This window comes from Streptomyces sp. NPDC107454 (genome assembly GCF_055582885.1).
The window spans coordinates 168643-225303 of the sequence record NZ_JBVJPA010000010.1; the positions used below are offsets into that span (position 1 = coordinate 168643).

General features: G+C 69.3%; 50 protein-coding genes and 5 pseudogenes (1 of these 55 only partly in view). 34 read left to right on the plus strand and 21 right to left on the minus strand.

The features are described from left to right. Positions 1–418 (plus strand): annotated as a pseudogene (locus tag ACZ69M_RS26275) (MFS transporter); its annotated part reaches 104 nt to the left of the window's first position; the annotation flags it as partial. A gap of 37 nt (positions 419–455) precedes the next feature. Next, a complete protein-coding gene (locus ACZ69M_RS26280; RefSeq protein WP_470053902.1) occupies positions 456–971 on the plus strand; it encodes an MFS transporter in 516 nt (171 codons plus the stop codon). Between the two features lie 403 nt (positions 972–1374). Here the strand turns inward: ACZ69M_RS26280 and ACZ69M_RS26285 are convergent, their stop codons facing one another. Continuing rightward, positions 1375–1989, minus strand: coding sequence for a TetR/AcrR family transcriptional regulator (locus tag ACZ69M_RS26285; protein ID WP_470053459.1), 615 nt, complete (start codon positions 1987–1989; stop codon positions 1375–1377). 261 nt (positions 1990–2250) lie between these two features. Here ACZ69M_RS26285 and ACZ69M_RS26290 point away from each other — a divergent pair, with 261 nt between their 5' ends. Both ACZ69M_RS26290 and ACZ69M_RS26295 read left to right on the plus strand, forming a co-directional pair. Beyond that, positions 2251–3306, plus strand: a complete 1056-nt coding sequence (locus ACZ69M_RS26290) for an aldo/keto reductase (RefSeq protein ID WP_470053461.1) — start codon at positions 2251–2253, stop codon at positions 3304–3306. Positions 3307–3479: 173 nt separating this feature from the next. Next, positions 3480–4388: a short-chain dehydrogenase/reductase gene (locus ACZ69M_RS26295; protein WP_470053463.1), complete on the plus strand. Its 909-nt coding sequence runs from the start codon at positions 3480–3482 to the stop codon at positions 4386–4388. A 24-nt stretch (positions 4389–4412) separates the two neighbouring features. Here ACZ69M_RS26295 and ACZ69M_RS26300 read toward each other — a convergent pair whose 3' ends face one another. Beyond that, positions 4413–5102: a TetR/AcrR family transcriptional regulator gene (locus ACZ69M_RS26300; protein ID WP_470053465.1), complete on the minus strand. Its 690-nt coding sequence runs from the start codon at positions 5100–5102 to the stop codon at positions 4413–4415. Positions 5103–5466: 364 nt separating this feature from the next. Between ACZ69M_RS26300 and ACZ69M_RS26305 the strand changes: the two genes are divergently transcribed. The 3 genes from ACZ69M_RS26305 to ACZ69M_RS26315 are packed head-to-tail and all read left to right on the plus strand — an operon-like array spanning position 5467 to position 8872. Next, a complete protein-coding gene (locus tag ACZ69M_RS26305; protein WP_470053467.1) occupies positions 5467–6450 on the plus strand; it encodes an enoyl-CoA hydratase/isomerase family protein in 984 nt (327 codons plus the stop codon). Further along, positions 6447–7370, plus strand: coding sequence for an alpha/beta hydrolase (locus ACZ69M_RS26310; protein WP_470053469.1), 924 nt, complete (start codon positions 6447–6449; stop codon positions 7368–7370). The genes ACZ69M_RS26305 and ACZ69M_RS26310 overlap by 4 nt, the downstream gene beginning before the upstream one ends. Positions 7371–7402: 32 nt before the next feature. Then, the gene (locus ACZ69M_RS26315) at positions 7403–8872 is read left to right on the plus strand and encodes a class I adenylate-forming enzyme family protein (protein WP_470053471.1); all 1470 of its coding nucleotides are present in this window, start codon (positions 7403–7405) and stop codon (positions 8870–8872) included. 145 nt (positions 8873–9017) lie between these two features. On the opposite strand, the gene ACZ69M_RS26320 is transcribed toward ACZ69M_RS26315, so the two are convergent. Both ACZ69M_RS26320 and ACZ69M_RS26325 read right to left on the minus strand, forming a co-directional pair. Continuing rightward, entirely contained in the window at positions 9018–9833 is an 816-nt protein-coding gene (locus ACZ69M_RS26320) for an oxidoreductase (RefSeq protein ID WP_470053473.1), read from the minus strand. 522 nt (positions 9834–10355) lie between these two features. Beyond that, on the minus strand, positions 10356–11183 hold the full coding sequence (locus ACZ69M_RS26325) for an alpha/beta fold hydrolase (protein ID WP_470053475.1): 828 nt from the start codon (positions 11181–11183) through the stop codon (positions 10356–10358). Between the two features lie 143 nt (positions 11184–11326). Here ACZ69M_RS26325 and ACZ69M_RS26330 point away from each other — a divergent pair, with 143 nt between their 5' ends. Beyond that, a complete protein-coding gene (locus ACZ69M_RS26330) occupies positions 11327–11935 on the plus strand; it encodes a TetR/AcrR family transcriptional regulator (protein WP_470053477.1) in 609 nt (202 codons plus the stop codon). A gap of 71 nt (positions 11936–12006) precedes the next feature. On the opposite strand, the gene ACZ69M_RS26335 is transcribed toward ACZ69M_RS26330, so the two are convergent. The 7 genes and pseudogenes from ACZ69M_RS26335 to ACZ69M_RS26365 form a co-directional block, all read right to left on the minus strand. Then, positions 12007–12177 (minus strand): hypothetical protein, encoded by a 171-nt coding sequence (locus ACZ69M_RS26335; protein ID WP_470053479.1) that lies wholly within the window; start codon positions 12175–12177, stop codon positions 12007–12009. 176 nt (positions 12178–12353) lie between these two features. Beyond that, positions 12354–13081: pseudogene (locus ACZ69M_RS26340) on the minus strand (SDR family NAD(P)-dependent oxidoreductase). Beyond that, the gene (locus ACZ69M_RS26345; protein ID WP_470053481.1) at positions 13048–13800 is read right to left on the minus strand and encodes an MBL fold metallo-hydrolase; all 753 of its coding nucleotides are present in this window, start codon (positions 13798–13800) and stop codon (positions 13048–13050) included. The pseudogene ACZ69M_RS26340 and the gene ACZ69M_RS26345 overlap by 34 nt, the downstream one beginning before the upstream one ends. A 155-nt stretch (positions 13801–13955) precedes the next feature. After that, complete coding sequence (locus ACZ69M_RS26350; protein ID WP_470053883.1) at positions 13956–14762, minus strand: nuclear transport factor 2 family protein; 807 nt, start codon at positions 14760–14762, stop codon at positions 13956–13958. Further along, positions 14745–15683, minus strand: a pseudogene (locus tag ACZ69M_RS26355) (NADP-dependent oxidoreductase); the annotation flags it as partial. The pseudogene ACZ69M_RS26355 and the gene ACZ69M_RS26350, both read right to left, overlap by 18 nt. A 569-nt stretch (positions 15684–16252) precedes the next feature. Then, complete coding sequence (locus tag ACZ69M_RS26360) at positions 16253–17170, minus strand: alpha/beta hydrolase (protein WP_470053483.1); 918 nt, start codon at positions 17168–17170, stop codon at positions 16253–16255. A 19-nt stretch (positions 17171–17189) separates the two neighbouring features. Then, positions 17190–18140: a nuclear transport factor 2 family protein gene (locus ACZ69M_RS26365; protein WP_470053485.1), complete on the minus strand. Its 951-nt coding sequence runs from the start codon at positions 18138–18140 to the stop codon at positions 17190–17192. A gap of 144 nt (positions 18141–18284) precedes the next feature. On the opposite strand from ACZ69M_RS26365, the gene ACZ69M_RS26370 reads away from it, so the two are divergent. Both ACZ69M_RS26370 and ACZ69M_RS26375 read left to right on the plus strand, forming a co-directional pair. Further along, complete coding sequence (locus ACZ69M_RS26370) at positions 18285–19241, plus strand: GlxA family transcriptional regulator (RefSeq protein WP_470053487.1); 957 nt, start codon at positions 18285–18287, stop codon at positions 19239–19241. Positions 19242–19348: 107 nt separating this feature from the next. Then, positions 19349–19954: a TetR/AcrR family transcriptional regulator gene (locus ACZ69M_RS26375; protein WP_470053489.1), complete on the plus strand. Its 606-nt coding sequence runs from the start codon at positions 19349–19351 to the stop codon at positions 19952–19954. On the opposite strand, the gene lpdA is transcribed toward ACZ69M_RS26375, so the two are convergent. Both lpdA and ACZ69M_RS26385 read right to left on the minus strand, forming a co-directional pair. Then, a complete protein-coding gene (lpdA, locus tag ACZ69M_RS26380) occupies positions 19955–21367 on the minus strand; it encodes a dihydrolipoyl dehydrogenase (protein ID WP_470053491.1) in 1413 nt (470 codons plus the stop codon). 154 nt (positions 21368–21521) lie between these two features. Continuing rightward, positions 21522–22697 carry a saccharopine dehydrogenase NADP-binding domain-containing protein gene (locus tag ACZ69M_RS26385; RefSeq protein WP_470053493.1) on the minus strand — a complete coding sequence of 392 codons (1176 nt, stop codon included), beginning with the start codon at positions 22695–22697 and terminating at the stop codon, positions 21522–21524. A 104-nt stretch (positions 22698–22801) separates the two neighbouring features. On the opposite strand from ACZ69M_RS26385, the gene ACZ69M_RS26390 reads away from it, so the two are divergent. The 9 genes from ACZ69M_RS26390 (at position 22802) to ACZ69M_RS26430 (ending at position 32150) form a co-directional block, all read left to right on the plus strand. Continuing rightward, positions 22802–23425 (plus strand): TetR/AcrR family transcriptional regulator, encoded by a 624-nt coding sequence (locus ACZ69M_RS26390; RefSeq protein ID WP_470053494.1) that lies wholly within the window; start codon positions 22802–22804, stop codon positions 23423–23425. Positions 23426–23495: 70 nt separating this feature from the next. Beyond that, positions 23496–23990 carry a winged helix-turn-helix transcriptional regulator gene (locus ACZ69M_RS26395; RefSeq protein ID WP_470053495.1) on the plus strand — a complete coding sequence of 165 codons (495 nt, stop codon included), beginning with the start codon at positions 23496–23498 and terminating at the stop codon, positions 23988–23990. 571 nt (positions 23991–24561) lie between these two features. Then, positions 24562–25734, plus strand: a complete 1173-nt coding sequence (locus ACZ69M_RS26400) for a zinc-binding dehydrogenase (protein ID WP_470053497.1) — start codon at positions 24562–24564, stop codon at positions 25732–25734. 34 nt (positions 25735–25768) lie between these two features. Beyond that, positions 25769–26299 (plus strand): 2,4'-dihydroxyacetophenone dioxygenase family protein, encoded by a 531-nt coding sequence (locus ACZ69M_RS26405; RefSeq protein ID WP_361292341.1) that lies wholly within the window; start codon positions 25769–25771, stop codon positions 26297–26299. A 21-nt stretch (positions 26300–26320) separates the two neighbouring features. Beyond that, positions 26321–27049, plus strand: a complete 729-nt coding sequence (locus tag ACZ69M_RS26410; RefSeq protein WP_470053499.1) for an alpha/beta fold hydrolase — start codon at positions 26321–26323, stop codon at positions 27047–27049. A gap of 103 nt (positions 27050–27152) precedes the next feature. Then, on the plus strand, positions 27153–28100 hold the full coding sequence (locus ACZ69M_RS26415; RefSeq protein ID WP_470053501.1) for a 3-hydroxyacyl-CoA dehydrogenase: 948 nt from the start codon (positions 27153–27155) through the stop codon (positions 28098–28100). Positions 28101–28153: 53 nt separating this feature from the next. Further along, positions 28154–29674 (plus strand): flavin-containing monooxygenase, encoded by a 1521-nt coding sequence (locus tag ACZ69M_RS26420; protein WP_470053503.1) that lies wholly within the window; start codon positions 28154–28156, stop codon positions 29672–29674. Then, positions 29671–30540 (plus strand): alpha/beta fold hydrolase, encoded by an 870-nt coding sequence (locus ACZ69M_RS26425; RefSeq protein WP_470053505.1) that lies wholly within the window; start codon positions 29671–29673, stop codon positions 30538–30540. The genes ACZ69M_RS26420 and ACZ69M_RS26425 overlap by 4 nt, the downstream gene beginning before the upstream one ends. Beyond that, entirely contained in the window at positions 30540–32150 is a 1611-nt protein-coding gene (locus ACZ69M_RS26430) for a 4-coumarate--CoA ligase family protein (protein ID WP_470053507.1), read from the plus strand. Before ACZ69M_RS26425 ends, ACZ69M_RS26430 begins: the two co-directional genes overlap by 1 nt. A gap of 91 nt (positions 32151–32241) precedes the next feature. Here ACZ69M_RS26430 and ACZ69M_RS26435 read toward each other — a convergent pair whose 3' ends face one another. After that, the gene (locus ACZ69M_RS26435; protein ID WP_470053509.1) at positions 32242–33144 is read right to left on the minus strand and encodes a TIGR03620 family F420-dependent LLM class oxidoreductase; all 903 of its coding nucleotides are present in this window, start codon (positions 33142–33144) and stop codon (positions 32242–32244) included. Positions 33145–33237: 93 nt separating this feature from the next. Here ACZ69M_RS26435 and ACZ69M_RS26440 point away from each other — a divergent pair, with 93 nt between their 5' ends. The 4 genes from ACZ69M_RS26440 (at position 33238) to ACZ69M_RS26455 (ending at position 37401) form a co-directional block, all read left to right on the plus strand. Beyond that, a complete protein-coding gene (locus tag ACZ69M_RS26440; protein ID WP_470053511.1) occupies positions 33238–33819 on the plus strand; it encodes a TetR/AcrR family transcriptional regulator in 582 nt (193 codons plus the stop codon). Positions 33820–33973: 154 nt separating this feature from the next. Next, entirely contained in the window at positions 33974–34990 is a 1017-nt protein-coding gene (locus ACZ69M_RS26445; protein WP_470053513.1) for an NADP-dependent oxidoreductase, read from the plus strand. A 210-nt stretch (positions 34991–35200) separates the two neighbouring features. Then, positions 35201–35896, plus strand: a complete 696-nt coding sequence (locus ACZ69M_RS26450) for an SDR family oxidoreductase (RefSeq protein ID WP_470053515.1) — start codon at positions 35201–35203, stop codon at positions 35894–35896. 65 nt (positions 35897–35961) lie between these two features. Beyond that, a complete protein-coding gene (locus ACZ69M_RS26455) occupies positions 35962–37401 on the plus strand; it encodes a DHA2 family efflux MFS transporter permease subunit (RefSeq protein ID WP_470053517.1) in 1440 nt (479 codons plus the stop codon). A gap of 88 nt (positions 37402–37489) precedes the next feature. On the opposite strand, the gene ACZ69M_RS26460 is transcribed toward ACZ69M_RS26455, so the two are convergent. Then, entirely contained in the window at positions 37490–38362 is an 873-nt protein-coding gene (locus tag ACZ69M_RS26460; protein ID WP_470053519.1) for an alpha/beta fold hydrolase, read from the minus strand. Between the two features lie 69 nt (positions 38363–38431). Here ACZ69M_RS26460 and ACZ69M_RS26465 point away from each other — a divergent pair, with 69 nt between their 5' ends. After that, on the plus strand, positions 38432–39061 hold the full coding sequence (locus tag ACZ69M_RS26465) for a CGNR zinc finger domain-containing protein (protein WP_470053521.1): 630 nt from the start codon (positions 38432–38434) through the stop codon (positions 39059–39061). Between the two features lie 37 nt (positions 39062–39098). Here the strand turns inward: ACZ69M_RS26465 and ACZ69M_RS26470 are convergent, their stop codons facing one another. After that, positions 39099–39608, minus strand: a complete 510-nt coding sequence (locus ACZ69M_RS26470) for a winged helix-turn-helix transcriptional regulator (RefSeq protein WP_470053522.1) — start codon at positions 39606–39608, stop codon at positions 39099–39101. A gap of 558 nt (positions 39609–40166) precedes the next feature. On the opposite strand from ACZ69M_RS26470, the gene ACZ69M_RS26475 reads away from it, so the two are divergent. The 6 genes from ACZ69M_RS26475 to ACZ69M_RS26500 all read left to right on the plus strand — a co-directional run bounded on the left by ACZ69M_RS26475 (position 40167) and on the right by ACZ69M_RS26500 (position 47979). Beyond that, positions 40167–40478, plus strand: coding sequence for a DUF485 domain-containing protein (locus ACZ69M_RS26475; protein ID WP_470053524.1), 312 nt, complete (start codon positions 40167–40169; stop codon positions 40476–40478). A 2-nt stretch (positions 40479–40480) separates the two neighbouring features. Further along, positions 40481–42121 carry a sodium:solute symporter family transporter gene (locus ACZ69M_RS26480; protein WP_470053526.1) on the plus strand — a complete coding sequence of 547 codons (1641 nt, stop codon included), beginning with the start codon at positions 40481–40483 and terminating at the stop codon, positions 42119–42121. A 167-nt stretch (positions 42122–42288) separates the two neighbouring features. Beyond that, positions 42289–42438, plus strand: a complete 150-nt coding sequence (locus tag ACZ69M_RS26485) for a hypothetical protein (RefSeq protein ID WP_470053528.1) — start codon at positions 42289–42291, stop codon at positions 42436–42438. 133 nt (positions 42439–42571) lie between these two features. After that, positions 42572–44461 carry a propionyl-CoA synthetase gene (locus tag ACZ69M_RS26490; protein WP_470053529.1) on the plus strand — a complete coding sequence of 630 codons (1890 nt, stop codon included), beginning with the start codon at positions 42572–42574 and terminating at the stop codon, positions 44459–44461. Between the two features lie 95 nt (positions 44462–44556). Continuing rightward, entirely contained in the window at positions 44557–46740 is a 2184-nt protein-coding gene (locus tag ACZ69M_RS26495) for an ATP-binding SpoIIE family protein phosphatase (RefSeq protein WP_470053531.1), read from the plus strand. 171 nt (positions 46741–46911) lie between these two features. Further along, positions 46912–47979 (plus strand): alkene reductase, encoded by a 1068-nt coding sequence (locus ACZ69M_RS26500; RefSeq protein ID WP_470053533.1) that lies wholly within the window; start codon positions 46912–46914, stop codon positions 47977–47979. A 163-nt stretch (positions 47980–48142) separates the two neighbouring features. Here ACZ69M_RS26500 and ACZ69M_RS26505 read toward each other — a convergent pair. Further along, a pseudogene (locus ACZ69M_RS26505) lies at positions 48143–48527 on the minus strand (PaaI family thioesterase); the annotation flags it as partial. A gap of 5 nt (positions 48528–48532) precedes the next feature. On the opposite strand from ACZ69M_RS26505, the pseudogene ACZ69M_RS26510 reads away from it, so the two are divergent. Then, positions 48533–48912 (plus strand): annotated as a pseudogene (locus ACZ69M_RS26510) (winged helix-turn-helix transcriptional regulator); the annotation flags it as partial. A 109-nt stretch (positions 48913–49021) separates the two neighbouring features. Then, positions 49022–49594: a TetR/AcrR family transcriptional regulator gene (locus ACZ69M_RS26515; protein WP_470053535.1), complete on the plus strand. Its 573-nt coding sequence runs from the start codon at positions 49022–49024 to the stop codon at positions 49592–49594. Here ACZ69M_RS26515 and ACZ69M_RS26520 read toward each other — a convergent pair. Then, positions 49584–50594, minus strand: coding sequence for a LysR family transcriptional regulator (locus ACZ69M_RS26520; RefSeq protein WP_470053537.1), 1011 nt, complete (start codon positions 50592–50594; stop codon positions 49584–49586). The two genes, ACZ69M_RS26515 and ACZ69M_RS26520, sit on opposite strands and share 11 nt — an antisense overlap. Positions 50595–50721: 127 nt before the next feature. Between ACZ69M_RS26520 and ACZ69M_RS26525 the strand changes: the two genes are divergently transcribed. Both ACZ69M_RS26525 and ACZ69M_RS26530 read left to right on the plus strand, forming a co-directional pair. Beyond that, positions 50722–51882, plus strand: coding sequence for an iron-containing alcohol dehydrogenase (locus ACZ69M_RS26525; protein WP_470053538.1), 1161 nt, complete (start codon positions 50722–50724; stop codon positions 51880–51882). Between the two features lie 48 nt (positions 51883–51930). Further along, on the plus strand, positions 51931–52941 hold the full coding sequence (locus ACZ69M_RS26530) for an enoyl-CoA hydratase/isomerase family protein (protein WP_470053540.1): 1011 nt from the start codon (positions 51931–51933) through the stop codon (positions 52939–52941). Positions 52942–53294: 353 nt separating this feature from the next. Here ACZ69M_RS26530 and ACZ69M_RS26535 read toward each other — a convergent pair whose 3' ends face one another. The 3 genes from ACZ69M_RS26535 to ACZ69M_RS26545 all read right to left on the minus strand — a co-directional run bounded on the left by ACZ69M_RS26535 (position 53295) and on the right by ACZ69M_RS26545 (position 56339). Then, the gene (locus ACZ69M_RS26535) at positions 53295–54308 is read right to left on the minus strand and encodes an NADP-dependent oxidoreductase (protein ID WP_470053542.1); all 1014 of its coding nucleotides are present in this window, start codon (positions 54306–54308) and stop codon (positions 53295–53297) included. Between the two features lie 85 nt (positions 54309–54393). Next, positions 54394–55305, minus strand: coding sequence for an alpha/beta hydrolase (locus ACZ69M_RS26540; RefSeq protein WP_470053544.1), 912 nt, complete (start codon positions 55303–55305; stop codon positions 54394–54396). Positions 55306–55499: 194 nt separating this feature from the next. After that, positions 55500–56339 (minus strand): alpha/beta fold hydrolase, encoded by an 840-nt coding sequence (locus ACZ69M_RS26545; protein ID WP_470053546.1) that lies wholly within the window; start codon positions 56337–56339, stop codon positions 55500–55502. Between the last annotated feature and the right edge of the window lie 322 nt (positions 56340–56661).

Genomic DNA, 56661 nt, shown 5'->3' on the forward strand with positions numbered 1-56661 from the left:
GGTCATCGCGGCGGCCCCTGACCGACAGGCTTCCGTCGTTGCCGGCGCGTTCCTGGCGGGAGTGGCGTCGCCGCCGCTGGAGCCCTGCCTGAGGGCACTTTGGCCGACGGTCGTCTCCGACGAGAAACTGGAGTCGGCCTACGCCCTGGATTCCGCCTCCCAGGAACTGATCTTCGTGCGCGGGCCGCTGATCGTCGCCGGATGTGTCGCCGTCGACTCACCCGTGACGGCCTCGTGGGCCGCCGCGATGCCGGGATTCGCGGGTGTGCTGGTGATCGGCACCGCCGAGCCCGCCCAGGCCTGGCGGGCGCCCGCCCACGAGGCCGACCGGCTCGGCCCGCTGCGCAGCCGAGGTCTCGTGGTCCTGCTGGTCGGCCTCACCGGCGCGGGCGTCGCGCTCGGCACGCTCACTGTCGTCGTCGTGGCCTGGGCGGAGGAACACCGCGTGCCCGGAGGTGCTCTGGCGCTCCTGGCCCTCAATCCCTTCGGCGCGCGCCCTCGTCGGCGGGCTCACCTACGGCGCCGTACGCCACTGGGCGCTCCCGCCCGCGCGGCGCGCCCTGCTGCCGACCCTCTGCCTGGCACCGGGCTATGGGCTCCTGCGTCTGCTGCCCGGACCATCCTTGATGTCCGGCCTGATGGTGCTGACCGGGCTGTTCCTCACACCGGTGCTGACCGTCAGCTTCGTCCTGGGCGGAGAACTCGCCCCGGCGGGCACCGTCACGGAGGCGTTCGCGTGGCTCGTCACGCTGATGACCTCGGGCATGGCCCTCGGGTCCGCCGCCGTAGGGCTGGTCCTGGAACACTGCGGTCCGAGTCGGGCGGCGGCGTGCGGCGTGCGGGGGCTCACGGTCAGTGCTCTCATGGTCCTGGCCGGGCAGTCACGACTGTCTGCGCACCGGGGCCGCATCGCAGTAAACGACCGTGTGACTCCTGGGGGCACCCATGGATTCCCCTTGCATAGGGCTTGACCTGCCCGGACAAGCACGCATGTCCGTTGGACGGTGGATGCCCGCTTCGCCGTGCGGTGCGCGGGAGGGGGCCGAACGTGGACGGGAGAAGCGGCCTGACGGGTCGTCGGCCTTGAGGAGACCGGGGCCCGACTCATGGCGCGGGACGCGGTGTCGGCCGTAGGAGGCATGTGGAAGCGGGAGCAGGAACAGGCGGCGGCCGATGGTCATCACACGGTCAAAGAGCCTGAGCATACTCGGGCCGACCGGCCGGACCCCGCGCCCTCGTCCAGCCCGCCACGCGGCTGGAGACCGTTCGTCCCGGCGCCACGTGACCGACCTGCCCGTGGTTTCGGGACCGCCAGCCCGGCCGGTCACCCATCACGGAGTCGCGACGACGTCACGCACGGGACGACCGACCTCGTCACGGAGACCCCGGACCGGCGTCGGCGAGGGCGGCGTCCACCAACGCCTCCGCGATCGATCGTGCGTACTCCATGACATGACCGCTGTTCAGCGCAAGGCCCCGAGCGGCAGCTCCGTCGAAGAGCAGTGCCAGTTGCTCGCCGAGGGTTTCCGGGTCGGCGACCCCGGCCTGCCGCGCGATGTCGGCGAGGCTCCGGGCACACCTCTTCTTCTTCGCGGCGGCCAGCTCGTGGGCGGGATGGCCGGGGTCCGGCACCTCGACGCCGACGTTCAGGAACGGGCATCCCCGGAACGGGGTTTTGGTCTCCGTCGGTTTCCAGTCGAAGACGGCCAGAAGCCGCTCGCGAGGGCTCGCCGCCGCCAGTGTGGGCTGCTGAGGAACGACGGGAGGCTGGTCGTCGTCGTCCAACGACCGCAGATACGCCACGACGAGCTCGTCCTTGCTTCGGAAGTGCTGGTAGAGCGTGCGCTTGGACACTCCGGCGACGGTCGACAGCTGCTCGATCCCGGTCGCGTTGATCCCCTGTGCCGTGAACAGCTCGGTCGCCGCTCTGAGGATCCGCTCCCGGGCACCGCGGCCTTGACGCCGGCGTACAGGGGTGGGTTCGTTCACAGCCTCAAGGATACCGATCGTTTTACATAGGTGGCCGGGGCAGCTACGGTGAAGCACTAAGTAGACCGATTGTTTTACTTAACGGCGCCCGCCACGTCCGGCATCACGCCGTACGCGGATCGGCGCATTGGCTGCGCCGCGCCCGCCGGCAGACGCACCCGGCGGCCCCCGATGGCCTCGGCCGGGCCGCCGTCCCGCCTGGCGCCCCAATCACCACCGCTCATCTCGACCTCGACGGGTCATCAGCACGAAGGAGATCCGATGCGTTACACGACCTTCGGACGACGGACAGGACTGCGCGTATCCGAGTACGCACTCGGGACGGGGAACTTCGGCACCCGCTGGGGCGCCGGCGCCGAGCCGGACGAGGCGCGCCGGATTTTCGACGGATTCGCCGAGGCCGGCGGCACGTTTCTCGACACGGCGGACAGCTACCAGTTCGGCGAGTCGGAAGAATTGGTGGGGAAGTTCGTCGCAGCCGACCGGGACCACTTCGTCCTGGCCACCAAGTTCACCAACGGGGCCGCCCCGCAGCCGGGCATCTCCCGGACGGGCAACAGCCGCAAGAACATGGTCGCCTCGCTGGAGGCGAGCCTGAGGCGCCTCGGCACCGACTACGTCGACTTGTACTGGGTCCACTTCCCCGACGACCTCACTCCCATGGAGGAGATCCTGCGGGGACTGGACGACCTCGTCACGTCCGGCAAGATCCTCCACGTCGCTCTCTCCAACTTCCCCGCATGGCGGGTGTCCCGTGCCGTCACCCTCGCCGACCTGAAGAACTGGGCACCGATCACGGGTATCCAGGTCGAGTACAGCCTCGTCGAGCGGACCGCGGACCGTGAGCTGCTGCCGATGGCCGAGAGCCTGGGACTCGGCACCGCCCTGTGGTCCCCGCTCGGCGGCGGACTGCTCACCGGCAAGTACCGGCGCAGCGACGCGGGGCGGCTGACCGACCTCAAGGCGGTCATCCACACCGAGAGCACCGAGCAGAAGACCGCCGTGGTCGACGCCGTGCTGGCCGTCGCCGAGGAGACCGGCGCGACGCCTGCCCAGGTGGCGGTGGCCTGGCTGCGTGAGCGTGGCGCCCAGGCGTCCACCTCGTACGTGCCGATCATCGGCCCGCGGAACCCCGCCCAGCTGGACGAGTACCTGGCCGCCCTCGACGTCCGGCTCACGCCGAAGCAGTTCGCGCAGCTGTCCGAGGTCAGCGAGATTTCCCTCGGAGTGCCCCATGAGGCCGCCGCCGGTGCCCGGGATGCCGTCCGGGGAGGCGACGCCCGCCGTGTGACCCCGCCGGCCACCCCGGTGGCCTGATACCCGAGGGCACTCCTCGGCCCCCGGCAACGGTCCGTCGGTCACCCCGTCGGGCCGTTCGCCGCCCGCCCCGACCGACGGCGACCCACCAACGCACACCCGCACACTTCCCGCTCGCCCCCGGCACCTACCACCTATTGCGCTCCCCCAATAACGAAGTTATGTTACGGGCCATGAAACAAGACCTGGCAGGCCGACGACTGGTCGTCACGGGAGCCGCGCGCGGGATCGGGGCCGAGGTGGCGCGGGTCGCCGCCGCCCGAGGCGCCCGACTGGCCGTACTCGGGCTCGAACCCGATCGACTGCGCGAGCTCGCTCAGTCCCTGGGCCCTGACGCGTCCTGGCGAACGGCCGACGTACGCGACGGGGCCACCCTGAAGTCGGCGATCGAAGACTGTGCGCAGTCCATGGGCGGCATCGACATCATCGTCGCCAACGCGGGGGTCGCGGCGTACGGGACCGTACGGCAGACGGACGACGCGGCGTTCGAGCGGGTTCTGGACATCAACCTCAACGGTGTCTTCCGGACCCTGAAGTACGCGACGCCCCATCTGGAGCGCAGCCGCGGTCATGCGATGGTCGTGTCCTCCGCGCTGGCCTTCATGCCGCTGGCCTCGATGGCCGCGTACGGCGCGAGCAAGGCCGGGGTGGAGATGCTCACCCTGGCCTACCGCCAGGAGGTGGCCCATCTCGGTGTCACGGTCGGCCTGGTGCACCCCTCCTGGATCGACACGGACATCGTCCGGGGCGCGGAAGACGACCTCCCCTCCTTCCAGGACCTGCGCAGACGGCTGCCGTACCCGGGCAACGTCACCACGAGCGTCGACCAGGCAGCCGCGGCGATCGTCGACGGACTCGTCCGCCGGCGTAGCAGGGTGTACGTGCCACGTGCGATCGCCGCGGCCAACTGGGCCAAGGCAGCCGTCAATTCACCCCTCGCATGGCCCTGGGCGCGTCGTTTCGCGGCCCGAGCCGTGCCCACCCTCGAACGCGAGGTGGAGGCATTGGGCCGGCATGACCAGCTGGTACCCGGCGTCGACAGCCCCACCAGAAGTACCGGGCCTTCCCGGCCGGGCACCTGAGAGGCATGCCGGTCCGATCCCCCGTCACCTCTCTTCCGCCGAGCGGAAAAGGCGCAGCCCCTCCTCGTGCGAGGCCAGCGCACGCTCCCGTTCGTCACCCAGCCCCACGGCGAAACCCACGCCCATCGGCAGCAGTACCTGCACCATCGGGTCCTCGAACTCGGCGAAGTGCTCGGCCAGTTCGAGGGTGATGTAGCCGTGGACGTAACTCCACAACTGAGCCGTCACGACATCGGGGTCCTGCTGCGCCACCCGGCCGGAAGCCACGAGCCGTGCGCACGCTTCGGCGACGACCGCGTAGGCCTTGCGGAAGGCCGGTGAGCGTCCGCTGAACCGGAGGTCGGCATCCGACAGCGGTCGGTAGGTCGCACGAGTGGACAGCCCGAACATCAAGTCGTACAGGTGGGGGTTCTCACCGGCGACCCGTCGGCAGGTCAGCGCCATGGCAAAGAGATCCGCGACCGCATCGTCGGTCACCGGCACCCGGGAGAAAGTCTTGCCGAGCTCCTCGAACCCGTGATCCGCGACGGCCCGGACCAGCTCGGGGATGCCCCCGAAGTGGCTGTAGACCACCATCGTCGACAAACCGCTGGCGGACGCCACCGTACGCGCCTTGATGGCCGATGGTCCCTGCTCGGCCAGCAGGCCGATCGTGGCCCTGATGAGCCGCTCCGGCACCCCCAGGGGCGCCGACGCTGTTGACGCGTCTCCCATGTATCCACCCGACTCCGCAACCGACCTCGCACCGGAAGCGTAACGCCGACCGGAGTGATGGTTGCCACACACGAAATAACTTGGTTATATGAGCTCTCGACGCCAGGATACACATCACGAGTGGCGTGGCGTCGCGAGCACAGCCGCATCCCTCGCGGCGCTCATCACAACAGGTCCGAGCCTCACGCATCGGAGCCGGCACAGGTCACGGGACCGCCGGCCGTCGTATCCCCGCCGAACCGACGCCCCCCACTGCGTGGGCGGGTCGAAGCACCTCCGCGGCGATCCCGCCCGCTCGGGTCCACGCCCGTTCCCCTTCACATCGCCCTCCCCTCACCACGGATTCAGCACGGGAGCAGACTCCATGAGAAAACCCGAAAAGGGCCACCTTGAGATCCAGGACGACGGAGCCGTCCTGACCGTCCGGGTCGACGGCGGACCGCACGGTGTGTTCGGCCTCGACATCGCCGACCGGCTCAAGGAGCTGGTGGACCGGGTCGACCGCGATCCCGGCGTCCGTGCCGTCGTCTTCACGGGCGCGCACCCCGAGCGGTTCGTGAGCCACGCCGAGGTCCGGTGGCTTCAGGAGGAGGGCGCCGCGAGCCCTACCGTCGGCCGACGCGGTGCCGCCGCCGTCGTTCGCGTGGCGAAGGGAGTGGACCGGGCCCGGGTCCTGGAACCTGTGGCGCGCAGGACGCCCTTGCGCGGCGCCCTCCAGCTCGAAGCCCTGCACACGACCTTCCTCAAGATGAACGCCAGCGGAGTGATCTTCGTCGCCGCCCTCAACGGCTCGGCTCTGGGCCTCGGCGCGGAGTTCGCCTGGGCATGCGATCTGCGGGTCATGGCCGACGGGGACTTCTTCATCGGCCAGCCGGAGATCCTTCTCGGCATCATTCCGGGCGGCGGCGGCACCCAGCGGCTGACCCGTCTGATCGGCACCCACCGGTCTCTCGTCGCGATCCTCGAAGGCAAACCGTTCACCCCTGCTCAGGCTCTCGCCAACGGGGCGGTGGACGAGGTCGTTCCGCCGGCCGAGGTGGTCACGCGAGCGGTCGAACTCGGCCGGCACTTCGGCGCCCGACCGAAGGGATCGGTCGCCGCCGCGAAGAGGTCGGTGTACTTCGGCGGCTCGATGTCCCTGGCGGACGGCCTGCACGTCGAACGCACCGAGTTCTTCACCAGAGTTCTGTCGCGGGAGGGCCAGGAGCTGATGCTCGACTACATGGACACGACGGACGCGACGGGCGAGCTCCCGCTCTACCGGCCGGACACCTACGCCGAGGCGCTCGCGTACGGCAGCGTGCCCGGGCCCCGCTCGACGACCGACCGTGAGGTGAGCCGGCCATGACCACGCAGCACCCCTTCGTCCGTCACGACGTCTCGTTCCCCTCTGGCGACAGCACCTGCGCCGGATGGCTCTACCTCCCCGCCGGCGTCGCCTCGCCGCCCGTCGTCGTCCTCGGGCACGGCCTCGGTGCCACCCGTGACATGCGCCTGGACGCCTTCGCCGAGCGTTTCGCCCAGGCCGGCATCGCCGCCCTGGCCTTCACCTACCGGCACTTCGGCGACAGCGGCGGCCACCCTCGTCAGTTGCTGTCGATCAAGCGCCAGCTCGCCGACTGGGATTCCGCCCTCGCCTGGGTCAAGGCCCGCCGTGACGTGGACCGTTCGCGCGTCGCGGTGTGGGGCAGCTCGTTCGGCGGGGGGCATGCCATCACCGTCGCCTCGCGTCATCCCGAACTGCGCGCGGCCGTGGCCCAGTGTCCGTTCACCGACGGTCTGGCCTCGGCACTCGCGCTCGGCCCGGTGGCCTCACTGCGGATGACACCCGTACTCGCCCGGGATCTGGCGGCCAGGGTACGCGGCAAGGCGCCCGCGATGGTCCCCATCGCCGCCTCCCCAGGTTCGCCCGCGCTGATGAACGCTGCGGACGCGCTGCCCGGTTACCAGGCGCTCGTGCCGAAGGGGAAGACGTTCCGCAACGAGGTCGCGGCGCGGGTCATCCCGACCATCGCCGCCTACCGGCCCGGCCGTGCGGCGAAGAAGGTCGTCATGCCGATCCTCTTCTGCGTCAGCGACACGGACTCCGTCACCCCTCCCGCACAGACACTCCGGTACGCGCGAACCGCACCCCACGGCGAGGTAAAGCGGTACGCCGCAGGCCACTTCGACTTCTACACCGGCGAGACCTTCGAGGCCCTGGCGCGCGACCAGGTGGAGTTCCTGACCCGGCACCTCGCTCCACTCTCCGCCTCTTCGGCTCCCTGACCGGCTCGCCCACCGAAACAGGTACGCACGCCATGAAATTCGCTTCATTGCCCGATCGCCGCGCCGCCCTGGATCCGGACGGTCCCGCGGTCTCGGACGGGCTCCAGGCGCTCACCAACGCCCAACTGCTGAACCGTGTCCGCGCGGCGGCGCACCACCTTCAAGACCTCGGCATCGGTCCCGGTGACGTCGTCGCCCTCAAGCTGACCAACCGCGTGGAGTTCGTCCTGCTGCTGTTCGCGGCCTGGCGGCTCGGTGCCACCGTCACCCCGGTCAATCCGAGCATGACCGACGGCGAGGTCGCCCGGCAGCTCGTCGACTCCGGCGCACGCCTGCTGGTGGTCGAGGACGGCACGGAAGCCGTGGCCGGCCTCGTCACGCTCGCCGTCGGAGGCCTGCGCGAACAGGCTCCGGGGTGGGACGGGGCGCCGCAGCCGGACCCGTCCGCCCTGGCCCTCCTCATCTACACCAGCGGTACGACCGGGGTGCCCAAGGGGGTGATGCTCGACCACGCGAACATCGACGCCATGGTGGAAATGGGACGCCTGGCCCTGGAGTTGGGGCCGAGCGACCGCTGCCTGCTGATCCTGCCGCTCTTCCATGTCAATGGCATCATCGTCAGCGTCCTGACGCCGCTGCTCGTCGGAGCCAGTGTCGTCATCGCGGGCCGGTTCGATCCCCGCACCTTCTTCGACCTCGTCGAGCGGGAGCGCCCGACCTTCTTCAGCGCCGTGCCCACGATCTACGGCATGCTCGCGGCACTTCCGGACGACGTTCAGCCGGACACGTCGTCGCTGCGGTTCGGGGTCTGCGGTGCCGCACCCGCCTCCGCCGGCCTGCCGGCCCGGTTCGAGGCTCGGTACGGGTTCCCCCTCGTCGAGGGGTACGGACTTTCCGAGGGAACCTGCGGCTCCACGATCAACCCGGTCTCGGGACCCCGACGCGCCGGAACCGTGGGGCTGCCCTTCCCCGGGCAGGAGATACGGATCGTGGACGCGACCGGTGCCGAGGTGACACAGGGGCTGGACGGCGAGGTCGTCGTGCGCGGCGCCAACGTCATGCGCGGCTACCTGGGCCGCCCCGAGGAGACGGCTCGCACCGTCATCGACGGCTGGCTGCACACGGGCGACATCGGCCATCTCGACGCGGGGGGATACCTGACCCTGGTCGGGCGGTTGAAGGACATGATCATCCGAGGTGGGGAGAACATCTACCCCAAGGAGATCGAGGACGTGCTGGCGGGCGATCCTGCCGTTCTGGAGGCCGCCGTGATCGGGATTCCGGACGAGAAATGGGGCGAAGTGGTCGTCGCCTACGTCCAGCCGCGGCCGGGCGTGACGGTCGATCCCGCGGCGCTCCAAAAGCTCTGCGCGCGGCATCTCACCGGCTACAAGCGTCCCACCTCGTACATCGTGGTGGAGGCCATCCCCAAGAACGCGGTCGGCAAGATCGACAAGGTCGCGCTGCGAGCAAGCCACACCTCCGCCTCCGCCGGGGCATGACGACCCGGGACGGACGGCACCGCCGTGCGGCACACGGAGTCGGCCGATGTTCCTCGTCAACGCTCGCCGACGGTTCCCGCCGAGTGCGCCGTGCGGGAACTCACCGCAGGCACGGGCACCTTCGGCGAGTTCCCGCACGTGGCTGTCAGTCGACCATCCGGTTGAGTTTCCGGACGCTCTTGTCGAAGGCCCGGGTGGGGACGATGCGGCGGAGCACGCTGGCGCGTGCGGCGATCGAGCCGGCGGGATAGCTCAGCTTCGGTTTCGGGTCGGTCGCTGCCGCGACGACCGCCTTGGCGACGACAGCGGGATCGTCGCCGCTGCGCATCTGTTCCTCCACCACCTCGTCGACGACGGCCCGTTGCCGCGCGTACAACGGCAGAGGTGTGTCCGCGTGCACCATGTTCATGTCGAACGGGGTGTTGACGGGGCCGGGCTGGACGCGCAGCACCCGAACGCCGTACTCACGGACCTCGTGGTCCAGGGACTCGGAGTAGCCCTCGACCGCGTGCTTGGAGGCGATGTAGACGGACATGAAGGGGTTGGGGACGAACCCGCCCACGGAGGAGATGTTGACGATGCGTCCGTAACCCCGGCCGCGCATGTACGGCAGGACGGCTTTGGTCATACGCATGAGGCCGAAGACGTTCACGTCGAAGACGCTCTGCGCCTGCGCGACCGAGATCTCCTCGGCTGCGCCGTTGGTCCCGACCCCGGCGTTGTTGACCAGGACGTCGATGCGCCCGAACTCCTCGATCACCTGCTGGACGACACTCTTCACCGAGTCAGCGCTGGTCACGTCGAGTCCGAGGAGCGTCACACCGCCGCGAGACGGGCCGTCCGCCCCCTTTCGGCTCGTCCCGATCGCGTCGAACCCCGCCTCGGCGAGCGCGTGCGCCGTCGCCCTGCCGATTCCCGAGGACGCGCCCGTCACGAGCGCCACCGGCCGATCCGTCGTCATGTCCCGCTCCCGAATCATTTATATTACGACCTTACTGCAATAGTAGGCGCTCACTGCTGGCGCCTCGATCACGCCCTCCGGCACCCCCGCACCCCCGCCGGGCGCGGGCAGCCGGCCTGGCGACGATGGTCGTCGACCAGACGGTCCGCGCCCGTGACACCGTCGGCGACATCGCGCAGGACGATGGTGATGACGGGCGCAAACTCCCTCGGGTGGCATCCAGGGCCGGATCGTCCGTGGACATTCCGAGGAGTTCACGCAGTTCGCCGACCCCGAACGCCTGGGCGAGGTGCCGGCCGCAGGCGTTCGCGATCCGCGACCGCTCCCCCTGCCCCGGCCGGCCGACGACCCCCTGTCCCCGTGAACTGCACGATCACGACGGAAGCAGCGGAACCCGGCGTCCGCCCCGCACGAAGACGACGCCGGACCCTCACCCTCGTTCAGCCCGGACGACTGCGGCAGTTCGCCGGTCGGCATGGCGAACCGGCACCGCCCGCAGGAGTGGCACGTGCGCCACCGGCGCTACTCGTCGAGGAACTGAACAGCGTGCTTCAGGAACCGCTCGGGGTACTGGAACTGCGCTCCGTGCCCGGCGTCGGGGTAGATGATCAGCTGGGCATCGGGAATGTGCTGCGCGAGGTGCCAGGAGTGGATCGTGGGGATCATCACGTCGTCCTCGCCGTTGAGGACCAGCGTCGGCTGGGTGATCGCGTTCAGGTAGACGAAGGGTGTCTCGCCCGGCCGCAGCGGCGCGTAGGCGAGGGCCGCCTCGATCTGCGCCATCATGAATTCGGGCGAGCTCGGCGGATCCTGGTCGACCCTCTGGTGACGCCGCTCCCAGAAGGCCTTGCCCGCTTCCTGCGCGGCCTCCGAACGGCCGAAGAACAGGTAGAGGAAATCGTCCAGGGTCGGGACCGGATTCGTCGCGACCTCCGCAAACGCCTTGGGGTCGGCGGCCGCCTCTCCGCCGCGCAGGCCGGTGCCGATCAGCAGAAGCTTGCGCACCAGCTCGGGGTGGCGCAGCGCGACCTCCTGAGCTTGGAAACCGCCGATCGAGAAGCCGAGCAGGTCGACCTGCTCCAGCCCCAGCGCCCGGATGACCGCGGCGATGTCGTCGGCCATGTCCTCCATCCGGTTGCGCGGCGTGCCGGACGACGAGGCGAGACCGCGACCGTTGAACAGGATGACCTCACGCCCCTCCGCCAGGCCGTCGGTGATCAGCGGATCCCAGTGGTCCAGGCCCCCGCGGAAGTGCTGGACGAAGAAGAGCGGAACGCCGGAGGGCTTCCCCCAGCGCCGGTAGGCGAACCGGTCCCCGTCGACCTCGATGTACTGAGTCGGTGCGGTCACATGTGTGTCACTCACGGCCGTGCCTTTCTGTAGTCGGCGACCCTTAGAATGATGGTCGTAATCTAAAAAGTCAACCGCTTAGATGTCGATCGACATCTATGTATGGTGGACAGCCCGGCGTCGACAGGAGGGACGGGCCTGACATGCGAGTCACCAAGGCACAGGCAGAGCAGAACCGTGCGCACATCGTCGCGACAGCCGCCCGGCTGTTTCGCGAGCGCGGCTACGACGGTGTAGGCGTGGCGGAACTGATGGCGGGGGCCGGATTCACCCATGGCGGGTTCTACAAGAGCTTCCGCTCCAAGGCCGCCCTGATGGCCGAGGCGTCCGCGAACGGGCTCTCACGGACCGCGTCGCTGGCAGAAGCTCTGGACGTCGCCGAGTTCGTCGAGTCCTACGTCTCCCGGGAACATCGCGACGGGCGCAGTGACGGGTGCACCATCGCGGCCCTCAGCGGCGACGCCGCACGTCAACCCGAGGACTTCAAGGCGGAGTTCGCAGTCGGCATTGAGAGCCTGACGGCAGCCCTCCAGGCCGCAGGCGACGCGTCGCCGGACGCGGACCGGCTCATGGCCCGCACCACGGTGATCGACGTACTGGCCCACTCGGTCGGTGCCATCGTGCTGTCGCGGGCGTGCCCGGACGGCTCTCCACTGGCCGACGAAATCCTCGACGTCTGCCGTGAGGCGATCCTCGCGTCACTGGCACGCGCAGACAGCAGCCGGTCAGTGGCGGAGAGCCCGGCGAGTTGATCCCGAGGCCTCCAGGGCTGCCGCGACCGGGGCTGCGGTCTGCTGTCCATCGGCCCGCAGGTCGAACACCTTTACGGCCACCGCCACTTCATGAGCCTGACGGCCGTCTTCACCGCGCCGCCCAGGTCACCGAACTCGACTGCCGTACCGAGATCGGCCGGGCCACCCTGGACCTGCTCACCGAGCAGGTCCAGGGCGCTCGCAGTCTCCTGTTGGCCGGGCGCGGTCGGCAGGTCACCCACATCGACTTCAGTGGACGCCGCTGACCGCTACCCCTGCACACCTCGGACGTTCCGCCGTTCTCGGGGAGCCGGCCACGTCGGCGACAGCGCTCGGCTCGACCGGTCCCGGTGGGGACGAGACCGTCGTTGGAGCCCGATGCCGTCCCACCGGGATTCCCCCGTCCGCCGTATCCCCGCTACGAGGTGTGGGTATCCGGCATGTACGCCGCCGCGTATTGGCGTTCGAGTGCCTTGATCGCGCCGCCGCGCCAGCTTTCCGCCAGGGATTGCGAAAGGGGATCGGGGAAGATGTCCTCTTCCCCTTTCTCCACCCCGTCGAGGATGTTTCGCGCCGTGGACTGCGCCGACGCCTTCGGTATGTCGAAGCTCTGGGTCATAGCCGTGTCCACGGGGCCCGGCAGAACGGTGTGCACGCTCACGCCCTGTCCGGCCAGCAGGGCTCGCCACGACTGTGACAGGGAGAACACGGCCGCCTTCGAGATCGAGTAGCCGGCGGAGGCGGGCACGGCGGCCCAGGCCGCGAGCGAGGCCAAGTTGACGACGGCCCCCCGGGAACGAGTCAGAGCCGGCAGGAAGCCTGCGTCATGTCGTGCGTGCCGAGGAGATTGACCGCGAGGTGCTGTTCGAGCACGGCGCGATCGACCAATTCGTCGGCGAGCCCGATGCCCGCGTTGTTGATGAGGATGTCGAGGGAGCCGACCTTCTCGGCGGCCTCCGTTATCTGCGCGTCGTCGGTGACGTCCAGGGCCAGGGGCGTGACACGCTCGTCCGAGGGGGCGAAGGGCCGGCGCGTACCGGCGTAGACGCGCTGTGCGCCTCTCTTCAGCGCTTCCTCGACCAGCGCCCGCCCGATGCCGCGGTTGGCCCCGGTCACCAGAACTGTTGCGTCTGCGATCGTCGACATGAGATCTCCTGGCTCGGTGGGATGGTGTGAGCACCGACCCGGCCGACGGGCCGGGCCGGCTGACAGGTCGCTGAGCGGGGAAGCTGCGGGGGTCTGACCCGTCGGAGCAGGCCGGCCAGGACCTCAGTGTCATGCCAGGGATCGCTCCGGGGTCGAACTGCCGTGACCTTTCCCTGCCTTGCGGGTGACCGCCTTACGCACCCGCGAGTCACCTGCCTACGGAGTCGGGGCACCGGCCAGGAGACTGAGAGCGCCAGGTGCACTCCGTTGTAGACGACGTCACCGGCGACGGCCAGCTTCAGGCTCGGCACCCAGAGCACCGTGGTGTCGTCGCCGTCGCTGTGACCGACCTCGACCGGGAGGAGCACGTTTCCCTCCAGGCTCAGCCCCTCCTCGCCGACGACCTGCACTTCGACCGGGGCGGTAGGGATCCGGTCCGGGAACGGCCCGCGGGTCTCCGGCGTGGCCAGGGCCGCCATGTGGGCCTCGGTCCCGGCCGTCGCACGGACCACCGCGTCGGGGAACCGTTCGAACAGGACGGGAGCACCCAGCCAGTGGTCGCCGTGGCCGTGCGTGATGTAGATCTCTGTGACGTTCCTGCCGGTCTTCTCCACCCAGGCCAGCACCTCGCGGGCGGTGTCCATGGTGAAGGGCGGATCGACGAGAACGGCGTCCCGCTCGCCGTGGATCAGGGTCGTCGAGATGGGCGACCACACCATCGGCTCCCCGTCGGGAAGGTTCAGGGTGCCGCTGCTCTGTGCGATCGCGGGGGGGGCACGAACACCTCGTACCGTGAAGAAGAGGGCTGGAAGGCGGGATCGTTCCCGGAATGCCGCCGAGGGCCGCAGCCCGACCGCTGCGGCCCAGCGGGCCGTCAGAACATGGTGTTGCTGTTGGCGGCCTGCTCCGGCACGTCCTGCGAGCCGTCCCAGTGCTCGACGATCTTTCCGTCCCGGACCCTGAACAGGTCGATGACCGCCCGCCCGCGTTCGCCCGGTGTAGCGACGTAGTGGCTGTGGACAGCCACCAGGTCACCCTCGGCGATGACCCGCTTCGGCTCCACGCTCAGCCGCGGGAACTTCTCGAAGTACGCGCCCAGCCCGGCCTTCACGCCCGCCACGCCGTCCGGGACATCGGGGCTGTGCTCGTGGTAGTCCGGACCCAGATAGGTGTCGGCGGCGGCCAAGTCCTTACGGACCAGGAGTTGGTCGACGTAGTCGGCGACGAGCTTCTTGTTGTACGCGGTGAACCACCGCTGCCCCGGCACCCCGGCCTGCGGCGCACTGAGGGGGGCGAACATGTCGTTGCCGTTGGCCGTGGTCTGCGGCGCTTCCTGGAGGATGTCCCAGTGTTCGGCGATCCGCCCGTCCTGGAAGCGGAAGATGTCGAAGACGGCGAGCCCGGAACTGCCGGGAACCAGGACGCCCTTGGAGTGCAGGAGCACCAGGTCGCCCTCGGAGACGACCCGCAGCTCGTCGTACGTGGCGTCCGGGAACTGCTGCCGCCAGGCGGCGCCGAAGGCCTTCATGGCCTCGGGGCCGTCGGGGGCCAGCGGGTTGTGCTGGATGTAGTCCGGGCGCACGTAACGGTCGATGACGGCCGTGTCGCCTCCCTCGAACGCGGCCCGGAGCACCCGGACCGCAAGCTCCGTCTTCCTGGTGCCCTCGACGGTCAGCACCATCTTGCCCGTCGTACGGCCGGTCTCGCCCAGAGCGTGGGCCTTGGCCGCTTCGGCGAGCGGGAAGGTGGCCTCGATGTGGGCGCACAGGGAACCGCTCTCGACGAGAGCGCTGATGGCCTCCATGCCCGCCTGGTCGGCCTCGACGAGGAGGGACTCGTAGCGAATGCCCCGCTCGGCGATGCTCGTCAGTTCGTCGGCGTCGACGGGTACCGGCAGGATCGAGACGAGAGTGCCCCCGGGACGCAGGACGGCGAGGGACCGGGCCCGGGAAGCGCTGTTCAGCGAGATCGGGTCGAGGACCACGTCGATGTCCGAGAGGGCCTCGGTGAAGTCGACCGTGCGGTAGTCGACGACCTCGTCCGCGCCGAGGGTACGCAGGAACTCGTGCTTGCCGGCGCTGGCGGTGCCGATGACGTACGCGCCGCGGGACTTGGCGATCTGGACGGCGAGGTGACCGACCCCACCGGCGGCCGCATGGATGAGAACGCGCTGTCCGGGCTGGACGTCGGCGGTGTCGACGAGTGCCTGATAGGCGGTCAGCGCGGCGAGCGGAAGAGCACCGGCCTGTACATGGTCGATGCCGGCCGGCTTGCGGGCGAAGGCACGGGCGGGGGCGGTCACGTACTCGGCGTGGGCACCGACCCCGTGGGGGTACGGCAGCATGCCGAAGACCTCGTCGCCCGGCTTGAACAGGGTGACGCCGACACCGACGGCCTCGACGACTCCGGAGACGTCCCAGCCCAGAACGAGCGGCAGACGGTCAATGGTCCTGGGCTGGGCGCGGTTCCACCAGTCGGTCGGGTTGACGCCGGCGGCTCGGACGGCGACCAGGATCTCGCTCAGCCCGGGCTCGGGACGGGGAAGTTCGACTTCCTTGAGCACCTCGGGGGAACCGTGGATCTCCTGGCGGATGGCACGCATGGTGGGGGTGGTGGTATTGGTCATGCGTCCAGCGTGGCGAGAGACCACCTCTCGACGCCATGGCGTGAATGCCAAGTTCCAACGGGATCACGCCAAGGTCCGGAGAACATCGCGGCTGCCCACCTGGCCGTGGCGCGGCGCATGTCGCACCGGACGCCTCAGGTGTACTGCAGGGCCTGGGTTGTGGGCGTCGGGCCCTTGACGAGCAGGGTGTCCTGGTGACCGGCAGTCACGTGTACACGAACAACGCGCCGACCGCCGGCGATGCACCTCGGGCGCCCCTGGCACAACACCGATGACGCCTGGCCCCAGGCAGTGGTACGCAACACCTCGGTGGGCGGCCAGGTCGACTCCCTCAACCCATGAGTCGACATGGTTCCGGGGACCCCTGACAGTCGGAGCGAACGCGCCGAAACTGACCACCACCGATGCCGCGGACTCATCGGCCCAGAAGTACCTCGCGGGCACTGACCGCTGGAACCCGGTCTTCTGATCACCGACGCGGTCTCCTGATCTCCACAGGGCCGGGGCGGCTGCCGCCCCGGCCCTGTGTGTTCGCGCTCCCGCGGTCAGATCTTCATCTTCTCGCGGACCCACGCGCCGATCCGCGCGATCGCGGCGTCGGCCTCCGGAACGCGGCCGGCGCCGAAGACGTACGAGTGCTGACCGCCCGGCACCACCACGGTCGCCGTGTCGATCCCGGCGTCCCTGACCCGCACGGCGAACTCCTCGTCCTCGCCGGCCAGCACCTCGTAGGTCCCCCACGAGACGAGGGTCGGCGGGAGGCCCGTCAGGTCCGCGCGGTTCAGATTGATCCTCGGGTCCGTGAACTCGATGCCCGTGCCGCCGACCCAGGACTCCCGGAAGAACTCCAGCAGGCTCTTGCTGAGCATCTTGTCCGTCCCGGCGTTGGTCTCCATGGTCTCGTTGGCGATCTCCAGGTCGCACCAGGGGGAGATCGACACGATGGCGCCGGGCATCGGCTGCCTCTTGTCGCGGAGCCGGATCGCCAGCGCGACGGCGAGGAACCCGCCGACGGAGTGGCCGATCGTGATGATGTTCCCCGGCTCGTACCCTTCGGAGACCAGCCAGTCGAAGGCCGCCTCCACGTCGTCCAGTTGGGCGGGGTACTTGTGCTCCGGCGACCGCCGGAAGTCCAGGACCAGGACAGGGGCCCCCGCGGCCTTGGCGATGTGACCGGCGAGCTTCCGGTCGACGAACGCGGAGGACAGCACGGAGCCCCCGGCGTGACTGTGCAGCAGGACGTGCCGGGTGTCGGCGCCGACCGGCTCGCACCAGATGCCCAGGACCCCGCCCGCGTCCACTTCCCGGTACGTGACGCCTTCCGGCTCCCGCGCCCTGAGGTGCACGCTCTCCACACGAGTGCGCGTCGCGTCCAGCTCCGACTCGGGGACGACCAGACCGGCCATCCACTCCGCGAACTCGACCGCTTCCGGGCTCAGTTCGACGGTGATGTGATCGGACATGTGATACTTCCTCCTCGCGTCAGAACATCGTGTTGTCGTTGGCGGAGTGCTCCGGCACGTCCTGTACGGCGTCCCAGTGCTCGACGATCCTGCCGCCCCGCACCCGGAAGAGGTCCACGACCGCCTGGCCTCGCTCCCCGGGCGCGTCGACGGCGTGGCTGTGGACGGCGACCAGGTCGCCCTCGGCGATGATCCGCTTCGGGGTGATGGTGAGCTGCGGGTACTGCGCGAAGCAGGCGCCCAGCGCGGTCTTCGCACCCGCCCGGCCGTCGGGGACGTTCGGGCTGTGCTGGTGGTACTCCGAGCCCGTGAACCTGTCGATGGCGGTCAGGTCCTTGTGCTCAAGGAGCTGGTCGACGAACTCGCCGACCAGCCTCTTGTTGTACGCGGTGAGCCGTGCGGGGCCGGGCTCCTCGGTCCGCGGGCGGCTGATCGTGGAGAACATGTCGCTGCCGTTGACCGTGGTCGCCGGTACGTTCTGCAGCACGTCCCAGTGCTCGGCGATCTTCCCGGCCTGGAAACGGAACATGTCGAACGCGGCCATTCCAGGGATGCCGGGAACAAGGACGACGCTGGAGTGCATGAGCACCATGTCGCCCTCGGAGATGACACGCTTGATGTCGTACGTGGCGTCCGGGTACTGCTGCCGCCAGGCGGCACCGAAGGCCTTGAGTGCCTCGGCACCGTCAGGGGCCAGCGGGTTGTGCTGGATGTAGTCCGGCCGCACGAAACGGCCGACGACCGACATGTCACCCTGCTCGAAAACGCCCCTCATCATCTGGACTGCGACCGTCTTCTGGTAAGCGAGGCGGGCGTTCTCGCCATGTCCGCCGACCGGGGTGCGCGCCGCTCGGGCGCTCTCGGGCGCCCGGGACAGCGGACCGGCGACGGCCGAGGGGGCGGCGGCAACCGCGGCGGCCGCGAGGGCGGCGACCAGGACACTGCGGCGGCCGGGTGCTGTGGGGTTCACGGGGTTCTGTTCTCCGAACTCGGTTGAATCGCGGGTGGCTTGACGAGTTACGCGCCTGGCGGCGGCGTTCGCCATGCGTCCAGCGTGGCCGCCGCCGCAGTCCGATACCATGGCGCGAATGCCAACTATCGACGGGATCACGCCATGACATCCGTTCACCGAGTCGCCGTTCTGGCCGTCGACGGGGTGTATCCGTTCGAACTGGGCATCCCCAGCCGGGTGTTCGGGGCGACGGATGGCCGTTACGAGGTCCTCACCTGCACCGTCGACGGCAACCCGGTCCGCACCAACTCCGACTTCTCCATCACCACCGAGCACGGCCCCGAGGCTCTGCGCACCGCCGACACCGTCGTCATCCCGCCCTTCAGCACCACCGCCGTCACCCCGGAGGTGCCTCAGGCCGTGGTGGAGGCGCTCACATCCGTCGCTGCCGGCACCCGCCTCGTGTCGATCTGCACCGGCGCCTTCGTTCTCGGCGCCGCGGGGCTCCTCGACGGGCGGCCGGCCACCACCCACTGGGTCGTGGCGGACCTCTTCCGCTCATGGTTCCCCAAGGTCGCGCTGGATCCGAACGTCCTGTTCATCGACGACGGGGACGTACTGACCTCAGCCGGCGCCGCCTCCGGGCTCGACGTCTGCCTGCACATCATCCGCAAGGACCATGGCAGCGAGGTCGCCAACCAGGTGGCCCGTATGTGCGTCGTCCCGCCCTGGCGTGACGGCGGGCAGGCGCAATACATCCGGCACCCGGTCCCCGAGGCCACGACCAGCGGTACGGCCACCGCACGCCAGTGGGCGCTGGAGAACCTCCACGAGCCGATGGCCCTGGCAGACCTCGCCGAGCACTCGCACATGAGTCTGCGCACCTTCGTCCGCCGCTTCACCGAAGAAGTGGGGCTGAGCCCGGGACGCTGGCTGATCCAACAGCGCGTCGAGCGAGCCCGGCACCTCCTGGAGACCACCGACCTGCCGGTGGACGACGTCGCCGGCCGGGTCGGCTTCGCCGGCGGCACCTCCCTGCGAGAACACCTCCACGCCGCCATCGGCGTCTCGCCGCTCGCCTACCGGCGCACCTTCCGCGGCGCCGAGTCGACACCCTGAACACACCGCCGACACCCGTCTTGCGGTCGCCGACTCGACCCACTTAGGCTTACGATCGTAATTCTAAAGGTCCGGAGCCGGACCGCGCACGGAGGTCCCTCCGCATCATGCCGAGCCTGCACACCCCCAAACCCGTCCGCGCGGACGCCGCGCGCAACCGCACCCGCCTGCTCGACGCCGCGCGTATCGCGTTCGCGTCCGAGGCACCGGTGTCCCTGAAACAGATCGCGCGGGACACCGGGGTGGGCATCGCGACGCTCTACCGCCACTTCCCCACCCGGGAAGCACTGGTCGAGGCGATCTACCAGGAGGAGCTGGCCCAACTGCGTGCCGACGCCGAAGACCTGCTCGGCACGGAGGATCCGGCCCATGCGCTGCGCAGCTGGATGGACCGCTTCGCCGACTACGCCAGTACGAATCGGGAGACGGCACACGCGCTACGCGTGGTTCTCGCGTCCTACCAGGGCCCCGCGTCACCGGCGCGCGAACAACTCCGCGCCGCGGTTCAGGCCATCCTTGACGCCGGTACGGTCGTGGGGGCGCTGCGCGACGACGTCCGCGCCGAGGACCTCGTCATCGCCCTTGTCGGCATGTTCACCACGGCTTCGCCGACCGACGGGCGCGAGCAGTTGGACCGCTTGCTCGATCTGCTGACGGACGCGGTCCGGGGTACGGCCCCGCCGGGACCGTACGCCCCTCCTCCTGCCTGCTGACTACATGTTGATCATGTGACCGGCCAGCCCGTGCACGGCCTCCTTGACGGCCTCCCCCAGGGTCGGATGGGCGTGCACGTTGCGGGCTACCTCATGGACCGTGAGATCCCACTGCTGAGCCAGGGTCAGCTCCGGGAGCAGTTCGGTGACGTCCGGGCCGATGAGATGGGCTCCGAGGATCTCGCCGTACTTCGCGTCACTGATCAGTTTCACGAAGCCGGTGGCGTCGCCCAGCCCGTGTGCCTTGGCGTTCGCGGTGAACGGGAACTTGGCGACCCGGACGTCGTGGCCGAGGTCACGGGCCTGGGCCTCGGTGTAGCCGAAGCTCGCGATCTGGGGCTGGCAGTAGGTGGCGCGCGGGATCATCGCGTAGTCCAGTTCCATGGTCTCGGCGTCCGCGAGCGTCTCGGCGGCGATCACCCCCATCGCCTCGGCGGTGTGCGCGAGCATCAGCTTCGCCGTCACGTCGCCGATGGCGTAGAGGTGCGGAACGGAGGTGCGGCAGTGGCCGTCCACGTCGATCGCGCCGCGCTCGGTGAGCCGTACGCCCGTGCTCTCCAGGCCGTAGCCGGTGACGTTCGGGGCGAAACCGATGGCCTGGAGGACCTTGTCGGCCTCCAGGACCTGCTGGGTGCCGTCCTTGGCGGTGACCGTGACGCGGACCTGCGGTCCGGACTCGTCGATGGCGTCGACGCGGGTCGAGGTGAGGACGTCGATGCCCAGCTTCCGGTACTGCTTGGCGAGTTCGGCGGAGACCTCGGTGTCCTCCAGCGGGGCGACCCGGTCCAGGAACTCGACGATGGTGACCTTCACGCCGTAGTTGTGCAGGACGTAGGCGAACTCGACACCGATGGCCCCGGCGCCGGCGATCACGATGGAGTGCGGCAGGTCCTCGGCGAGTATTTGTTCCTCGAACGTGACGACGCGCGCGCTGCGCTTGGTACCGGGGAGCAGCTTCGGAGTTGCGCCGGTGGCGATGATGCAGTGGTCGAAGGCGATGGTGCGGGCGTTGCCGTCGTAGCCGGCCACCTGGAGGGTGTGCGGGTCGAGGAACGTGCCGCGCCCGGCGATCTCCGTGATGTTGTTCTTCTTCATCAGGTAGTGGACGCCCTTGACCCGGCCGTCGGCGACCTTCCGGCTGCGGCGGTAGGCCTCCCCGTAGTCGAAGGAGACCTCGCCGTCGGTCTTGATGCCGAAGGTCTTCGCCTCGCGCGTGAAGATGTGAGCGAGTTCGGCGTTGCGGAGCAGGGCCTTGGTGGGGATACAGCCTACGTTCAGGCAGACACCGCCCCAGTACTTCTCCTCGACGACCGCGACCCGCTTGCCCAGTTGGGCGGCCCGGATGGCCGCGACGTAACCGCCGGGCCCGGCACCGAGTACGACGACGTCGAAACGCTCACCCTGCTCGTCCATGGACGGTTCCTTTCTGCTGGGCCGGTCGCCTCCCGTCGAGGGGGCTGACTCGCACCCGATCGAACAACCTGTTACCTGTTCATCGACTCGGCATCCGGTCGCACGGACGTCCGCTTCAGCACCCCGATGCCGTGATCCGTGCCCGCGAACGCTGTCATCGGCGGCGGTCCGGCGCTTCGACGACTTCATGCACTCCCGCCTCGGCGGCGCCCAGCGCGAGGGTGTCGAGCCCGAAGGCCGCGACCGGGCCGTGCGCGCCCGGCTTGAGGACGGCATCCGGCGCCGCCGCCCGAACGGCGCCCCAGGCCAGCAGGGATCCCGTCATCTCGTAGGGATCGGGTCCGGTGAGAGCCGTCCTGGCCAGATGCCGGCCCGAGCCGTCCCGGGCCACGGCGATCACCAGGGAGCGTCCGTCGCTGTCCGGCTCGCGATGCGCTCCCGGGAGGCGCCCGGACAGCCGGGTCAGCGCGGACCGTACCCGTGCCGACCTGAGCAGGGGTGCATGGAGTGCGGCCGCGATCTGCACCGGACGGGCCCACCCGCCGAACCAGCCCAGGCCCACCTCGACGCTCTCCAACTGCGGGAACACCTCCGGCAGTCCGAGATGCTCCGAGCCCGGGACGGTCATGGTCGCGCGCCGCACACCCGCGTAGTGGAACGTGCGGACGCGCTGGGCGGCACGTTCGTCGACCAGCCGGGAAGGAGCCCCCGGGCGTGGCGGGCGGTAGGCGAACCCGTCCTCGGCCGCCGCAGCGACGAGTGTCTGCCGGGTTCCCCCTGTGGTCAGGGTCCAGGCGTCCCGCAGGGTGCTCCGGTAGCGCAACGGATCCCCGTGCCCGGAGCGGGCGATGAAGTAGCCGATGTCGACATGCCGTGCCCGCTCGCCCGCCCGCGTGAGGGCGAGCGCCCCGGCGAGGTTGCCCGGTACGTAGTCGTATCCGAATGCGGGCACCAGAGTCGCCCCCCGAACCGCGGCGACGGAGTCCAGTTCGAAGACGAACCGGGCGAACGCCCCCTCACCCGTGGAGTCGAGGTAGTGGGCCCCCGCCCGGGCCGCCGCCGTGACCGTCGCCACGCCGAGATCCCTGAACGGCCCCACCGTGGAGACGACGACGTCGCTCGGCTCCAGGAGCCGCGAGAGCTCGGCAGCCGAGGTGAGATCGGCCTCGGCCACCGGCAGATGAGCCCCGAAGCGGTCCACCACGGCCTGCATCCTGGCGCGGCTGCGCCCGACCAGGATCGGTTCCGCACCGCGTCTCAGGAGTTCCCTGAGCACTCGCTGACCGGTGTACCCCGTAGCGCCCAGCAGGACGATCCTGCGACTGTCCACGATCACACCTTCCAGACGGACCCGCCGGACGCGTTGTCACCACACCCATTGGATGACTCTCAGTCATTCATTGACCCTGAGTCATCCAATATACGATGGCGCACATGAGGAGGCCAAACCGGCGGCAGATGTACGCGGAGCAGACCCGGGCGGACCTGACGGCCGCCGCCCGCAGACTGTTCATGGACAACGGGTTCGCGGGCACGCCGGTCGAGGCGATCACCGAAGCGGCGATGGTGAGCAAGGGCACCTTCTACCACCACTTCCCGGACAAGAGAGCGATGTTCGCCGAGCTGTACACCGGGCTGATCCAGCAGGTCGCTGCCCTCGGTGACACGACCGCGGAGGAGGCCGCAGCGACCCCGGACACCTCCGCCATGACGGAGGCCCGTTCCCTCGCCCTCGCCTTCCTGCGACGGTCCGTCGACGACCCGCTGCACCGCGAGCTGATGGCCCAGGCGCCCGCGGTCCTGGGCGAGCAGTACCGGCGCATCAACGAGACGGTCGCCCAGCCGCCGATCGAACAGCTGCTCACCGTCATGGCCACCCGGGGGGAACTGAAGCCGGACACACCGATCGCCACCACCGCGCGGCTGCTGCTGGCCTGCCTGTGCGAGGGCAACCACATCATCGCGACCGCGGAGGACCCGGAAGGCGCCCTGGCCGACACGGGCCGAGCGCTCACCCTCCTGCTCTCCGGCCTGGCCGCCGACAGCGCCTCGCACTGACGCCGCTCCCCGCACCGCCCCACCAGCCGCGAGTCGTCGGCCCCCGACGCACCGTCCGTAGACTTCCATCATGGAACGGAAGAGCTTTCAGGACATGACCTGCCCGGTCGCGCTGACACTGGAACGGGTGGGCGAGTGGTGGAGCATCCTCATCCTGCGCGACGCGACCCACGGCATCACCCGGTTCGACGAGTTCCAGAAGAGCCTGGGCATCTCGCCGAACTCCCTGACCCGCCGGCTCGGCGCACTCGTCGAGGCGGGCCTCCTTCAACGGCGCCGCTACAGCGAACGGCCGCCGCGGGACGAGTACATCCTCACCGAAGCCGGGCACGCGTTCCGCCCGGTGCTCATCGCGCTGTACGCCTTCGGCCTTGAGCACTTTCCGCCGGAGGCGCCCAACATCCGCGTGGTGGACAAGGAGTCGGGCGCCGACGTGGACCCCCTGATGATCGACCGCACGACCGGCCGCCCCATAGACGAGGAGCACTCCATGTTCCTGCCGGGCCCGTCCGCGGACGACCGGCTCCGCGCACTGCTCGAACGACGGAACGAGCACGCCTCCTGAACCCAAAGCCTGGATCCAACGGTGACTTCCATCACTGCAGTTAGTTACTTGCATGATGGTAGTCACCCTCTTACTGTTAGCGCTTGAGCCCACAGGCGAGGACGAGCACGTGGGCTACGCGCTCGGGTCACTTGGCCGGGCACCGCTCCACCGGCCGCCGCCCAGGCGGGGCAGTCACACGACGAGGTGTGCCATGAGCGCTTCAGCAACGGACCGAGCCGTCCGGCACCACCGCACGACGATCGCGATGATCGCAACGAGCCTACGGAGTGATCGACGTCGGCTCGGTCCGAGTGAACGGACCGCCATCGCCGGGCAGTTCTCCCGTGACGCGGCACGGGTTCGCTCGGACAGCCGCTTACAACCGTGCGCACACGGATTGCGCACCCGCGTCCGCCGCACATCCGCAGTTCCGTCCTGAGCGGCAGTCAACCGTCTGACACCGGACGACCGTTCACCACCTCACGGGAGAGCCCGACGAACGGGCCTCCCTGCTACGACACCACCCCGTATCCCGGGTCGTGGTGCGAGCCCCTCTTCCTCGTATCGCGGGTCCGCTCCAGGGACAGCCGTGCCCATCGGTCGCACCCTCGACGTCCCCGGCTTCCGGGGCACCACTCCGAAACACCTCAACCGCAAGGACACATCGATGACGATGACTGCTGTTGTCATGCGCAAGGGCGGACTCGAACTGATCGAGACGCCGATCCCCCGGCCCGGCCCGGGAGAGGTGCTGGTCAAAACCCTCGCGAACGGTATCTGTGGGAGTGACCTGCATGCTGTCACGCACGGCTCCGAACTGATCGAGGGCTACAAGGCGGTAACCGGCGCCGCACCGTTCGACCTCGAAGCGCGGACCTCCCTGGGTCACGAGTTCTGCGCCGAGGTGGTCGAGAACGGACCGGGCACGCGCGGGGTGCACGCGCCCGGCACGCGGGTGGTCTCGGTGCCGTTCCTGCTGCGGCAGCCGCAGCCGGTGCTGCTCGGCTTCGGCGGTGTCGACACCCCGGGCGGCTACGCCGACTACATGCTCCTGTCCGAGGACCTGCTCATCCCGGTGCCGGACAGCGTGCCCACCGACATCGCCGCCCTCACCGAACCGCTGGCCGTCGCACTGCACGCGGTCAACCGTGGCGCCCTCGGATCCGACGACGTGCCCATCGTCATCGGCTGCGGCCCGATCGGACTGGCGGTGATCGCGGTGCTCAAGATGCGGGGCATCGGCCCGATCATCGCCGCGGACTTCTCCCCCACCCGCCGGGCCATGGCCACCGCGCTCGGCGCCGACATCGTGGTCGACCCGCGCGAGACCTCGCCGTACGACTCCTGGCGTTCGGTCGCAGCCGTGTCGGACCCGGCGCGGTTCGGCCGCCGGACGGTGACGTTCCCGGACTCCGCATTCCGTCCGTCGGTGGTGTTCGAGTGCGTGGGCGTCCCCGGAGTCATCCAGCAGATCCTCGGCGGGGCCGCCGCGTGCACGAAGATCGTCGTCGCCGGGCTGTGCATGGAACAGGACACCTTCTACCCCACCTTCGGTGTCTTCAAGGAGATCGACCTGGTCTTCTCCGTCTCCTACACGGTCGAGGAGTTCGCCCAGACCCTCGGACACCTGGCCGCCGGCGAACTCCACGTCGATCCGCTCATCACCAGCCGGATCGGACTCGCCGACGTGGCCGACGCCTTCGTCAGGCTCCGCGACCCCGAGCAGGACGCCAAGATCATCATCACCCCCCACGCCCGCTGACCCCCACTCACCGCACACGCACCGGAGGAAGACCATGACCGCAGTACAGACCGCGAGCAAAGTGCCCGTCGTCTCGCTCCCGCAGACCGAGCTCCTCACGCTCAACGTGAACGACGTCCCCCTGTTGAAGGACGCGCTCGGCCCCGGGATCAGCTTCCAGCCTCTGTTCCTCGACCCCGAGATGGGCATCTGGTCGATCCTCGGCACCTTCGCTCCCGGGGTGGAGCTGCCCATCCATCTGCACACCGGAGGGGTGCACGGATACACCCTCAAGGGCGAGTGGCTCTACAAGGAGTACCCCGACCAGCGGCAGACCGCCGGCTCGTACCTCTACGAGCCCGCCTCGTCGGTGCACACCTTCGCCGTGCCTCCGACCAACACCGAGGACACGGTCGTGCTGTTCGTCATCAACGGCGCCAACGTCGGCTTCACCGAGGACGGACAGTTCCACTCGGTGCTGGACGCGGTGACCGTCCAGAAGCTGACCGAGCAGTGCGCCGAGGCCCAGGGTCTCGGGCCCGTCAAGTACCTGACGGGCGGCACGGCGAAGTACACCACCGGCTGACCGAGCGAACGGAGAATCCCTGTGCCCGCCGTATTCGTCCATGGCGTACCCGACACGCACCACGTCTGGGACGACGTCATAGCCCACCTGACACGGACCGACGTCATCGTCCTTTCCCTGCCCGGCTTCGGAAGTCCCGTGCCGGACGGCTTCACCTCCACGAAGGAGGAGTACGCCGACTGGATCATCGCCCGGCTGGAGGAGATCGGCAGCCCTGTGGACCTCGTGGGCCACGACTGGGGCTGCATCCTCACCTCCCGCGTCGCCTCGGTCCGTCCCGACCTGGTGCGGACGTGGGCCGCCGGGGGCGCCCAGATCGCCGGCGCGGACGAGTGGCACGACCTCGCGAAGGTCTGGCAGACCCCCGAGGCCGGAGAGCAGTGGATGGCCGCACTCGACCCGTCGGAGCTGAGCGGACTGCTCCACGCCAACGGCGTTCCCGCCCAGCACGCGGAAGACAACGCGAGTCGCATGGACGCCACGATGAAGGACAGCATCCTGCGCCTCTATCGCTCCGCGGTCCGGCTGTGGGAGGAGTGGCAGCCCGGTCTGGTGGACATCACCAGCCCCTCTCTCGTGTTCTGGGGCACCGACGACCAGTTCGCACCCGTGGAGTACGCCGAACCCGTCGCGAAGGCTGTCAGGGCCACAGGCGTGATCAGGCTGGACAGCGGGCACTGGACGCCACTCCAGCGCCCGCGGGAACTCGCCGACGCACTGGCACAGCACTGGGCGAGCGTGCCCGTGTAGGTACAGCTCAAGGAGCGAGTGTGCCGGCAGCGATGAACTCGGCTGCGTGAAGCCCTGCCGGCGCTCGCCTCTCCATTCCCACCGTCGTGAAGAGGAGAGCTCCATGTCCCGACTGAACCGCTTGACCGTCCTGGGCTCCGGTGTGCTGGGCGGACAGATCGCCTGGCACAGCGCGTTCAAGGGCAAGACCGTCACCGTCTACGACATCGCACCGGACGCCATCGAGCGGTGCCGAGCCGCACACGACCAGTACGCCGCCATCTACCTGTCCGTCGTCGGCGCCGACGACACGGACATCGCCGCCACGAGGGAACGCCTGACCTACAGCACCGACCTGGCTTCCGCGGTCGCACAGACAGACCTGGTGATCGAGGCGGTGCCGGAGATCCCGGAGGTCAAGTCGGCCGTGTACGAGGAGATGGCCGGACTCCTGCCTCCGGCGGCCCTCATCGCGACCAACTCCTCGACGTTCCTGCCCAGGGACTTCGCCTCGGCCACCGGCCGTCCGGAGAAGTTCTGTGCTCTGCACTTCTCCAACTTGATCTGGTCGATGAACTTCACCGAGATCATGGCGCACCCCGGTACGACAACGAAGACGCTCACCGAGGTGACGGAGTTCGCCGTCGAGATCGGCATGCTGCCGATCCCCGTACGCAAGGAGCAGAACGGGTACGTCGTCAACACGTGGCTGGTGCCCTTCCTCAACGCCGCACAGACCCTCGTGACCAACGGGGTCGCCGCTCCCGAGGACGTGGACCGCACCTTCCTGTACACCGGCGCCAGATTCGGGCCGCTGGGCATGATGGACATGATCGGCATGAAGACGGCGTACGACGTCCTCGCCCACTGGGCCGGGGAGACCGGCGACGCGCAGATGAGCGCCAACGCCGAGTACATCAAGGGCAACTTCCTGGACCAGGGTCTGCTGGGGCTGCAGACCGGCAAGGGCTACTACACCTACCCCGACCCTGCCTACCAGCGCCCCGGTTTCCTCGACGTCCCCGCCCTCTCCGCCGTCCCGCGCCTCGTGTCCTTGATCGCGCAGCAGTGACCGCGGCCTTCGCCGATCCGTCGCCCACACCTCACGAAACGAAGGAAACCGACATGAGTGGAACCGCCGAGGCGGCATCGCGACTTCAGCACGTCGACGTGCTGATCGTCGGAGCCGGCATCTCCGGCATCGATCTGGGCTACCACCTGACCACGAAGCAGCCGGGCCGGACCTTCGCCGTCGTCGACGGCCGCGACGCGATCGGCGGGACCTGGGACCTGTTCCGCTACCCGGGCATCCGCTCCGACGCCGACATGCAGAGCTTCGGCTTCGAGTTCAAGCCGTGGACCAAGGACAACGCGATCGCCGACGCCCACGAGATCCTCGACTACCTGCAGGAGACGATCACCGAGAACGGCCTCGACCGGCACCTGCACCTCGGACACAAGGTGCTCCGCGCCGACTTCTCGTCCGACACGGCACGCTGGACGGTCACACTCGAACGGACCAGTGACGGCGAACAGTTCGACGTCACCTGCGGCGTGCTGTTCTCCGCCGCCGGCTACTACGACTACGACGGCGGATACACCCCCCACTTCGAGGGGCGCGAGGACTTCGGCGGCCTGATCGCCCACCCGCAGCAGTGGCCGGAGGATCTCGACTACACCGGCAAGAAGGTCGTCGTCATCGGCAGCGGCGCCACGGCCGTGACACTCCTGCCGTCGATGGCGGGCACAGCGGGACACGTCACGATGCTGCAGCGCTCACCGTCGTACGTCCTGCCGGTCCCGCGCAAGGACCCGATCGCCAACACCCTGCTTCGACTTCTGCCGGACGCGGTCGCGTACGCAATCACCCGGCGCATCAACATCAACCGCCAGCGTCTGATCCTGTCCCTCAGCCGACGCTACCCACGGCAGATGCGCCGGCTGATCCGCCGGCTCAACGCCGCAGCGCTTCCCGAGAGTTACGCGGTCGACACACACTTCAACCCCCGTTACAACCCGTGGGACCAGCGCCTGTGTGTGGTCCCCGACTCCGACCTGTTCAAGGCCATCTCCAGCGGTGGGGCGTCCGTGGTCACCGATCACATCGTCCGGTTCACCGAGCGCGGCATCCTCCTCAAGTCGGGCACCGAGCTCGACGCCGACATCATCGTCACCGCCACCGGACTGAACATGCTGCCGTTCGGCGGGATCGCCCTGCACGTCGACGGACATCCAGTGGAACTCAACGACCGGCTGATGTTCAAGGCCATGATGGTCAGCGGCGTGCCCAACTTCGCGTTCGCGCTCGGCTACACCACCAACGCGTGGACGCTCAAGGTCGACCTGGTCTCCGACCACCTGTGCCGGATGCTGGCCCACATGGACCGCTTCGGCTACGCCGCCTTCACACCGGTCGTCGACGACCCGGCGCAACCCCGGCGGCCGTTCCTCGAAATGGACGCGGCCTACATCAAGCGCGCCATGCACCTGTTCCCGCAGCAGGGCTCCCACGGCCCCTGGACGGTGGACCAGAACTACGCGCTCGACCGTGAGCGGCTGCGTGGCCGATCGGTCGAGGACCCCGCGCTGCACTTCACCCGTGCCGTGCTGGGCGCGGCGGAGACGCCCGAGGAAGCGGCCGCGTGAGCACCCCCGCCTTCCTCTCCGTCAACGGCCGGCGCACCCGCGTCCGTGTCGAGGGCGACCCGGCCGACCCGCCCGTGCTGCTGTTGCACGGCATCGGCCGCAGTCTCGAGGACTGGGCCCCGCAGTACCCGCGCCTTGCCCAGGGGCATCGGCTGATCGCCCTGGACCTTCCGGGTTTCGGGTTCTCCGCCCGCTCCCCCGAACCCGCCACGCTCGACGTGCTGGCCCGGGGAGCGATTGACACGCTCGACGCCCTCGGCGAGCGGCGGCCCCTGCACCTGGTCGGCAACTCGCTCGGCGGCGCGATCGCCCAGCAGTTGCTCGTTTTCGAGCCGGAACGGGTCGCCTCGCTGGTGCTGGTGAACAGCGCAGGATTCGGCTCCGAGGTCGCACTCCCGCTGCGGCTGCTCGCCCTCCCGGTTCTCGGCCGTATCGCCACCCGACGCACCAGCCGCGCCGGGGCGTGGATGGCCGAGCGCCTGCTTTTCGCCGACCCGCTACTGGCCACCAAGGAGCGGATCGATCATGCGTTGGCCATCGCCCGACAGCCCGACCCGAACGCCGTACTGCTTGAGACCGTCCGACAACTCGCCACGGTGCGTGGCACCAAGCCCGGCTGGCGGGCGGACCTGACCGCCGTCGTCAGGAAGCACCCCCGCCCCACCCTGATCATCTGGGGCGACCGGGACCGGGTCCTGCCGGCCCGTCATCTCGACTCCGCGCACCGGCTCCTCCCGCACGCCGAGACGTATCTCTTCGCCGGGGCCGGTCACATGCCGCAGATCGAATACCCCGACGAGTTCGCCGCCCGCGTCCTGACGTTCCTCGCACACAGCACCAACAGCACCAGTAGTGGAGCCCCTTGATGTTCACCAGCCCGTTCCCCGATGTCGACATCCCCGAAGTGAGCGTGTTCGACATGCTCTTCGTGGACATCGACCAGACCGACCTGGACCGGATCGCACTCGTCGACGCCGTCGATGGCGCGCGAACGACCTACCGGGAGCTGATCGGGCGGGTGAACGCGACATCCGGCGCCCTCGCCGCCCGTGGGGTCGGCGTCGGGGACGTGGTGGGTCTCCTCGCTCCTAACTCGTCCCTGTTCGCGGTGGCCTTCCACGGCATTCTGCGGGCCGGCGCCACGGCGACCACCGTCAACGCGTTGTTCACCGCCCAGGACATCGCCAAGCAGCTCACCGACGCGCGCGCGACGATGCTGATCACCGTCGGCGCGCTGCTGCCGCAGGCCCAGGAGGCGGCGCGGTCGGTGGGGATCACGCCCGGGTGCCTCATCGTCCTGGACGGCGAAGGCGAGACCGCCACTGGACACCCGAATGCCGACGATCTGCTGGCCCAGGGCGCCCCGGCTCCGCAGGTCTCCTTCGATCCCGCCACGCACCTGGCCGTGCTGCCCTACAGCTCCGGAACCACCGGCAACCCCAAGGGCGTCATGCTCACGCACCGGAACCTGGTGGCCAACATGGCGCAGATCCGCCCCCTGCTCGGGATGAGGTCCGACGACAACATGCTCGCGGTGCTGCCGTTCTCCCACATCTACGGGATGACCGTGCTGCTCAACGCCGCGCTGCAGGCGCGGGCGACGCTGGTCGTCATGCCCCGGTTCGAGCTGGCCGCGTTCCTGGACACCATCCAGGAACACCGGATCACCTACAACTTCATAGCGCCACCCGTCGCGGTGGCACTGGCCAAGCACCCGCTGATCGACGCATACGACCTGTCGTCGCTGCACACCCTCCTGTCCGGTGCCGCACCGCTGGACGCCGAACTCGGAAACGCCGTGGCCGAGCGTCTGGGCGTGCGCGTACTCCAGGGCTACGGCATGAGCGAGCTGAGCCCGGTCAGCCACGTGATGCCCCTGGACGGCGGCCAGGCACACTTCGGTGAGGTCGCGCCGCTCAGTTCGTGCGGCTGGCCCGTACCCAACACGCTCAACAGGATCGTCGATCCCGTCACCGGCCAGGACGTCGCCTACCCGACGGCAGGTCTGAGCAAGCCGGGCGAGCTGTGGGTGAAGGGACCGAACGTGATGACCGGCTACCTGGGCAACGCGGAGGCGACCGCCGACACGATCGACTCCGACGGATTCCTGCACACCGGAGATCTCGCACAGGTCGACCGCATCGGCCGGGTGTTCATCGTCGACCGGCTCAAGGAACTGATCAAGTACAAGGGTTACCAGGTCCCGCCCGCCGAACTCGAGGCCCTGCTGCTGACCCACCCGGCCATCAGCGACAGCGCGGTCATCGGGGTCGCCGACGACGACGGCGAGGAGATCCCCAAGGCCTTCGTGGTCCGCCGGCCCGGGACCGACCTCACCGCGGCCCAGGTCATCGAGTTCGTCGCCGGCCGGGTCGCCCCGTACAAGAAGGTCCGGCGGGTCGAGTTCATCGACGTCATACCCAAGTCGGCGTCGGGCAAGATCCTCCGAAAGGACCTCCGCGCCTCGACCGGCTGACGACGAACCGGGACGTCGGCGCCCGCACCGGCCCCGGGCGCAGGGTGCCCTGCCCGTCGACGGGCAGGGCACTCTTCCGCCGTCCCGCGGATCAGGCCTGGCCACCCCGAGGCAGGAGTGCCTCGCCGAGCATGCGCCAGTACGGCATCGCGGACTCACCCGGCCGGATCCCGATCACCTGGATCGCGACATGATCGGCGCCGGCCCCGACATGGGCGTGGAGCTTCTCGACGATGCTGTCCAGGTCGCCCCAGAACACGAGATCGTCGACGATGCGGTCGCTGCCGCTCGCGATCTCCTCCTCCGTGTAGCCCAGCCGACGGAACTTGGCGACGTTGTACGGAGTGTTCAGGTAGATGTGCAGATGCTCGCGCGCGATCGCGCGGGCCTTGTCGGGGTCGGACTCGAAGAGCACCGCGTGCTCGACGCCCAGGAACGCGTCCGGTCCGAGGATCTCGCGCGCCTGCGCGGTGTGCGCCACGTTGACGTGATAGGTCTGCGCGCCGGCGGTGCGTTCGCCTGCCAGCTGGAGCATCTTGGGCCCGTACGCGGCCATGATGCGGCGCATCGGAGCCTGCGGCAGGGGGTTGGGCGTCTCGACCGCGTCCATCTCGTCAAGGTACGCGGTCATGGCCGCCAGGGGCTTGGCCGCCGGGCCCCGACCCGGACCCGGCCCGCCGCCGAATCCAAGACCGAGCACATGCCGGTCGGGGTAGGCGTCGGCGAGCAGAAGGCCGGCACCGTACGCCCACCGGGCTCCGCGTGACCAGATCTGTGCGATGCCGTTGACCACCCTGAGCCGCTCGGTGCAGGAGAGCAGATAGCCGGCGTGCGTGAACGCGTCGCGCCCAAGGAGTTCGGGAATCCACACCGCCCGCCAGCCCTGTTCTTCCAGCTCCTGAACCGACTCGCGGATCCGCGCCGCCGACTGGGCCTCGAAGTCGAAGGTGTAGACCCCGAACGTGCCGAGATCAAGACCGTCAATGGCGCCCATCAGAACATCTCCTCGCAGTCGATCACGTGTTAAGTACAGACAGGTCTGTCTTTCGCTTGCGGGCAGACAGACCTGTCTGTTAACTTACACGGCATGAGCACGATGTCCATCCGGCGCCCTGCCCGGGATCGAATTCTCGACACGGCCTGCGAGCTGTTCTACACCCATGGCATCCACGCCGTGGGTGTGGACAGGCTGATCGCCGAGTCGGGAGTCGCCAAGGCCACGCTGTACAAGCAGTTCCCCAGCAAGGACGACGTGGTCGCCGCCTACTTGCGACGGATGGACGACAGCTGGCGGCGCCAGCTGCGCTCGGCGGCACTGGCGGCCGGGGATGATCCACGCGAGCAGCTCTTCGGTCTCTTCGTCGCGCTGGAGCAGGCAGCACGAGCGGGCACGCTGGGCTGCGCGTTCATCAACGCGGTGGCGGAGTACGACCCGGGCAGCACGGCGCACACCATCACCGCCGAGCACAAGAGCAACGTCCGCGACTGGGTGCGGGGCCTGGCCGCCGCGGCCGGCGCCACAGACCCGGGCATGCTCGCGTTCCAGCTCACCCTCCTCATCGACGGCACTCTGGCGGCCACACGCGTCGAGCGTGCCGCCGAGGCCGCCGAGGCCGCCAAACAGGCGGCGCGCACTCTGCTCGACGCGGCCTGCGCGGGGCCTGCCTGAAGTTGCCGGGCCGACAACGCCCGACACTTCCCCCGTCGACCAACTCCGGCCTTTTTCGCAGCTCCCACGTAGACAGACCTGTCTGTCCAGTAGACAGACCTTTCTGTCTTGATCCTCTCCAGAACACCACCACACCACAAAGGATTCGATCCACATGCCCGAGCAGCCCCTCCCCACCACCGCACACACCTGGTTCCTGGACTCCCGCCCGGAAGGCCGGCCCACCACGGCCAACTTCTCGCTACGTGAGACCGACCTCGCCACGCCCGGCCCTGGACAGCTCCTCGTCACCAACGAGTACCTTTCGGTCGACCCCTACATGCGCGGCCGGATGAGCGACAAGAAGTCCTACATCGAGCCCTACGACGTGGACGCGCCGATGGACGGCCCCGCGATCGGCCGCGTCCTCGCCTCCAACGCGGAGGGTTTCGCGCCCGGCGACTACGTGGTCCACGTCCTCGGCTGGCGCGACCACGCCGTCCTCGACGCCGCGGGCGCCCAGAAGGTGGACCCGAACCTGGCCCCGCTCACCGCCTACCTGGGCGTGCTCGGCGTCACCGGCCTCACCGCGTACATCGGCCTTGAGCGGTTCGCGAAGATCAAGGAGGGCGACACGGTCTTCGTCTCCGGCGCGGCCGGCGCGGTCGGCAGCCAGGTCGGGCAGATCGCCAAGCTGAAGGGCGCCGGACGGGTGATCGGCAGCGCGGGCTCGGACGAGAAGGTCAAGCTGCTGCTCGAGGAGTACGGCTACGACGCGGCGTTCAACTACAAGAACGGGCCGGTGGCCGAGCAGCTGGCGAAGGCGGCCCCGGACGGCATCGACGTCTTCTTCGACAACGTCGGCGGCGAGCACCTGGAGGCGGCGATCGGCGCGCTCAGGCTGCACGCGCGGATCGTCCTGTGCGGGATGGTCTCGCAGTACAACGACGAGCAGGTCGTGGGACCGCGCAACCTGTGGAACCTGTCCGTGACCCGGTCGGACATCCTGGCCTTCATGTTCAGCGAGGAGCTGGACCTCCAGCCCAAGTTCGTCCAGGAGGTCGGCGGCTGGCTCGCCGAGGGCAAGCTCCGCTACACCGAGACGGTTCGGCAGGGCCTCGACAGCACCCTGGACGCCTTCCTGTCGATGATGCGGGGCGAGAACGTCGGAAAGATGATCGTCAAGCTCTGAGCACGCTCCGCGTGTCCGAAGCGTGAGGGGCCCGCCACACGCACGGCGGGCCCCTCATCCATGGGGGCTCGAGAGCCCGGGCGCCCGGGAGAGCACTCGGGGCGATTCCGCAGGCGTCGCAAGCGCAGCCCGCTTGCGATCACCTACCCCCTCTTAGCATTACGGTCATAATTTAATAGGCCATGTCTTCTCACTCCCCAGGAACTCCCCATGGACCTCTCCACCAGCACCGCCCTCGTCACCGGGGCCAACCGGGGCTTCGGCCGGGCTCTCGCCGCCGAACTGCTCGCCCGGGGCGCCACCGTCTACGCCGGCGCCCGCAACCCGGACCAGGTCGACCTGCCCGGCGCCAAGCCGATCGCGCTCGACATCACGGACCCCGCCTCCGTCGCGGCCGCCGCCGAGGCCACCGGCGATGTGCGCGTCCTCATCAACAACGCCGGGTCGAACACCGGCGCCGACCTGCTCACGGCCGATCCGGCCGACATCCGCCGGGAGATGGACACCCACTTCTTCGGCACCCTCTCGGTGGTCCGGAGCTTCGCGCCCCAGATCGCGGCGGGCGGCGGAGTGATCCTGAACGTCCTGTCCGGTCTGTCCTGGGTCAGCTTCCCGGAGATCGGCGCCTACTGCGCCGCCAAGTCCGCGGAGTGGTCGCTCACCAACGCACTGCGCGTGCAACTCGCCGACCGGGGCATCCGGGTGGCCGGACTGCACGTCGGCTACATGGACACCGACATGGTCCGGGACATCGACGCGGCCAAGTCCGACCCGGCCAACATCGCCCGGATCGCCGTCGACGGCATCGCCGACGGTGCCTACGAGATCCTCGCGGACAACGCGGCCCGCCAGGCGAAGGCGGCACTGTCCGGGGACCTCTCGGTGCTCTATCCCCAGCTCCCCTGAGAGCCGGCCTCTCAGAAACCCCCGCCCACAGACCCTCCGCACAGTACGCCCAGCAAGGGAACGTCATGACAGAGCACCGCAGACAACCGACTCGGTCCGGCAGCGCCGTCTGGGCCATCGCCATCACCAGCATCGCCGGATTCATCACAGCGCTCGACAACCTGATCGTCACCACCGCCCTGCCCTCCATCCGCAAGGACCTCGGCGGCGGCCTGGAGGACCTCGAATGGACGGTGAGCGCCTACACCCTCACCTTCGCGGTTCTGCTCATGTTCGGCGCCTCCCTGGGCGACCGCTTCGGCCGCCGCAAGCTGTTCGCCACCGGACTCGCGATCTTCACCGGCGCCTCGGCCGCCGCCGCTCTCGCCCCCGGGATGGGCGAACTGATCGCCGCCCGTGCGGCGCAGGGTGTCGGGGCCGCGGTCGTGACGCCGCTGACGCTCACCCTGCTGTCGGCCGCCGTCCCTGCCGAACGCCGCGGCGCGGCCTTCGGCATCTGGGGCGCGGCCAGCGGCATAGCCGTCGCCACCGGACCGCTCATCGGCGGCACGCTCACCGAGCACCTGTCCTGGCAGTGGATCTTCTGGGTGAACGTCCCGATCGGCCTGGCGCTGATCCCACTGGCCCTGCTCCGGCTGGACGAGAGCCACGGCCCGCACCCGAGTCTGGACCTCGTGGGCACGGTACTGGTCAGCGGCGGCCTGTTCGGCATCGTCTACGCCCTGGTGCGCGGCAACACCGACGGCTGGACCAGCACCCCGGTTCTGGGCGGCCTCTTCGCGGGTACAGCCCTTCTCGTCGGCTTCGTCCTGTACGAACTGCGCGCCGAGCATCCGATGCTGCCGATGCGTCTCTTCCGCCACCGGTCCTTCAGCGCGATCAACGTCGCCAGCCTTCTGATGTTCCTGGGCATGTTCGGGGCGATCTTCCTGCTCAGCCAGTATCTGCAGACCGTCGGCGGCTACTCGCCGATGGAGGCCGGCGTACGGATGCTGCCCTGGACCGCCATGCCCATGATCGCCGGGCCGCTGGCCGGGGTGTTCTCCGACCGCATCGGCGGGGGTCCGGTCGTCGCGGTGGGCATGGCCCTGAACGCCGTGGGCCTCGGGCTGTGGGCGCTGGCCGTCGAACCGCAGGTGACCTACACCCACCTGCTGCCCGCACTGATCGTCTGCGGTATCGGCATGGGCATGTTCTTCGCGCCCAGCGCGAACCTCGTCATGAGCACCGTCCGCCCTGAGGAACAGGGCATCGCCTCCGGCGCGAACAACGCGATCCGCGAGGTCGGCGGCGCCATCGGCGTCGCGTCGCTGGCGGCGGTCTTCTCCGCCCAGGGCGGCTACGGCTCCGCCTCTCTGTTCGTGGACGGGCTGGTCCCGGCGCTGTGGGTCGGGGCGGGTGCGGTCGCCGTCGCGGCGGCCCTGGCGTTCCTGATGCCCCGGCGACGCGAGGCCCACGGTCCGGCTGCCGGACTCGCCACCGAGGACGCGCCGGTCGCGGCCTGAGGCACACACCGACGGGTGGCCCAGCCGGTCGCGGTTGGAGCCGCCCCTCGGCGCGTCCTACCCCTGACTCAACCGCCGGACGGGAACGTCACCGGTCCGCTCCCGACGCCATGAATGCCCGCAGATGCGCCAGCAGGGCCTCCGGCTGCTCCTCCGGGATGAAGTGCCCGCACTCCGGGATCTCGGCACCAATGACGTCATCCGCGTACGTACGCCAGATCTCCAGCGCGGGCAGGCGGGACGGCAGTCCCACGGAACCCCACAGCGCCAGCACCGGCATGGTCAGACGACGGCCCTCGGCCACGTCGACGTCGTCGAGTTCGACGTCCTGCTCCATGGCCCGGTAGTCGTCGAAGCTCGCGCGCATGGCACCGGGACGGGAGAACGCGCGGACGTAGGCGTCGACCGCGTCGGGTGTCAGCCCATGGCGGTTGTAGGTCCACCGCTCGAAGAAATACTCCAGATACCCGCGGATGTCGTGGCCCACGAGCCGCTCGGGCAGATCGGGCTGCATCTGGAACAGCCAGTGCCAGTACCCGGAGGCGAGCGAGACGTCCAGGCGGCGGAACATCTCCCGGGTCGGCACGATGTCGAGCACGGCCAGCCGCTCCACCTGCTCCGGACGGTCCAGCGCCCAGCGGTGCCCCACGCGGGCACCGCGATCGTGCCCCACGACCACGGCCTTCTCGAAGCCGAGCGCTTCGACGAGACCGGCCATGTCGGCGGCCATCCGCCGCTTGTCGTAGCCGGCCGTGGGCTTGTCGCTCCGGCCGTAGCCGCGCAGGTCGGGCGCCACCACGGTGTGGTCGGCGGCGAGCTCCGGCAGCACCTCCCGCCAGCACAGGGAGGTCTGCGGCCAGCCGTGGAGCAGGACGAGCAGGGGGCCCGACCCCGCCCTGACGTAGTGCAGGCGGACCCCGTCCACCTGCGTCACTCCGGTCGTCACCGTCGGCTGTCCCATTGAATGCGTCTCCTCGGCAGCGGCGAACTAACCCCCTTAGAGGGTTAAGCTAACGTGCAGAATGATGGCGTGGCAACGGACGACTTGTGGGTTTGGGACGGCGGGCGAATCTGCCTGGACTTCGTCAACACGCTGCGCTTCCGGTGGCGAACCACGCCGGAGGAGACGCTCAGGAATCCGGGTGACCTGTCCCGCTGGCTTCAGGAGGCAGGTCTGCTCTCGCCCGGTTCCGCCGCCCCGGATCCCGCCGCTACCGCCGTTCTGTCGTCGGGCCTACGACTGCGCGAGACACTCGACCGGGCGGTACTCGCGGTCGCCGACGGCCTGCTGCCCGCCTCGGGCGACGTCACGCTGCTGAACCGCTCGGCGGATGCGGCCCCTCGGCCCGCTCTGCAACTGGCAGTCAGGGACGGACGCCTGGAGCCGGCCGGTACCGCAAGCCGGACCTCCGACCCCGCGGCCGCGCTGGCGCTGATCGCCCAGGATGCCGTCGATCTTCTGCTGTCCGACGAGATCCGGCGGGTACGCGTCTGCGGCGCGGAGCGGTGCGCTCTGCGGTTCGTGGACCGCTCGCCCGCCCGCAATCGCCGCTGGTGCTCCATGTCCCGCTGCGGCAACCGCACCAAGGCCCGCCTTCACCAGGCCCGGACGCAGAGGGCCCGCCTCCGCTCGGACGCGCAAAGCGAGCGCACACCGTAGAACCGAACCCGCCACCGGCGCGTTCATTTCCTGCCGCTCACCCCAGGGGCTTCAGGCGGAATGCGGGGCCGGGAAGACTCTCGACGTCTTCGGCCTGTACGGCATGACCTTCTCCGCAGCGGATCTGGACGCCGACCGGTGCGCCGCACTCGCGATGCCGCGTCAGTACGGCCGGCCCCTCGGGGTCGGCAGCGTGGCGGTCCCCCCACTGCAGAAGTCCCATCACCGCCGGCACCAGGTCCATGCCCTTGGGGGTGATCACGTATTTCGGGCGGCTGCGCGAACCGGGCTCCTGGTAGCTCTCAGTGGCCAGGATCCCCTCGGCCACGAGCATCCGGAGCCGCGTCGAGAGAAGGTTGCGGGGGCAGCCCAGGACGCGTTCGAAGTCACCGAAGCGGGACGAGCCGTACCAGACCTCACGCAGGATCAGGATCGTCCACTTCTCGCCCACGATCTCAAGGGTCCGCGCGATCGAGCAGTTCGACGTGTCCCGGTCGAGGCGGAGGTCCGCACCGGTGTCCTTGGCAAGTTCGGTCCACGCAGTCATGGGCATGATTCTAACGCGATCTGAGTTTACTTTTCGATACCTAGAAGTGGGTGCACATATCCACTGCCACGCGTCAGCACCAGACCGGCCCCGCACGCCAACACCCGCCGCAACAGTGACGTACCCCACATGCCTCACAGGCTGTTGACAGCTCGTCACACGGTCCGTGATCCTCCTGATCGCAGCAGCGCGCATCACGGCGCAAGAGGCCGGTGAGCGCACGCCTGCTTTCGCGAGGTCCTGTCGGGACTTCGCCATCCCGACCTCTGACTCCTCCGCTCCTTCGCCGACCGCCCGGCACAGCACCCTGTGCGGCGAACGGCGACAGACGCGAGCAGCGCACCCTGTACCGCGCGCCGCACTTCGGCCGGGACGCCCCCTTGCCTCCGCTCGCCGTCGCCATGCCGCCGCCGGGCACACCCCCACCATCTCGATCCCGGAAGGCCGCGTGCCGCGCGGTCGTCCGCCCCACCGCTTGGAGATCGCGTGCACCCGCTCATTCCCCCGTCTCCCCCAGGTCACCCGCCGGCACCCCGTCACGCCGCCGAGCTGCACGGTATGGACCGCCTGCGCGAGACCGCACACCGTGCACAGCGCGCCTTCCTCGTCGTGAACGCGGTGCCGTTCTCCGTCGGCATCGTGTTGTCCTGTTTCACCGACGTTCCGGCGGCGACGGTGTCGGGGAACCTCACGCTCGGCATGGTGTGGGGCATCCTCCAGTGCGCGCTCTTCGTCGCCAGTGCCTGGCTCTACGAGGTGCGAAGTACGCGGTCGTCGGATCCCGTCGAGCAGTCCCTGAAGTGGGACGCGCCCCGCACCGAGGTATCAGGGGGCCGCCGCCGCCCACAGGGCCCGGCGGTGAAGCGGTGACCATGGACATCCTGAGCTCGGGTGTACTCGACCCCATCGGTCCGGATGCGAGACGCCCCGTGATCGTCGCCTTCCTGGTCTTCATCGGCGTGTCTCTGCTCTGGCTCTTCACCCTCGCCACCGCGGACGAGGTCGATCCGGAGAAGCTCTACGTCGCCGATCGGTCCCTCTCCCCCGCCTTGAACGGTTGGGCCATGGCCGGCGAACAGATCTCGGTCGTCACCCTGTTGACGGTCTCCGGCGGGATCGCCCTGTTCGGTTACGACGGGTTCACGTACGCCCTCGACGGTCTGATCGCGCTCGGTGTGCTGCTGCTCCTCGGACAGAAGATCCGCAACAGCGGTCACTACACGCTCGGCGGCCTGTTCTCCCTGCGGGCATCGGGAGACGGGCCCAGAATCGCCGCGAGCACGGTGACACTGGCCATCTCGGTCCCTCTCCTCGTCATCCAACTGCGTGCCGCAGGGATCAGCGTCGCCCTGCTGATCGGCCTCCCCAACGATGCCACCCAGGTGATATGCACGGTACTGATGGGCGGCCTCGTCGCCTGCTTCGCCGCGGTGACAGGGCTGCGCGGCAACAGTTTCATGCACGCCGCCAAGGTGCCGATCACCCTGGCGGTCCTCTTGGTGATGACCCTGCTCGCCCTGAGCAAGTTCGCGTGGGATCCCGGGGCCTTGCTGTCGGCCGCGGTGAAGAAGAGTGTGGCGCCCGATGCCTATCTGAAGCCCGGGCTCTGGCCGTACACAGCACGCCTCGGGTCACTCAACACGTTCGGCAATCACGTCGTCTTCATCCTCGGTACGGCCGTGATGCCTCCTATGATCCTGCGGATCGGCGCGTCCCGGAACGGGCGGGCGGCACGCCGGTCCATGACCATCGCCACAGGGCTGGGCGGCGTCTTCGTCGCCCTCGTGGTCACCACCGGCTTCGCCGCCGCGGCCTTGGTGGGTGGCACCGGCATCGGCGCGGTCGACGCCAGCGGGCAGACGGCCCCGATTCTGCTGGCCTCGGACGTGCTCCGCGAGGGTTCGACACAGCGCGTCACACTGATCACTCTGATGGCGTGCGTCATCTTCCTCACCGTACTCACCACAGTGACCAGCGTGACGTTCGCCGCCGCGGTCTCCCTCGCCCGCGACGTACTGGCGCGAGGCGGGCGCCGCCGCACCGAAACCGAAGAGGTGCGGGCGCTCCGGGTGGCCGCCATCATCGTGTGCGCGGTGAGCCTGTCGCTGGCCGCCGCCATCCACCGCTATCCGAACGAGTTCCTGGTCGCTTTCGCGATCAGTGTCGCGGCCTCATGTGTCTTTCCCACGTTGATCTACTCGTTCTTCTGGCACCGGTTCAACCGCAGAGGACTTCTGTGGTCCGTCTATGGGGGACTACTGCTCTGCGCTCTCCTCACGGTCTTCTCACCCATCGTCTCGGGAACCGAGTTCGCGCTGTGGCCGGAGGCGAGATTCGACTGGTATCCGTTCCAGACCCCGGGCCTGGTGTCCGTTCCTGCGGCGTTCGCCCTCGGGTGGCTCGGCAGCGTCACCTCGGCGAAGGATTCCGGCCCAGATTTCCAGCATGTGCAATACCGAGTGCTGACAGGCCAGGAACTCGGGGCCCAGTCCGCCGATCCGCAACCGCGGTGAGGCGAAGAGAGCCGTCATGGCGAAGAGACCCGGTCGCGTCCAGGGAAGATTCCACCAGCTCCTGGGTTTACTTTCCGATACTCAGGAAGTAGCGTCCAGACCAGCACACCCGCCCGGCAGCGTCCGGCGCGGCCGGGCCCGGTACCGACCCCAGCAGGAGCGTCACCATGGCACGGCCCCAGATACAGCAGTTCACATGGTTCCTCGTGAGCGTCGGCGCGATAGCGGCGACCCCCGGCCCTGACCTCGCGGCCGCCCGCGACATCGCCCGCTCCCACCGGATCGGCACCCGGCTCCGCCACCACCTCGGCAACTGAGCCCAGGACCGGCTCGCTCCGGCCCTCCTCCCCGCCTCTGCCGGCCGGCCTGCGATACGGGTGCCCCGCACCCACCTGTTCGCCGCCGCGCCCCGGAAAGCGGCACGACCCCGAAGCCACAAAGGAGTGCGCGATGGGAATGTACGAGGATGTCTTCCGCGCCAGCCTCGAAGAGCCGGAAGCCTTCTGGCTGAAGGCGGCGGAAGGCATCAACTGGGACACCCCTCCACGACGCGCCCTGGATTCCTCGGACGCGCCCTTCTACCGCTGGTTTCCCGACGGGCGGCTGAACGTCTGTTTCAACGCGCTCGACCGGCACGTCGAAGCCGGCCGGGGCGAGGAGCCCGCGCTGGTCTACGACTCACCCGTGACCAGCACGCGGCGCACTTACACCTACGCGGGGCTCATGGAAGAGGTGGCGGCCTTCGCCGGAGCGCTCGCGCAGCTCGGCGTGGGGCACGGCGACCGTGTGGTGATCTACATGCCGATGGTCCCCGAGGCCGCAGTCGCGATGCTGGCCTGCGCGCGGATCGGCGCGGTCCACTCGGTCGTCTTCGGCGGGTTCGCCCCGCGTGAACTCGCCCTCCGTATCGACGACGCGGCCCCGAAGGTCGTCGTCTCCGCCTCCTGCGGCATCGAGGGCGAGCGTGTCATCGCGTACAAGCCGCTGCTCGACCGGGCAATCGAACTCGCGGCCCACAAGCCGGAGAAGAGAGTGATCCTGCAACGCCCGCAGGAACCGGCGGAGTTGGGGCCCGACGATCTCGACTGGACCGAACTGGCCGCCGCCGCGCAGCCGGTCGACTGCGTTCCCGTGGCCGCCACCGATCCCCTCTACATCCTCTACACCTCGGGAACGACCGGAAAGCCCAAGGGAGTCGTCCGCGACTGCGGCGGCTACGCGGTCGCCCTCCACTGGTCGATGAGGGCCGTCTACGACGTGGGCCCCGGCGAGACAATGTTCACGGGCTCCGACGTCGGCTGGGTCGTCGGGCACTCGTACATCGTCTACGCGCCCCTGCTGGTCGGCGCCACGACGGTCCTGTACGAAGGAAAGCCGGTCGGCACCCCGGACGCGGGCCAGTTCTGGCGCGTGGCCGCCGAGTACGGCGTCAAGACCATGTTCACGGCACCGACCGCCCTCCGGGCCGTCCGCAAGGAGGACCCGAAGGGCACGCTCACCGCCGGCTACGACCTGTCCGGCCTGCGCCATCTCTTCCTCGCCGGTGAGCGCCTCGACCCCGAGACGTATCACTGGGCGAGCGCTCTGCTGGGCGTCCCGGTGATCGACCACTGGTGGCAGACCGAAACCGGCTGGCCCATCGTCGCCAACCCCGTGGGCATCGAGGCCGCGCCGCTCAAGCCGGGGTCCCCGACGCGCCCGCTGCCGGGCTGGGACGTCCGGGTCGTCGACCCTTCGGGCAAGCCGGTGCTCCCGGACGTCGACGGCGCGATCGTCGTGAAGCTCCCCCTGCCACCTGGCGCGCTCCCCACCCTCTGGAACGACGACGAGCGCTATGTCGCGTCCTACCTCTCCGCCTTCGACGGCTACTACCTCACCGGCGACAGCGGCCACATCGATGACGACGGATACGTCTTCGTCATGGGCCGCACGGACGATGTCATCAACGTCGCCGGACACCGGCTGTCCACCGGCAGCATGGAGGAGGCCCTGGCCGCCCACCCCGACGTCGCCGAGTGCGCCGTCATCGGCGTCGCCGACGCGCTGAAGGGACAGATCCCGCGCGGCTTCGTCGTGCTGAAGGCCGGCACCGACCGCAAACGGGGCGAGGTGGAGGTCGAACTCGTCCGGCTCGTGCGCGAGCGCATCGGTGCCGTTGCCTCCCTCAAGGACGTCACGGTCGTGGCCGCCCTGCCCAAGACCCGCTCGGGAAAAATCCTGCGCAAGACGATGCGCGGTATCGCCGACGGCCACGACGAGCCCATCCCGTCCACGGTGGACGACCCGGGTGTCATCGAGACCCTGCGTCCTGTTCTCCGCCGTCCGGATCACACACCGTGAGCGGCGGCGCGCGGCCCGTCCGCCAGGGGGCGGAGTACCTCCAGTGGACTTCGCGGAGCACGGCCCTGCTACCAGGGCAGGGGTACATTTCGAATATGGGGACCGATGTACATCTCTTCCTCAGCGATCTCGCCCGGGGACTCATGCCTCGGACGGATCACGTGGCGGATGCGGTGCTGCGACGCCTGCGCGGCGAGTTTCCCGAGGTGTGGAAGTACGAGGACATCGCCGCCGTGGCTCCGGCCGGGCTGTCCGAACACGTCGTCGCCGCTTTGGACTTCCTCGCCCACGGCCGTGACCTGACCGAGGTCAGGACGCCGCCTGCGGCCATCGAGTTCGCCTGTCGTCTCGCCGAGCACGGAGTGCCGATCAGTGAGCTCCTGCGCGTCTACCGCATCGTGCACGCGGGTCTGCTGCATGAGTTCTATGCCGAAGCGACCCGGGTCACGGACTCCCAGGAGCTGCTCAGCCAGGCGACCGTCACTCTGAGCGCGCTGGCCTTCGAATATGTCGACCGCACGTCGGACCAGGCTGTCGCGGCCTACCAGCGTGCACGTGACCGGTGGCTGCAGCGGCGGCTGATCGTGATCAACGAGGCCGGGGCCCGGATCGGAACGACCCTGGACATCGCGGTCACCGCGCAGGAACTGGCGGATGTCGGGACCGATCACTTCGCCGACCTCGCCGCCGTCGACCTGCTCTGCTCCGCCCTCGAGGAGGAGGACCTCTACCCGACGCCCGCTCCCGCGACCCTGCGCCGCATCGCCCAGGCGGCCTCGGCCGACTGCCCGGACCTGGCATGCGCCGCGGGGTGGACCCACAGCTACCCGGAAGGCTCGGAGCCGGCGCGTGTACTGGCCAACGGACAGCCCCTCCGCGTCACGGCGGATGACGTCCCCGCGTGGCTGGCGACATCGGCGGACCACGCGCTCGCCCTGCGTGCGTGGAGTCCGCACTCCCTGCTTCTGGTCCCCCTGTGGGCCCGTGGCAGTCCACTGGGACTCGCGCAGTTCGTCCGCCGCCAGACGGCGGATCCGTTCGACGACGACGAGATGCTGCTGGCCCAGGAGATCGCGTCGAGAGCGGCGGTGAACATCGACAACGCCCGTCGCTACACGCAGGAGCGATCCACCGCACTCACCCTCCAACGCAGCCTGCTGCCGCACCGCACGCCGGAGGAGTCCGCCGTCGAGACGGCGTCGCGCTACCTGCCCAGCGGATCACGCGCCGGAGTGGGGGGCGACTGGTTCGACGTGATACCTCTCTCCGGAGCCCGCGTCGCTCTCGTCGTGGGCGACGTGATCGGCCGCGGCATCCATGCCGCGGCCACGATGGGCCGGCTGCGGACGGCCGTCCGTACCCTGGCCGACCTCGACCTGCCTCCCGACGAACTGCTGACCCATCTGGATGACGTCGTCATCCGCTCGCAGCGTGAGGAGGAGCGCGCGGACGAGATCAGCGCCACTTGCCTGTACGCGGTCTACGACCCCGTCTCCCGCGTCTGCTCCCTTGCCAGCGCCGGGCACGTGGCTCCGGCCGTGGTGGCTCCCCTGGCCGGTGACGCCGATACCCTCGCATCACGTACGGTCGACTTCCCGGAGCTGCCGGTCGGCCCGCCGCTGGGCCTGGGCGGACTGCCCTTCGAAACGGCCCAGTTCGAACTGGAGCACGGCAGTCGGCTGGTGCTGTACACAGACGGTCTCGTCCAGAGCCGCACACGTGACCCGGACCGCACACTCGCGTTGCTGCACGACGTTCTCGCCGGGTCGCCGGCCTCACTCGACGAGACCTGTGACGAACTGCTGTCCACGCTGCTGCCCCACCGCCCCGCGGACGATGTCGCCCTCCTCGTGGCACAGACCAGAGCCCTTGACTCCGGTCACGTCGCCACCTGGGATCTGCCCTGCGACCCGGCCGTCGTCTCCAAGGCCCGCGCCCAGGCGTCCACCCAGCTGGCCACCTGGGGTCTGGAGGACATGGCCTTCACCACCGAACTCGTGGTCAGCGAACTGGTGACGAACGCCATCCGCTACGGCAAGGGCCCCATCCAACTGCGCATGGTCCTTCAGTCCACGCTGACGTGCGAGGTCTCGGACGCCAGCAGTACCGCCCCGCACCTGCGTCGCGCCCGGATCTTCGACGAGGGCGGCCGCGGCCTGCTCCTGGTCGCCCAGCTCACCGAACGCTGGGGGACGCGGCACAACCGCGAGGGCAAGGTCATCTGGGCCGAGCAGCTGATTCCGAGCCCCTCGGCCCAGGCCCCGTCCACCCCGGCATGAGGGTCCGGACGGGTTCCGCGGGATCCCTACTTGTCACGTCGCACCGTCCCACATAGTATTACGTTCGTAATTCTACGATCGCGCCGACACTCGCTCGGCTGGCCGGCCGGGGTGATGACTGCCTCCCCCGCGCCCCTCGGCGATCCTTCACCCCTTGCAAGAGGAATCCCCATGCTGAACGCCCTGTGGAACCCGACCACCGTCGGAGACATCCCCCTGCCGCACCGCCTGGCCATGGCACCCCTGACCCGGAGCCGTGCCACCCCGGAGGGCGTGCCGACCGAGCTGAACGCCGAGTACTACGCCCAGCGCGCCTCGCACGCGCTCATCATCACCGAGGGCACCCAGCCCTCCGCCGACGGCCAGGGCTACCCGGTGACCCCGGGCATCTACACCGAGGAGCACATCGCCGGCTGGCGCAAGGTCACCGACGCCGTGCACGCGGCCGACGGTCGGATCGTCATCCAGTTGATGCATGCCGGACGCATCGCCCACCCGGACAGCACCCCGCACCACCGGCAGCCGGTGGCCCCCTCCGCGATCAGGCCACAGGGCCTCACCTTCACCCCGTCCGGGATGCAGGAGATGCCCGAGCCGCGCGAGCTGTCCACCGAGGAGGTCGCCGCGACGGTCGAGGACTTCCGCCACGCCGCCGCGGCCGCCATCGCCGCCGGCGCCGACGGCGTCGAGATCCACGGGGCCAACGGCTACCTGGTCAACCAGTTCCTCTTCCCCAGCGCCAACCGGCGCACCGACCAGTACGGCGGCTCCCTCGACAACCGCATCCGTTTCGCGGTGGAGGTCGCCACGGCCGTGGCCGACGAGATCGGCGCCGGCCGCACCGGTATCCGGATCTCCCCCGGCAACCCCTTCCAGCTCAACGACCTCGTGGAGAGCGACCCCCACGAGCTCTACCCGCACCTCCTGCGTGCCCTCGCCCCGCTCGGCCTCGCCTACCTGCACATAGGTCACGGCGGCGACGAGGAACTCCTGCACACGCTGCGCAAGCTGTGGCCGACCGCGCTGCTCCTCAACCGGGCCGGCGCCGACATCGCGACCCGCGCCAAGGACGTCGAGGACGGCGTGGCCGACGTCGCCACCATCGGCACCATGGCCCTCGCCAACCCCGACCTGGTCGCGCGCGTACGCTCCGGGGCGGCCCTGAACACCCCCGACCCGAACACGTTCTACGGCGGCGGCGCGGCCGGCTACACCGACTACCCCGCCCTCACCGCCTGACACCGGGCCCACGCACCGGGGAGTCGTCACCCTGGGTGCTCCGCACGGCCCCCGGTACGCGTCGGCCCGGCACCCCGTTCCTTGCTCGGGTTGCCGGGCCGACCCGACGTGCACAGCAGGCGGCGCCCCTCGAGAGAGACGCTCGACCGCTCGCCGCCGGGACTCACGCCGAGGAGGCAGGCACCGGAAAGAGCATGCAGCTGCTCGTGGCGTGAGCAAGCAGCCGATCCGTTGCGTCGGCCAACTGAGCCTGGGCGAGGGCGGTTTGGCGCCCTCCGCTGACGACGGTGCCGAGGGCGCGCACCGTGCCCGTTTCCACGGTGATCCGACGCAGGAACTTCACCGTCAGCCCACCGCCGAGTCGAGCAGGGTGACGAAGATGCCGCCGTGCACGCTGCCGATCGGGTTGTAGTGCTTCTCCCCCGGCGTCAGGGAGAAGACCGCCCTGCCGGGCTCCACCTCGTCCAGGGTGAAGTCGACGGTGTGGTTGATCGGCGGACCCGGCAGCCGCCCGGCCTCAGCTCACGTAGGAAGCCAAGGCCGGCCATGCGCCAAGAAGTGGACGTTGCCGATCCTGCGCGACGCCGTCGACGGAGTCCGCCGGTTCGACGACCTCCGCCGCCACATCGGCCTCTCGGAGGCGGTCCTCAGCGATCACTTGAGGAAGCCGGTCACTGCCGGGAGCCGGGCGGCCGCTCCCTCAACGGTATCGCCTGGACTCGTAAGGGCTGAGATCTGTGGCCCGCCCTGATGGCGCTGAGCCGGTGGGGCGAGGCATACGCGCTCGGCCCCGAGGGCCCCGTACTGGACATCCGCCACACCGACTGCGACGCACCGGTCCGCGTCGTCGTCGAGTGCTCCGCGGATCACTCCACCTTGAACCCCGGTGACGTCACCGCCCGACCGGGGCCGGGCGCTCGACCTCGGCGGTGACTCACGGGGCCGGTCGTTGTCGACACCCTTTATCACATTACGTGCGTCAGGCAATCGGTTAGGCTTGTGTACGGGGCAACGGTCTTGAGGCAGCGAATGGAGGACGCCCGTGGTGCGCTACGCCAGGGAGCACAAGCAGGAGACGCGGAAGCGCATCATCGAGAAGGCCGGTGAGCGGTTCAAGCTGGACGGGATCGACGGATCGGGTGTCTCCACGCTGATGTCCGATGCCGGGCTCACCAACGGGGCCTTCTACGCCCACTTCGCGTCGAAGGACGACCTCGTCGCCAACGTCGTGACCGACCAGCTGCACACGCAGCTCTCGCGCTACGGCGATCTGCGGCCCGGCCGCGAGGGACTTGAGGACCTCGTGCGCGAGTACCTGTCGCCCGAACATCGCGACCACCGGGGTGCGGGCTGCCCCTCCGCCGCCCTTCTCGACGAGATAGGCCGTTGCGGTGACCAGACCAAGCAGGCCTACACCGACGGCGCGCGGGCCATCGTGGACGAGATCGCCGCCCGCCTGACGCCCGCTGATCCGCGATCCGCCCGGGGGAAGGCCATCGGGCTCTACACCATGCTGGTGGGAACGCTGCAGCTGTCCCGCGCGCTCTCCGACCCGAAGTTCGCCGACGAGGTCCTCGAGCAGGGCATCGAGAACGCTCTCGCGTTCATGCGCTGAGCCGGGGGCCACCTGGCGTTCGTTCCGGGATCAGTTCCGCGCCCCGTTCGGCGACCTCGTGCCGCAGAGCGGTCCACAGGGCGCGTACGGCGGGGTGCGTCACCGCCTCGCGGCGCACGGCCAGGGTGATGGGAAGGCGGATGTCGATCTCGTCGGCGAGCAGTCGATGAAGCCGCGTCCGCCGGGCGAGAAAGGCCGGCAGGACCCCGATACCGGCCCCCTGCTCGGTGGCTTCGAGCTGGGCGAAGACGTTCGTCGAGGAGAACGCCGGGCTCACCCCGGGCAGGTGGCGTTCGATGTCGAGGTCGCCGACTTGCAGCATCGACTCGATGTAGAAGACGAGCCGGTGCTCCCGCAGCTCGGCCACCGACTCCGGTCGGCCGTGCCGGGCGAGGTAGCCGTCGGAGGCGTAGAGCCCCAGCGTGTAGTCGGTGAGGTGCTCGGTCACCAGAGGGCCGCTGGAGGGAACGCCGATGACGAGAGCGAGATCGAAGCCGGACGGGCGCAGGGCGAGCTGCCGTGTCGCGGTGACGAGTTCCACCTGGAGCTGCGGGTGCCGGCGGCGCAGTCGCACCAGGACGGGCGTGACGAACACGGTGCCGATGCCGTCGGGTGCGCTGACGCGCACCGTACCGCGCAGGGACGGCGCGTCCTGGCCCGCCACGGTGTCGACGACGCGGTGCACTGCCTCCTCGATCGCACGCGCGTTCTCCGAGACGGCCCTTCCGATGTCCGTCAGGGCCCATCCCTCCGTGCCACGCTCGATGAGGCGAAGGCCGATGCTCTTCTCCAACGCGGCGATACGGCGTGACACGGTGGTGTGATCCACTCCGAGTGCGTCGGCGGCGGCCACCAGACGCCCCGTACGGGCTACCGCGAGCAGGTAACGCAGGTCGTCCGCACGGAGCTTGCGCGGATCGACGGAGCGACGGGAGTCGACCGGCCGCGGGGTGGGGCTCTCGTCCTGATCGTCCGACTCAATGGGGGAATGTGGGTGCACAGCAACACCGTATCTGCGTTTTCGCACAGTTGATGTGCATTGTTGGTGGTTGATTGCACATTGTGCGCGGCGCACAGTCGAGGGGGTGGGCGCGCCGCGCCCCGCCGTTCCTGCTGAAAGGGCCCCCATGATTGCCAGCCTTTCCCTGCCTCGGATCCTGCGCGTCGGGCGTGGCGCCGCCGGTGAACTGGGCGATGTGGTCACGAGGCTGGGCCTGCGCCGCCCCCTGCTGGTGACAGACGCGTTCCTCGCCGGAACCGGTGCGGCGGAGCGGCTGATGACGACGTTGAGGGAAGCCGGACTGCAACCGCGCCTCTTCGCCGAAACCGTCCCGGATCCGACGACCGACTCGCTCGGCGCGGGACTGGACGTCCTGCGGGAGCACAAGGCGGACTCGGTGATCGGATTCGGCGGCGGCAGCCCGATGGACACCGCCAAGGCCCTCGGCCTGCTGGGCATCCAGGGCGGGCGGATGCGGGACTACAAGGCCCCGCGCGCCAACCTCGGCCCGGCACTTCCGGTCATCGCGGTCCCGACGACCGCCGGCAGTGGCTCCGAGGCCACCCAGTTCACCATCATCACCGACAGCGCCACGGACGAGAAGATGCTCTGCACGGGGCCCGCGTTCCTGCCGGTCGCCGCCGTCGTCGACTTCGAACTGACCCTGTCGATGCCCTCCCGACTGACCGCTGACACCGGCGTCGACGCGCTGACGCACGCAGTCGAGGCGTATGTGAGCCGCAAGGCCAACCCGTTCTCCGACGGCCTCGCCCTGAACGCGATCCGGACCATCGGCCGCCACCTCCGCCGCGCCTACGCCGACGGGGAGGACATCGAGGCGCGCGAGGGGATGATGCTCGCCGCGACCCAGGCCGGCATCGCCTTCTCCAACTCCAGCGTGGCGCTCGTCCACGGCATGAGCCGTCCGATCGGCGCTCACTTCCACGTCGCCCACGGCCTGTCGAACGCGATGCTCTTCCCGGCCGTGACGGCGTTCTCCGTGCACGCGGCCGAGAGCCGGTACGCCGACTGCGCCCGCGTGCTCGGAGCCGCCACCGACAGCGACAGCGACGCCGGGGCCACCGGGAAATTCGTGGCGGCGCTCCGTACCCTGTGCAGGGACCTTGAGGTGCCCACACCGCAGACCCACGGCATCGACAAGGACGAGTGGTTGCGGCTGTTGCCGCTCATGGCCGAGCAGGCGCTCGCGTCCGGGTCTCCCGCCAACAACCCGGTCGTACCCACCTCGGACGAGATCCAGGATCTGTATGCGCAGATCTACGCCTGACACAGCGAGGACGGGCCGTGATGACCCCGGAGTACGGAGTACCGATCCATGACTGACGCCGCAGAGAACGACGTTGTCATCGACGTCCACCGGGGTGTCGGCCGGATCCTGCTGAACCGCCCCAAGGCGCTCAACGCCCTGACGACCGGCATGGTCGCCGCCATCGACCGTGCGCTCATCGCGTGGGAGGGCACGCCGCTGTCGGCCGTAGTGTTCGCCGGCTCCGGAGCGAAGGCCTTCTGCGCCGGTGGGGACATTCGCACGATCCGCGAGTACAGCCTCGCCGGCGATGCCGACGCCAGTGAGCGGTTCTTCGCCACCGAATACCGGCTCAACGCCCGGATCGCCGCGTATCCCGTCCCGATCGTGTCGCTCATCGACGGCGTGTGCATGGGTGGCGGCCTCGGCCTGTCCGTCCACGGTGCCTTCCGCGTCGTCACCGAGAAGGCGGTACTCGCGATGCCCGAGACCGGGATCGGGTTCTTTCCGGACATCGGGGCCAGCTACTTTCTGCCCAGGCTGCCAGGCGCGATCGGCATGTACCTGGGACTGACCGGACACCGGCTCGACGCGGCCGACGCCCTGTACACGGGGCTGGCCACACACTTCGTCGCCGGGGACAGCCTCGACGCGGTCGCGGACGCCCTGGCCGACAATCCCGGCGACCCGGTGGACGTCGTCCTGAACCGCCTGGCCGGCTGTTCCCCCGTGGCGGAGAGTGGGCTGGCGAAGGTACGCGGCGAAGTGGACTGGGCGTTCGGCGCCCCGGTCCTCGGCGAGATCGAGAAACGCCTCCACCACCTCGGCACTCCTTGGGCTGCGGCCGCGCTGACCGCTCTGGAGGCCGCCTCGCCGCAGAGCCTGGAAATCACCCACGCCCTGCTGGCCCGGGGCAGGCAGCACACGTTGCGCCAGTGCCTGGACACCGAACTCGCCCTCACACGCACGGTCATCCGGACGCCGGACTTCCTGGAGGGCGTCCGCGCGGCCCTGGTCGACAAGGACCGCACTCCCGCATGGCGACGCGCGGCGGACGACGCCCGCACCCAGCCGACCTGACGATGTCCGGGTGCGGGCGAGGCGGCGCCCGGCCGGCACTGGTCCCCGGGCGGGCTCTCCACAACGGGGGGCATCACGATCGGGCGCGGGGAAGGAGCGCCGCCCGGCGACTCGGGCGTTTCCGAACTCGACGCGACAACGCGCCGCGAGGCGGCCGCAGTTGCCGAGCCGCACCACCCTGACCGACATTCCGTCAGCTCCTCAAGCAGGTGGAAACGTGAGGCGCCCCGAACGGGCGCCCTGAGACCGACGACCGCGGCTCAGCCCGTGGCCGCCGTGGGGTCGCCGACCGCAGGCCATTCGCCCCCGCTCCGGTGAGGGGCGGGGACGAATGGCCTGCGGTCGGCCCCTTCTCAGTCGTTCTCGGGGACCATCGAGACGACGACCTTGCCGGCCTTGGTACGGCCCTGCTCGACATGCGCCATCGCGTCGAGCGTCTGGTCGAACGGGAAGACCCGGTCGATGACCGGGCGCAGCCGCCCGCTGTCGTAGAGACCGGCGAGTTCGCGCAACTGGGAGCCGCTTGCCCGCATGAAGAGGAACTCGTAGCGCACACCCAGTGCCCTGGCCTGCTTGCGGATCTTCCGGCTGAGCGCGTTCATCACCACACGAAGGAGGGAGGGGGCGCCGAGCTGCTTGGCGAACCCGGCGTCCGGCGGGCCGACGACACTGACGGCCAGGCCGCCGGGCTTCAGCACGGTCAGCGACTTCTCGAGGTTCGCCCCGCCCACGGAGTCCAGCACCAGGTCGTAGCCGGACAGCACCTTCGAGAAGTCCTCCTTGGTGAAGTCGATGACGAGATCGGCGCCAAGGGTCTTGACCAGTTCCTCGGTGCCGGGGCCCGTGGTCGTGGCCACCGTGGCACCGAGGTGCTTGGCGAGCTGGACAACCGTCGAGCCGAGACCCCCGGAACCGGCGTGGACGAGCACCTTCTGTCCCGGCTGCACGTGGGCGCGTTCGACAAGAATCTGCCAGGCGGCCAACGCCACCAGCGGGACCGCGGCGGCCTCCTGGAAGGTGAGCGACTCCGGCTTGGGCGAGACGTCGTCCTCGTGGATCGCGACGAACTCCGCGAAGCCTCCGATCCTCAGGTCTCGCGGGCGGGCGTAGACCTCGTCGCCGGCCTTGAAGTGACGCACGGCGGAACCGACCCTCGTCACGACGCCCGCCACGTCGTGGCCGAGCACGAAGGGGCGCTTGTACTTCAGGAGTTGCTTGAACTCCCCGTTGCGGACCATCTTGTCCAGCGGATTGATGCTGGTGGCGCTCACTCTTACCAGAACGTCGCGGTCCCCTACGGCGGGTTCGGGCACTTCCGCAGCGCGCACACCGTCCTTGTCGTACTTCTCGACGACGAATGCCTTCATGTCAGTCAGCCTTCTGCGTGATCTTCTCGGTGGTTCTCTTGGCGATTGTCTTGGCGATCGATATAGCGGTGAGCTCGTACTCGGCTCAGTTGCCAAGGTGGGTGCGGAGCCAGCTGCCCATCTGCTGGACGGCGTGGTCGACCTCGGGGACGCGTCCGGCACCAAGGACGAAGGAGTGCTGGCCTTCGGGCATGGGGTGCACCTCGGTGGCGACCTTGAAGTCGGCCAGGCGCTGGGCGAGCTGGGCGCCGTCCTCGGCGAGGGTCTCGTACTCGCCGTAGTGGACCTGGGTGGGGGGCAGGCCGGTGAGGTCGGCGTGGACGAGGCTGACGGCGGGGTCGGCGAAGTCGAGGCCGGGCTCCTGGAGCCAGGCTCCCCGGAAGAGTTCGAGGGTGGCCCTGCTGAGCATCTTGTCGGTCGGCTCGTTGGCGTCCACGGCGGGGTTGGAGATGGTGAGGTCGGTCCACGGCGAGACGCTGATGATCGCGCCGGGGGTGGCCTCGCCCTTGGCGAGGAGACGCAGGGGGAGCATGACGGCGAGGGTGCCGCCGATGGAGTGGCCGGTGCTGCCGATGTTCCGCGGCTCGTATCCCTGCGAGAGCAGCCAGCGGTAGGCGGTCTCGGCGTCGTCGAGCTGGGCGGGGTAGGGGTGTTCGGGGGCGAGGCGGAAGTCGACGACGAGGGAGCGGGCGCCCGCGGCCTTGGCGATGTGGCCGGCCGCCTTGCGGTCGGAGTGCATGGAGGCGGTGACGGAGCCGCCGAAGTGGAAGTGGAGCAGGGCCTTGTCGGGGTCGGCGTTCTCGGGAATGGCCCAGAGGGCGGGGACACCGCCGGCGTCGACCTCGGCGTAGGTGACGCCCTCGGGTTCGGTGGCGGCCTTGTGGTTGGAGTCGACGATGTCGCGGATGATCGCCAGGTCCAGACCGGGGGTTGCGGACTTGGCGCTGACGCTTGCGAGGAACTGCGCGAACTGCTGCGCCTCGGGGCTTACTGCCATGGTGATGCTCCTGCTCTGATCCGTGTGCTGAGAGGGGGTGTGAGAAGTTCTGCGCCGTGTGCCGGGTGTTGCTGCGCGGCTGCGTTGGTGTGCTGCTCTGGACGCTACTTGCTGAGTATAAGAAAGTAAACTCAGATCGTCCGACGGATGCTCGGCGCTCGCCGTACCGCGCGCCCGCCTCCACCGAGAAGCGACTACTCGCGCTCAAGGAACTCGAGAGCCGTCTTCACGAACTCCTGGTGGAACTGGAAGATGCCGCCATGGCCGGCGTCGGGGTAGAGCACCAGCTCGCCGTTCTGCACCCGCCGCGCCAGGTCGACCGAGTTCTGCGTCGGGACCATCCGGTCGGCCTCACCGTTGACGACGAGCACCGGCTGACTGATACCGGAGAGGTCGTGAGGCCGCTCCACTCCCCAGCGGTGAATGGCCTTGAGCTGGGCACGGTACGCCCCGAGCCGGATCGCCTTGTCCCGGTCACGGGTGCGCTCCTTCAGCCGGGCCAGGAACTCCTTTCCGGCGCGGCGTCCGTTGGCGGTGCGCGTGAAGAACAGGAACTGCTTCGGGTCCTGAAGGGTGAACAGGGCCCGGACGGTGTCCAGATTGGACAGCCTGGTCACGTTCTTGATGCCCTCGCCGCCCGCGGGACCAGTGCCCGTGAGGATCAGCTTGCGGACGAGTTGCGGTTCCCTCTCCACGACCACCTGGGCGATCATGCCGCCCATCGAGAAGCCATGGATGTCGACGCGGTCGAACCCGAGCGCCCGGATGAAGGTGACGGCGCCCTTCGCCATCTCCTGGATGGTGCGCGGCGTGGAACCGGTGGAGGCGCCGATGCCGGTGTTGTCGAACGTGACGACCCGGCGCTTGACGGCGAAACCGTCGACGACCCGGGGATCCCAGTTGTCGAGCACCCCGGCGAGGTGGTTGAAAAAGATCACCGGAACGCCGGACCGCGGACCGAGGTCACGATAGGCGAAGGTCACCCCTCCGGCGGCAACAGTGCGGGTCGGAGCGTCCTTGTATGACGTCACCACGCCATCTCTGACTTCTTGCGAATCGCTCATGGTCATGCCCTTCGGTGCGGGGGTTTCCGCGAGCCGGCCCCGACTCCTCCTGAAGGAGGGGGCGCGGAGCGGTCACCTGCGTCTCCCGGCTGCGGCTACAGCCTGCGGGGGTCGACGAGCACGCGGGGCAGCCAGGACCACGGGAGCAGGAACTCCGAGTGGTTACGCCCTCCGCATCACGCGACCATTAGATTATGACCGTAATTCTATGAAGGTGCAAGGCATACGCATACCCAGCAGGGCAACAGTCCGCGCAGGGGCCGTCTCGGCGGGAGCACGCCACCGGTGACGC

What these genes read in the sequence shown, in the direction of transcription:
- ACZ69M_RS26350 (WP_470053883.1), bottom strand. Translation starts at nt 14,762, where the DNA reads ATGGTGCTGACCGTCGAGGGCACCAGGAAGACGGAGCTTGCGGTCCGG.
- ACZ69M_RS26480 (WP_470053526.1), top strand. Translation starts at nt 40,481, where the DNA reads ATGGACATCCTGAGCTCGGGTGTACTCGACCCCATCGGTCCGGATGCG.
- ACZ69M_RS26430 (WP_470053507.1), top strand. Translation starts at nt 30,540, where the DNA reads ATGTTCACCAGCCCGTTCCCCGATGTCGACATCCCCGAAGTGAGCGTG.
- lpdA (WP_470053491.1), bottom strand. Translation starts at nt 21,367, where the DNA reads ATGGACGAGCAGGGTGAGCGTTTCGACGTCGTCGTACTCGGTGCCGGG.
- ACZ69M_RS26295 (WP_470053463.1), top strand. Translation starts at nt 3,480, where the DNA reads ATGAAACAAGACCTGGCAGGCCGACGACTGGTCGTCACGGGAGCCGCG.
- ACZ69M_RS26500 (WP_470053533.1), top strand. Translation starts at nt 46,912, where the DNA reads ATGCTGAACGCCCTGTGGAACCCGACCACCGTCGGAGACATCCCCCTG.
- ACZ69M_RS26535 (WP_470053542.1), bottom strand. Translation starts at nt 54,308, where the DNA reads ATGAAGGCATTCGTCGTCGAGAAGTACGACAAGGACGGTGTGCGCGCT.
- ACZ69M_RS26290 (WP_470053461.1), top strand. Translation starts at nt 2,251, where the DNA reads ATGCGTTACACGACCTTCGGACGACGGACAGGACTGCGCGTATCCGAG.
- ACZ69M_RS26420 (WP_470053503.1), top strand. Translation starts at nt 28,154, where the DNA reads ATGAGTGGAACCGCCGAGGCGGCATCGCGACTTCAGCACGTCGACGTG.
- ACZ69M_RS26445 (WP_470053513.1), top strand. Translation starts at nt 33,974, where the DNA reads ATGCCCGAGCAGCCCCTCCCCACCACCGCACACACCTGGTTCCTGGAC.
- ACZ69M_RS26330 (WP_470053477.1), top strand. Translation starts at nt 11,327, where the DNA reads ATGCGAGTCACCAAGGCACAGGCAGAGCAGAACCGTGCGCACATCGTC.
- ACZ69M_RS26370 (WP_470053487.1), top strand. Translation starts at nt 18,285, where the DNA reads ATGACATCCGTTCACCGAGTCGCCGTTCTGGCCGTCGACGGGGTGTAT.
- ACZ69M_RS26440 (WP_470053511.1), top strand. Translation starts at nt 33,238, where the DNA reads ATGAGCACGATGTCCATCCGGCGCCCTGCCCGGGATCGAATTCTCGAC.
- ACZ69M_RS26320 (WP_470053473.1), bottom strand. Translation starts at nt 9,833, where the DNA reads ATGACGACGGATCGGCCGGTGGCGCTCGTGACGGGCGCGTCCTCGGGA.
- ACZ69M_RS26345 (WP_470053481.1), bottom strand. Translation starts at nt 13,800, where the DNA reads ATGGTGTGGTCGCCCATCTCGACGACCCTGATCCACGGCGAGCGGGAC.
- ACZ69M_RS26530 (WP_470053540.1), top strand. Translation starts at nt 51,931, where the DNA reads ATGACTGACGCCGCAGAGAACGACGTTGTCATCGACGTCCACCGGGGT.
- ACZ69M_RS26540 (WP_470053544.1), bottom strand. Translation starts at nt 55,305, where the DNA reads ATGGCAGTAAGCCCCGAGGCGCAGCAGTTCGCGCAGTTCCTCGCAAGC.
- ACZ69M_RS26415 (WP_470053501.1), top strand. Translation starts at nt 27,153, where the DNA reads ATGTCCCGACTGAACCGCTTGACCGTCCTGGGCTCCGGTGTGCTGGGC.
- ACZ69M_RS26435 (WP_470053509.1), bottom strand. Translation starts at nt 33,144, where the DNA reads ATGGGCGCCATTGACGGTCTTGATCTCGGCACGTTCGGGGTCTACACC.
- ACZ69M_RS26450 (WP_470053515.1), top strand. Translation starts at nt 35,201, where the DNA reads ATGGACCTCTCCACCAGCACCGCCCTCGTCACCGGGGCCAACCGGGGC.
- ACZ69M_RS26525 (WP_470053538.1), top strand. Translation starts at nt 50,722, where the DNA reads ATGATTGCCAGCCTTTCCCTGCCTCGGATCCTGCGCGTCGGGCGTGGC.
- ACZ69M_RS26405 (WP_361292341.1), top strand. Translation starts at nt 25,769, where the DNA reads ATGACCGCAGTACAGACCGCGAGCAAAGTGCCCGTCGTCTCGCTCCCG.
- ACZ69M_RS26310 (WP_470053469.1), top strand. Translation starts at nt 6,447, where the DNA reads ATGACCACGCAGCACCCCTTCGTCCGTCACGACGTCTCGTTCCCCTCT.
- ACZ69M_RS26390 (WP_470053494.1), top strand. Translation starts at nt 22,802, where the DNA reads ATGAGGAGGCCAAACCGGCGGCAGATGTACGCGGAGCAGACCCGGGCG.
- ACZ69M_RS26395 (WP_470053495.1), top strand. Translation starts at nt 23,496, where the DNA reads ATGGAACGGAAGAGCTTTCAGGACATGACCTGCCCGGTCGCGCTGACA.
- ACZ69M_RS26495 (WP_470053531.1), top strand. Translation starts at nt 44,557, where the DNA reads ATGGGGACCGATGTACATCTCTTCCTCAGCGATCTCGCCCGGGGACTC.
- ACZ69M_RS26360 (WP_470053483.1), bottom strand. Translation starts at nt 17,170, where the DNA reads ATGTCCGATCACATCACCGTCGAACTGAGCCCGGAAGCGGTCGAGTTC.
- ACZ69M_RS26475 (WP_470053524.1), top strand. Translation starts at nt 40,167, where the DNA reads ATGGACCGCCTGCGCGAGACCGCACACCGTGCACAGCGCGCCTTCCTC.
- ACZ69M_RS26305 (WP_470053467.1), top strand. Translation starts at nt 5,467, where the DNA reads ATGAGAAAACCCGAAAAGGGCCACCTTGAGATCCAGGACGACGGAGCC.
- ACZ69M_RS26485 (WP_470053528.1), top strand. Translation starts at nt 42,289, where the DNA reads ATGGCACGGCCCCAGATACAGCAGTTCACATGGTTCCTCGTGAGCGTC.
- ACZ69M_RS26375 (WP_470053489.1), top strand. Translation starts at nt 19,349, where the DNA reads ATGCCGAGCCTGCACACCCCCAAACCCGTCCGCGCGGACGCCGCGCGC.
- ACZ69M_RS26315 (WP_470053471.1), top strand. Translation starts at nt 7,403, where the DNA reads ATGAAATTCGCTTCATTGCCCGATCGCCGCGCCGCCCTGGATCCGGAC.
- ACZ69M_RS26455 (WP_470053517.1), top strand. Translation starts at nt 35,962, where the DNA reads ATGACAGAGCACCGCAGACAACCGACTCGGTCCGGCAGCGCCGTCTGG.
- ACZ69M_RS26300 (WP_470053465.1), bottom strand. Translation starts at nt 5,102, where the DNA reads ATGGGAGACGCGTCAACAGCGTCGGCGCCCCTGGGGGTGCCGGAGCGG.
- ACZ69M_RS26490 (WP_470053529.1), top strand. Translation starts at nt 42,572, where the DNA reads ATGGGAATGTACGAGGATGTCTTCCGCGCCAGCCTCGAAGAGCCGGAA.
- ACZ69M_RS26470 (WP_470053522.1), bottom strand. Translation starts at nt 39,608, where the DNA reads ATGACTGCGTGGACCGAACTTGCCAAGGACACCGGTGCGGACCTCCGC.
- ACZ69M_RS26460 (WP_470053519.1), bottom strand. Translation starts at nt 38,362, where the DNA reads ATGGGACAGCCGACGGTGACGACCGGAGTGACGCAGGTGGACGGGGTC.